The 57,145-nt window shown below is 65.2% G+C and carries 53 protein-coding genes and 1 tRNA gene (2 of these 54 cut by a window edge); 9 read left to right on the top strand and 45 right to left on the bottom strand.

Features of this window, described 5'->3' with window-relative positions; all coding sequences use genetic code 11:
- The 9 genes from pyrH to QX132_RS02990 form a co-directional block, all read right to left on the bottom strand.
- On the bottom strand, positions 1-442 hold the 5' portion of the coding sequence (pyrH, locus tag QX132_RS03030) for a UMP kinase (RefSeq protein WP_315738234.1). It extends 275 nt beyond the left edge of the window; the window shows 442 of its 717 coding nt (coding positions 1-442); its start codon is at positions 440-442; the stop codon falls past the left edge of the window.
- A 72-nt stretch (positions 443-514) separates the two neighbouring features.
- Positions 515-1,438, bottom strand: a complete 924-nt coding sequence (gene tsf / locus QX132_RS03025) for a translation elongation factor Ts (RefSeq protein ID WP_315756731.1) — start codon at positions 1,436-1,438, stop codon at positions 515-517.
- Positions 1,439-1,566: 128 nt separating this feature from the next.
- Entirely contained in the window at positions 1,567-2,559 is a 993-nt protein-coding gene (locus QX132_RS03020) for a 30S ribosomal protein S2 (protein WP_315738235.1), read from the bottom strand.
- A 154-nt stretch (positions 2,560-2,713) separates the two neighbouring features.
- Entirely contained in the window at positions 2,714-3,235 is a 522-nt protein-coding gene (locus tag QX132_RS03015; protein ID WP_316160041.1) for a hypothetical protein, read from the bottom strand.
- Positions 3,236-3,323: 88 nt separating this feature from the next.
- Complete coding sequence (locus QX132_RS03010) at positions 3,324-4,286, bottom strand: FHA domain-containing protein (protein ID WP_316160040.1); 963 nt, start codon at positions 4,284-4,286, stop codon at positions 3,324-3,326.
- A complete protein-coding gene (locus QX132_RS03005; protein ID WP_409998056.1) occupies positions 4,283-5,575 on the bottom strand; it encodes a S1C family serine protease in 1,293 nt (430 codons plus the stop codon). The genes QX132_RS03010 and QX132_RS03005 overlap by 4 nt, the downstream gene beginning before the upstream one ends.
- Before the next feature lie 180 nt (positions 5,576-5,755).
- Positions 5,756-8,065, bottom strand: a complete 2,310-nt coding sequence (locus QX132_RS03000; RefSeq protein WP_316160039.1) for a caspase domain-containing protein — start codon at positions 8,063-8,065, stop codon at positions 5,756-5,758.
- Positions 8,066-8,235: 170 nt separating this feature from the next.
- On the bottom strand, positions 8,236-11,766 hold the full coding sequence (gene dnaE, locus QX132_RS02995; RefSeq protein WP_316160037.1) for a DNA polymerase III subunit alpha: 3,531 nt from the start codon (positions 11,764-11,766) through the stop codon (positions 8,236-8,238).
- Positions 11,767-12,231: 465 nt separating this feature from the next.
- Positions 12,232-12,945 (bottom strand): outer membrane protein, encoded by a 714-nt coding sequence (locus QX132_RS02990; protein WP_315756737.1) that lies wholly within the window; start codon positions 12,943-12,945, stop codon positions 12,232-12,234.
- 269 nt (positions 12,946-13,214) lie between these two features.
- On the opposite strand from QX132_RS02990, the gene QX132_RS02985 reads away from it, so the two are divergent.
- Positions 13,215-13,550, top strand: coding sequence for a DUF3551 domain-containing protein (locus QX132_RS02985; protein ID WP_315738242.1), 336 nt, complete (start codon positions 13,215-13,217; stop codon positions 13,548-13,550).
- Between the two features lie 107 nt (positions 13,551-13,657).
- Here the strand turns inward: QX132_RS02985 and QX132_RS02980 are convergent, their stop codons facing one another.
- On the bottom strand, positions 13,658-14,431 hold the full coding sequence (locus QX132_RS02980) for an outer membrane protein (protein WP_315711586.1): 774 nt from the start codon (positions 14,429-14,431) through the stop codon (positions 13,658-13,660).
- Positions 14,432-14,488: 57 nt separating this feature from the next.
- Here QX132_RS02980 and QX132_RS02975 point away from each other — a divergent pair, with 57 nt between their 5' ends.
- Positions 14,489-14,626 (top strand): hypothetical protein, encoded by a 138-nt coding sequence (locus QX132_RS02975; protein WP_315738243.1) that lies wholly within the window; start codon positions 14,489-14,491, stop codon positions 14,624-14,626.
- Between the two features lie 250 nt (positions 14,627-14,876).
- Here QX132_RS02975 and QX132_RS02970 read toward each other — a convergent pair whose 3' ends face one another.
- Positions 14,877-15,647, bottom strand: coding sequence for a helix-turn-helix transcriptional regulator (locus QX132_RS02970; RefSeq protein WP_315810873.1), 771 nt, complete (start codon positions 15,645-15,647; stop codon positions 14,877-14,879).
- 141 nt (positions 15,648-15,788) lie between these two features.
- Between QX132_RS02970 and QX132_RS02965 the strand changes: the two genes are divergently transcribed.
- Entirely contained in the window at positions 15,789-16,868 is a 1,080-nt protein-coding gene (locus tag QX132_RS02965; protein WP_316160036.1) for a zinc-binding alcohol dehydrogenase family protein, read from the top strand.
- Between the two features lie 12 nt (positions 16,869-16,880).
- Here QX132_RS02965 and QX132_RS02960 read toward each other — a convergent pair whose 3' ends face one another.
- From QX132_RS02960 to QX132_RS02915, 10 genes are all read right to left on the bottom strand, one after another.
- A complete protein-coding gene (locus tag QX132_RS02960) occupies positions 16,881-17,582 on the bottom strand; it encodes an ABC transporter ATP-binding protein (RefSeq protein WP_315738246.1) in 702 nt (233 codons plus the stop codon).
- Positions 17,583-17,589: 7 nt separating this feature from the next.
- A complete protein-coding gene (locus QX132_RS02955; protein ID WP_315711581.1) occupies positions 17,590-18,873 on the bottom strand; it encodes a lipoprotein-releasing ABC transporter permease subunit in 1,284 nt (427 codons plus the stop codon).
- Between the two features lie 94 nt (positions 18,874-18,967).
- Entirely contained in the window at positions 18,968-20,302 is a 1,335-nt protein-coding gene (gene proS / locus QX132_RS02950) for a proline--tRNA ligase (RefSeq protein ID WP_316160035.1), read from the bottom strand.
- A 209-nt stretch (positions 20,303-20,511) separates the two neighbouring features.
- Positions 20,512-21,009: a TlpA disulfide reductase family protein gene (locus QX132_RS02945; RefSeq protein WP_316160034.1), complete on the bottom strand. Its 498-nt coding sequence runs from the start codon at positions 21,007-21,009 to the stop codon at positions 20,512-20,514.
- On the bottom strand, positions 21,006-22,232 hold the full coding sequence (locus QX132_RS02940; RefSeq protein WP_316160033.1) for a sialidase family protein: 1,227 nt from the start codon (positions 22,230-22,232) through the stop codon (positions 21,006-21,008). The genes QX132_RS02945 and QX132_RS02940 overlap by 4 nt, the downstream gene beginning before the upstream one ends.
- A gap of 8 nt (positions 22,233-22,240) precedes the next feature.
- A complete protein-coding gene (locus QX132_RS02935) occupies positions 22,241-24,631 on the bottom strand; it encodes a TonB-dependent receptor family protein (RefSeq protein WP_316160032.1) in 2,391 nt (796 codons plus the stop codon).
- 91 nt (positions 24,632-24,722) lie between these two features.
- The gene (locus QX132_RS02930; RefSeq protein WP_315775055.1) at positions 24,723-25,166 is read right to left on the bottom strand and encodes a DUF2946 family protein; all 444 of its coding nucleotides are present in this window, start codon (positions 25,164-25,166) and stop codon (positions 24,723-24,725) included.
- A gap of 63 nt (positions 25,167-25,229) precedes the next feature.
- On the bottom strand, positions 25,230-25,748 hold the full coding sequence (locus tag QX132_RS02925; RefSeq protein WP_315738252.1) for a copper chaperone PCu(A)C: 519 nt from the start codon (positions 25,746-25,748) through the stop codon (positions 25,230-25,232).
- Between the two features lie 138 nt (positions 25,749-25,886).
- Positions 25,887-26,252 (bottom strand): DUF2946 family protein, encoded by a 366-nt coding sequence (locus tag QX132_RS02920; protein WP_316160031.1) that lies wholly within the window; start codon positions 26,250-26,252, stop codon positions 25,887-25,889.
- Between the two features lie 533 nt (positions 26,253-26,785).
- Positions 26,786-27,673 (bottom strand): metallophosphoesterase family protein, encoded by an 888-nt coding sequence (locus tag QX132_RS02915; RefSeq protein WP_316160236.1) that lies wholly within the window; start codon positions 27,671-27,673, stop codon positions 26,786-26,788.
- A 154-nt stretch (positions 27,674-27,827) separates the two neighbouring features.
- On the opposite strand from QX132_RS02915, the gene QX132_RS02910 reads away from it, so the two are divergent.
- Genes QX132_RS02910 through QX132_RS02900 form a run of 3 tightly spaced genes read left to right on the top strand, consistent with a single transcriptional unit; the run spans position 27,828 to position 31,415 of the window.
- Complete coding sequence (locus QX132_RS02910) at positions 27,828-28,850, top strand: sugar ABC transporter substrate-binding protein (protein ID WP_315738255.1); 1,023 nt, start codon at positions 27,828-27,830, stop codon at positions 28,848-28,850.
- A gap of 11 nt (positions 28,851-28,861) precedes the next feature.
- On the top strand, positions 28,862-30,367 hold the full coding sequence (locus tag QX132_RS02905; RefSeq protein ID WP_315780233.1) for a sugar ABC transporter ATP-binding protein: 1,506 nt from the start codon (positions 28,862-28,864) through the stop codon (positions 30,365-30,367).
- A 10-nt stretch (positions 30,368-30,377) separates the two neighbouring features.
- Positions 30,378-31,415, top strand: coding sequence for an ABC transporter permease (locus tag QX132_RS02900; RefSeq protein WP_315775060.1), 1,038 nt, complete (start codon positions 30,378-30,380; stop codon positions 31,413-31,415).
- Positions 31,416-31,646: 231 nt separating this feature from the next.
- Here the strand turns inward: QX132_RS02900 and mtnK are convergent, their stop codons facing one another.
- The 21 genes from mtnK to QX132_RS02795 all read right to left on the bottom strand — a co-directional run bounded on the left by mtnK (position 31,647) and on the right by QX132_RS02795 (position 51,991).
- Complete coding sequence (gene mtnK, locus QX132_RS02895; protein WP_316160030.1) at positions 31,647-32,948, bottom strand: S-methyl-5-thioribose kinase; 1,302 nt, start codon at positions 32,946-32,948, stop codon at positions 31,647-31,649.
- Between the two features lie 102 nt (positions 32,949-33,050).
- Entirely contained in the window at positions 33,051-33,326 is a 276-nt protein-coding gene (locus tag QX132_RS02890) for a DUF1467 family protein (RefSeq protein WP_315738259.1), read from the bottom strand.
- 15 nt (positions 33,327-33,341) lie between these two features.
- Positions 33,342-33,746: a methylmalonyl-CoA epimerase gene (gene mce, locus QX132_RS02885; RefSeq protein WP_315738260.1), complete on the bottom strand. Its 405-nt coding sequence runs from the start codon at positions 33,744-33,746 to the stop codon at positions 33,342-33,344.
- A gap of 45 nt (positions 33,747-33,791) precedes the next feature.
- Positions 33,792-35,462: a ribonuclease J gene (locus QX132_RS02880; RefSeq protein WP_315738261.1), complete on the bottom strand. Its 1,671-nt coding sequence runs from the start codon at positions 35,460-35,462 to the stop codon at positions 33,792-33,794.
- On the bottom strand, positions 35,463-36,266 hold the full coding sequence (locus QX132_RS02875; protein WP_316160029.1) for a biotin--[acetyl-CoA-carboxylase] ligase: 804 nt from the start codon (positions 36,264-36,266) through the stop codon (positions 35,463-35,465).
- Complete coding sequence (gene nuoN / locus QX132_RS02870) at positions 36,267-37,694, bottom strand: NADH-quinone oxidoreductase subunit NuoN (RefSeq protein ID WP_315780240.1); 1,428 nt, start codon at positions 37,692-37,694, stop codon at positions 36,267-36,269. It abuts the gene before it with no gap.
- 29 nt (positions 37,695-37,723) lie between these two features.
- Complete coding sequence (locus QX132_RS02865; protein ID WP_315738264.1) at positions 37,724-39,232, bottom strand: NADH-quinone oxidoreductase subunit M; 1,509 nt, start codon at positions 39,230-39,232, stop codon at positions 37,724-37,726.
- Positions 39,229-41,301 (bottom strand): NADH-quinone oxidoreductase subunit L, encoded by a 2,073-nt coding sequence (gene nuoL / locus QX132_RS02860; RefSeq protein WP_315798452.1) that lies wholly within the window; start codon positions 41,299-41,301, stop codon positions 39,229-39,231. The genes QX132_RS02865 and nuoL overlap by 4 nt, the downstream gene beginning before the upstream one ends.
- 65 nt (positions 41,302-41,366) lie before the next feature.
- Entirely contained in the window at positions 41,367-41,675 is a 309-nt protein-coding gene (nuoK, locus tag QX132_RS02855; RefSeq protein WP_316160028.1) for an NADH-quinone oxidoreductase subunit NuoK, read from the bottom strand.
- Complete coding sequence (locus QX132_RS02850; RefSeq protein ID WP_315738266.1) at positions 41,672-42,310, bottom strand: NADH-quinone oxidoreductase subunit J; 639 nt, start codon at positions 42,308-42,310, stop codon at positions 41,672-41,674. The genes nuoK and QX132_RS02850 overlap by 4 nt, the downstream gene beginning before the upstream one ends.
- 9 nt (positions 42,311-42,319) lie before the next feature.
- Positions 42,320-42,808, bottom strand: a complete 489-nt coding sequence (nuoI, locus tag QX132_RS02845) for an NADH-quinone oxidoreductase subunit NuoI (RefSeq protein WP_006611003.1) — start codon at positions 42,806-42,808, stop codon at positions 42,320-42,322.
- Positions 42,809-42,815: 7 nt separating this feature from the next.
- The gene (nuoH, locus tag QX132_RS02840) at positions 42,816-43,886 is read right to left on the bottom strand and encodes an NADH-quinone oxidoreductase subunit NuoH (protein WP_316160027.1); all 1,071 of its coding nucleotides are present in this window, start codon (positions 43,884-43,886) and stop codon (positions 42,816-42,818) included.
- 10 nt (positions 43,887-43,896) lie between these two features.
- Complete coding sequence (nuoG, locus tag QX132_RS02835) at positions 43,897-45,966, bottom strand: NADH-quinone oxidoreductase subunit NuoG (protein ID WP_316160026.1); 2,070 nt, start codon at positions 45,964-45,966, stop codon at positions 43,897-43,899.
- A gap of 103 nt (positions 45,967-46,069) precedes the next feature.
- Positions 46,070-47,395 carry an NADH-quinone oxidoreductase subunit NuoF gene (gene nuoF, locus QX132_RS02830; RefSeq protein ID WP_315738269.1) on the bottom strand — a complete coding sequence of 442 codons (1,326 nt, stop codon included), beginning with the start codon at positions 47,393-47,395 and terminating at the stop codon, positions 46,070-46,072.
- Between the two features lie 22 nt (positions 47,396-47,417).
- On the bottom strand, positions 47,418-47,633 hold the full coding sequence (locus QX132_RS02825) for a hypothetical protein (protein WP_315756756.1): 216 nt from the start codon (positions 47,631-47,633) through the stop codon (positions 47,418-47,420).
- Positions 47,630-48,241, bottom strand: coding sequence for an NADH-quinone oxidoreductase subunit NuoE (nuoE, locus tag QX132_RS02820; RefSeq protein WP_172236403.1), 612 nt, complete (start codon positions 48,239-48,241; stop codon positions 47,630-47,632). Before nuoE ends, QX132_RS02825 begins: the two co-directional genes overlap by 4 nt.
- A gap of 14 nt (positions 48,242-48,255) precedes the next feature.
- The gene (locus tag QX132_RS02815; protein ID WP_315738271.1) at positions 48,256-49,215 is read right to left on the bottom strand and encodes an FkbM family methyltransferase; all 960 of its coding nucleotides are present in this window, start codon (positions 49,213-49,215) and stop codon (positions 48,256-48,258) included.
- Positions 49,215-50,411, bottom strand: coding sequence for an NADH-quinone oxidoreductase subunit D (locus QX132_RS02810; RefSeq protein WP_316160025.1), 1,197 nt, complete (start codon positions 50,409-50,411; stop codon positions 49,215-49,217). Before QX132_RS02810 ends, QX132_RS02815 begins: the two co-directional genes overlap by 1 nt.
- Before the next feature lie 14 nt (positions 50,412-50,425).
- Positions 50,426-51,031 (bottom strand): NADH-quinone oxidoreductase subunit C, encoded by a 606-nt coding sequence (locus tag QX132_RS02805; protein WP_315756759.1) that lies wholly within the window; start codon positions 51,029-51,031, stop codon positions 50,426-50,428.
- Between the two features lie 13 nt (positions 51,032-51,044).
- Positions 51,045-51,629 (bottom strand): NuoB/complex I 20 kDa subunit family protein, encoded by a 585-nt coding sequence (locus tag QX132_RS02800; protein WP_284418856.1) that lies wholly within the window; start codon positions 51,627-51,629, stop codon positions 51,045-51,047.
- Positions 51,626-51,991 (bottom strand): NADH-quinone oxidoreductase subunit A, encoded by a 366-nt coding sequence (locus QX132_RS02795; protein ID WP_008964559.1) that lies wholly within the window; start codon positions 51,989-51,991, stop codon positions 51,626-51,628. Before QX132_RS02795 ends, QX132_RS02800 begins: the two co-directional genes overlap by 4 nt.
- 584 nt (positions 51,992-52,575) lie before the next feature.
- On the opposite strand from QX132_RS02795, the gene QX132_RS02790 reads away from it, so the two are divergent.
- The gene (locus QX132_RS02790) at positions 52,576-52,773 is read left to right on the top strand and encodes a hypothetical protein (RefSeq protein WP_315738273.1); all 198 of its coding nucleotides are present in this window, start codon (positions 52,576-52,578) and stop codon (positions 52,771-52,773) included.
- Between the two features lie 189 nt (positions 52,774-52,962).
- Here the strand turns inward: QX132_RS02790 and QX132_RS02785 are convergent.
- A tRNA-Asp gene (locus QX132_RS02785) sits at positions 52,963-53,039 on the bottom strand.
- A 475-nt stretch (positions 53,040-53,514) separates the two neighbouring features.
- Between QX132_RS02785 and pepT the strand changes: the two genes are divergently transcribed.
- Positions 53,515-54,771, top strand: coding sequence for a peptidase T (gene pepT / locus QX132_RS02780; RefSeq protein WP_315738274.1), 1,257 nt, complete (start codon positions 53,515-53,517; stop codon positions 54,769-54,771).
- Positions 54,772-54,777: 6 nt separating this feature from the next.
- Here pepT and QX132_RS02775 read toward each other — a convergent pair whose 3' ends face one another.
- Complete coding sequence (locus tag QX132_RS02775; protein WP_315738275.1) at positions 54,778-55,635, bottom strand: class I SAM-dependent methyltransferase; 858 nt, start codon at positions 55,633-55,635, stop codon at positions 54,778-54,780.
- Between the two features lie 64 nt (positions 55,636-55,699).
- Positions 55,700-56,302 (bottom strand): hypothetical protein, encoded by a 603-nt coding sequence (locus tag QX132_RS02770; RefSeq protein ID WP_316160024.1) that lies wholly within the window; start codon positions 56,300-56,302, stop codon positions 55,700-55,702.
- 206 nt (positions 56,303-56,508) lie between these two features.
- Between QX132_RS02770 and QX132_RS02765 the strand changes: the two genes are divergently transcribed.
- On the top strand, positions 56,509-57,145 hold the 5' portion of the coding sequence (locus QX132_RS02765) for a metallophosphoesterase (RefSeq protein ID WP_316160023.1). It continues 191 nt past the right edge of the window; 637 of the gene's 828 nt are visible here — the first part of the coding sequence; its start codon is at positions 56,509-56,511; its stop codon lies beyond the right edge, outside the window.

Genomic DNA, 57,145 nt, shown 5'->3' with positions numbered 1-57,145 from the left:
ACACCGCTGTGGTGTCCGTGGTAAAATACGGATTGCCGGTGCCGCCCCCGAGCACCACGATGCGCCCTTCGGCCAGCGACTTGTGCGCTGCAGCGCGCGTGAACAGCTCGCACACCTCCGGCATCACGAAGGCCGAGAGCGCCTGCGCCGGGGTACCCTTGCGCTGAATCGCGGCTTCGAGCGCCAGGCAGTTCATGACGGTCGCGAGCATGCCCATCGTGTCGCCGGTCGGGCGCGATACGCCCTGCGACGAGACCTCGACCCCGCGCACCATGTTGCCGCCGCCGACGACGACGGCAATCTCGACGCCCAACTTCTGAGCCGCAATGAGGTCGTCGGCGATGCGGTCGATGGTCGGCTGGTCGATGCCGAAGGAATGAGGGCCCGCGAGATATTCGCCGGACAGCTTGACCACGACGCGACGATAGACCGGCTCAGCCATGTGCCAATGCTTCCCTGTCTCGCGCGTTGGGATCCGGCGCACGCATGCGCCGGATCGAACCAGGTTCAGTCGTTACTTCTTGCCGCTGGCGGCGGCGACTTCGGCAGCGAAGTCGGTCTCTTCCTTCTCGATGCCCTCGCCGAGGGCATAGCGGACGAAACCGGCGACCTTGATCGGACCACCGACCTTGCCTTCGGCTTCCTTCAGCGCCTGCGCGACGGACTTGCCGCTGTCGTGGATGAAGGCCTGCTCGAGCAGGGTGACTTCCTTGTAGTAGGTCTTCAGGCCGGACTCGACGATCTTCTCGATCACGTTTTCCGGCTTGCCCTGCTGGCGATATTTGTCGGCGAGCACGTCCTTCTCGCGCTTGACGAGTTCCGGATCGAGACCGCCCGCATCGATCGCCTGCGGATTGGCCGCGGCCACATGCATCGCGAGCTGGCGGCCGAGCACGGCGAGCTCGTCGGTCTTGCCGGGCGACTCCAGCGCCACGATCACGCCGAGCTTGCCGGCACCCTCGATGACGGCGCCATGGACGTAGCTCGACACGACGCCCTGGCTCACTTCGAGCGAAGCCGCACGCCGCAGCGTCTGGTTCTCACCGATGGTGGCGATCGAATCGGCAATCGCGGCCTCGACCGTGATGCTGCCCACCTTGGCGGCCTTGATCTTCTCCACGTCGGCACCGACGTCGAGCGCGACCTGGGCGATCATCTTGACCAGGCCCTGGAAGTGCTCGTTGCGGGCGACGAAGTCGGTCTCGGAGTTGACCTCGACGACCACGCCCTTCTTGCCCGAGGTCAGCGCGCCGATCAGGCCCTCGGCCGCAACGCGACCGGCCTTCTTGGCGGCCTTCGACAGGCCTTTCTTGCGCAGCCAATCCTGCGCGGCCTGCATGTCGCCGCCGTTCTCGGTGAGCGCGGCCTTGCAGTCCATCATGCCCGCGCCGGTCGACTCGCGCAGGTCCTTCACCATCGCTGCGGTGATGTTAGCCATTGTTGAACGTCCTTTTGCCTGTCCAAAGCGCGACGCAGCGGATGGCTGGTCGCCGCCCGCTGCCAGGAAAAACCTATCTCAGTCGCGATGGCCGGCGTGAGACGCCGGCCAGATTCTCTTGCGTCGTCTTAGGCGTCGGCGAGCGACTTGGCCTGGGCAACCCAGGCATCGGCCCGGCTCGGCAGACCCACTTCTTCGCCGATCTGGTGTGCCGTGTCGTGATCGAGCTCGGCGAGCTGCCAGTAGTGGAAGATGCCGAGGTCGTTCAGCTTCTTCTCGACGGCCCCCGAAACGCCGGTGAGCTTCTTGAGATCGTCGGCGGTGCCACGCGGACCGGGCAGCCCCTGGAACTTCGAGGCGACCGATGCTGCCGGAAGCTCTTCCTCCAGCGGGGCGGCGGAAGCCCCGACGTCGATCCCGAGCTCGCCCTGCGCCCGCGAGATGCCGTCGATCGCGGCACGCGCGATCAGGTCGCAATACAGCGAGATCGCACGGCCCGCATCGTCATTGCCCGGCACGACATAGGTGATGCCCTTCGGGTCGCAATTGGTATCGACGATCGCGGCAACCGGGATCTTGAGGCGCTGGGCCTCCTGGATCGCGATGTCTTCCTTGTTGGTGTCGATCACGAAGATCATGTCGGGCAGACCGCCCATGTCCTTGATGCCGCCGAGCGAGCGATCGAGCTTGTCGCGCTCGCGCTGCAGGGTCAGCCGCTCCTTCTTGGTGTAGGAGTTGGCTTCGCCAGAGGACAGCACCTCGTCGAGATGACGCAGGCGCTTGATCGAGGCCGAGATCGTCTTCCAGTTGGTCAGCGTACCGCCGAGCCAGCGCGAATTGACGAAATACTGCGCGCAACGCTTGGCCGCATCGGCCACGTTGTCCTGCGCCTGGCGCTTGGTGCCGACGAACAGGATGCGGCCGCCCTTGGCGACGGTGTCGCTGACAGCCTGCAGCGCCGTGTGCAGCAGCGGCACGGTCTGGGCGAGATCGATGATGTGGATGTTGTTGCGGGCTCCGAAAATGAAATCGGCCATTTTCGGATTCCAGCGGTGAGACTGGTGACCAAAGTGCACGCCAGCTTCGAGCAGCTGGCGCATCGTGAATTCAGGTAGCGCCATTGGATATTCTCCGGTTGATTCCTCCGGAAACGCGTGAGCAAAGACAGACCGTTAAGGCCCGGCTTGCCACCGGACGCCCTCTAGGAGAGCCAAGTTTCCGTGTGAGATGGCGCGCTATATAGCCGGATTTTGGCGCAACGCAAGGAAAATGGGCCTATTCGGCCTGCAGAAGCTCCGCCAGCGCCGCCCTCGCCTGCCCTTCCTGGAGCGGAACGAAGTCGACCGGGCCCTTGTTGCCGGCGCCCGACGAGGCCGCCGCCATCACGCCCATGCCCAGCAGGCCAAATGCCATGCCGCCGCCCTGCATGGCCCTGGACCGATCGCTGGGCCTGATCGAAAAGAAATAGGTCCGCCCCGGTTCGGTATTGAAATCGAGCACCGAGTCGCCCGGGAACAGGGTCTGGGTGGCGACGAGGTGGTGCGGACCGGCCGGCCGGTCGAGGTAGACGTAGGTACCGGGGATCAGGCGGCTTAGCGCGACGCCATCGACCTTGGCGTCGCAGGTGGTCCTGTCGAGCCAGGCATCCTTCAAACTCATGATGACGATGCGGGAGTGTCCGGAACGCGGCGCCCCGATCTTCTGTGACACCACCGCATACTCGGTGCCTTCTTTGCCTGTTAGGCACCCTGATACCAGAAATGCCACTCCCAATCCCAGCAGCGCTCGCCTGTTCATCGCCCCCTCCCCGTAAAAACCCGGATAGAGGCTATGATGGGAACCGGGGAACTTTCAATCTGCTGGAGCAAAGACGGGGGAACTGTGCTCAGCGCTCCACACCGGCCGGCGTCAGCGCGGCCCGATCGGCGTCGAGCTTTGCCCTCAGCCGCGCAGCGTCGTCGGAGAAGACCTGCTCGTCCTGTACTGGAACCAGGCGCAAGGACGGCGGCATCAGCACGTGGCTGACATTGGGACGGCCGGAATTCGCCAGCGCCTCCGACCGCTGCACGGTCTGAACCGCGATCGCGACCACGAGCAGCAGCCCGACTACCATGCCCTTGGCGACCATGTGGGTGCGCCCGACCTCGCGCAGATGCAGGAAGCATGTCGCCGCCAGAACGATCCACGACACGACATAGCCGTAGGTGAAGACGGCGGTCCAGGTCAGGGCGAACGAGGCAATCTGGGCGAACTCGCTGTAGATCCAGAATGCGATCAGACCCGCCTGCGCGATCAGGAGGTGGCGCAGAAAATGCGAGCGACCGGAAAACAGCCGCGCCAGCAGCGCCCAGACGCCGACCCAGGCAACGACGACCCCGATCATGGTGAGGGTCGGCACGAGATAATCGGACAGATGCGCCTCGGTGGTCTGCGCAAACCAGGTCATCAGCGCATTGATCGCGAGCAGGACGACGCCGAGCGCGATCGCCGCGATGATCGGCAGCGCCCCGCGTTCGGAGCCCGCGAGCCGCTCCGGCTCGACGGCATGGCCGGCGTCGCGGATCCGAAGCAGTGTCTGGCCGATCCGGATCGGCTTGATGCCATCGAGGACGAGCTGCGGCTTCCGGCTCTTGCTGCGATCGAGAAAGAGACCGTTCGCGCTGCCGAGATCCTCGGCGACGAGGCGCCCCTCGCCGTTGCGGAAAATCCGCACATGGCGCGCGGCGACATAGGGATCGTCAAGGATGACGTGATTGTCATAGCCACGGCCGATGCTGATCTCGGTGGCATCGACGCGGAAGCGGCCGGCGACGTCGCGATGCTTGGAGAGGATCTCGATCCAGATCATCGTGCGACCTGCAGGCGTTCGAGGAAGCTCTTGCCGAGGCGCAAGGCGTCGTCGTAGGCGATCGCTTGCAGGTTCAGCCGCGACACCAGCGCCTCGTCGGCGTGGTCCTGCGTGACCGCGACCAGCACGACGTCGTAGAGGCCGTCGAACTCACGATAGCCTTGCGCGCACCACAATACGCGCAGCGGCGGATGAGCGGCCGCCGGCGCGACGCCGACGAAATCCGCATGGCAATGCTGCGGCGTGTACCATTTGCGGAACGAGCCACCCATGGTCAGCCGCGGCTGCGCCAGTTGCGTCAGCACGGTCGCGAACTGGAATTGATTGAGGTCGATCGATTTCGCGTAGGAGTGGCTGACCTCGACCACGCCGGTGTTGAGGTCGGAGGCGACATACACGCTCGCCTCGGCCTTGCAACTGGTCGAATTGATGCTGGCGCGCGGCTTCGGCGACGCGCTGGCATTCGTGCTCGCCCAGCATTCGAACCAGCCCGCGCGCGTCTCCGGCGCCTGATAGGACCCAAATACGCGGTCGCGGAAGCCCTCCTCGCCCAAGGATTTGTAGAGCGCTCCGCGCCAGCTGGTGAGCTGCGCGACCACGTCCTTGCGCAGATCGGCCGCCGCCGGCCTGGCATCCTGACCGCGTGCCAGCAGCGCGGCGGCGAAGCGCGCCGGCACCAGGAAGCTGATGAGCTGGCCGCCGCGGCGGGTGGCGACGTTGACGCCCACCACCTGGCCTTGCGCATTGACCGCCGGCCCGCCGCTCATGCCGGGATTGAGCGCGCCGGTGAAATGGATGTGATCGTTGTAGCTGTGCTCGACGAGACCGTTGTAGGTGCCCTCGATGATGGTGAAGCCGAGATCGAGCGGGTTGCCGAGCGAATACAGCCGCTCGCCTTTCGGCAGGCTGCCGTCGAGCGCGGCCTTGTCGAAGGAGAAGAATGGCGCGTTCTGCTTGTCGACGCGAACGAGCGCGAGATCGTTGGGCAGGTCGACGGCGAGCAGCGTCACGCCGCCTTGTGTGCCATCGGCTCCCGTATATTCGAGCCGGTAGGTCTTCGGCTCGAGCGCGGCGTCCGACACGACGTGATAGTTCGTGACCGCGAGCCCGTCGGCGGAGACCAGGAAGCCGGAACCGGTCGAGGTCTGGCGACCGGCATCGGCCACGAGCGTGCGGATCTGAAGCAGGCGCGGCGGCGCCGAGGCATAGACGGCTTCGGCGCCCGGCAGCGCCTGCGCATTGGCATAGGACGGGACGCCCGCAACCCCAGCACTGCCAAGAGCTGCCATGATCGCGCCTCGCCACAGCAGCGCGCGCACGGTGCCAACAAACGCTGATATCAATGGTGCCCCCGCAACACGTCGTCGACTGCCGACGTCGTGCGCCCACGATCGATCAATCCGGCGGTCCGGCCAATATCGAAAACGGGCCTGCGATGCAACCGGCGCGCCGCGGCTGCGCCGGCCGGCTCAGCAATGCGGCACGTTCGGCGGACACCGCTTGCCCGGGGCCTGCGGCGGAGCAGGTCGCGGCGGTGGTGCAGCCGGTCTCGCCATCGGCGGCGGTGCGGCGGGCCGCGCCATCGCGGCCACCGGCGGCGGGCTTGGACGTGCCATCTGCGGCGGCGGGCTCGGACGCGCCATTGGCGGCGGCGGAGCCGGCCGCATCATCGGCGGCGGAGCGGGCCGGGCCATCGGGGGCGGCGCCGGCCGGGCCATTTGTGGCGGAGGAGCTGGGCGCATCACAGGCGGCGGCGCGGGCCGCGCCGGCGCCGCTCGAAGCACGGGCGCAGCCGGCGGCCGTGGCGGCGGCGGACTCGGCCGCGCAGCCGTCGGCGGCGCTGCGCGATGCTGGATCTGGTCGGGCACGGCCGGCTGCAGCCGCGGTCGCGCGTCCGGTGCGTGTGGAATGGCCGCCGGCGCAACCGGGCGAGGAGCCACCGCCGCGGGAGGCGCGGCGGGTACGCCGGGCGGCGTGCGGTTCGCCCGCATGTCCGGTCGGATCGCAGGCGTCTGCACCGCAGCGGGAAGCCCCGGCGCGCCACGTTGGCCCGGCACCGGAAGCGCATTCGCGTTTGGCGGGCCCTGCCCCGGCCGGCCGGCCTGATTTGGAAGCGCAGCCTGCGGAACGCCAGCAGGCAACGGTCCGCCCGGTCCGGCGGGTCGCGCGGCAGGATTGGCGACCGGTGCGGGCGGCGGCACCTTGCCCTGCTGGATCAGGGTCGCGCGCTGCATTACCGCGGGCGGCAATGCCGGCGCCGGCGCCACGGCCGGCTGGGTTGTCGCAGCGGGACCGGTGGACATCGGACCGGCAGGTGCGGGACGATTGATCACGGTGTTGATGACCGCGGTGTTGTGGATGTTCTGGTAGATGATGTTGTTCGGCGGCGGCGCAACGAAAGCCGGCGGCCGGACATAAACCGGGATCGGCACGAACACCGGCCGCGGCAGGATGAACAGGCCGACCGGCGCGAACGGCGGCGGCAGCTCCACGAACTCCGGCGGAGGCGGCGGCAGGATGTAGACCGGCGGCGGGGGCGGCGGCACGAAATCGAATTCGGGATCCGAGAACAGCAGCACCGGACGTTCGACATAGATCACCTCGTCGAGCGGCGGCGGCGGCACGTCATATTCGATCATCGCGAAGGTCGGCGGCGGCGCCGGCTGTGCCGACAACATCGCCAGCCGCCGCCGGGCGTCCTCGGCATGCGCGCCATAGGGATAGCGCTTCAGGTAGGACCAATAGGCCTCCGGGCTGTCGGTGCGAAACGTCCGTCGCCAGGTCAGCGCCTCGCGGCGAGCGGCGACGAGGGCGCGCACGCGCCGCGCCAGCGGGTCGCTCGGATAGGCGGCGATGAAATCCTCATAGCCCTGCAGCGTGTCGCGCTCCAGCGCCGCGGCATAGGCCTCCTGCACCGGCAGCTCGCGGATCGGGCGCGAGCGCAGCGCCGCGGTCTGCTCCGGCGAATCCGGCGTGACGGGCGCGTCCGGCGCCCGCTCGAAGAAGGTGAAGGCGGCCTGGATCTTCTGCGCATCCCACGGCACCTGCGCGCCCTTGGTCTCCTCGTTGACGCGCAGCCGCAGCCGGTCGAACACCTCCGGCAGCGACAGGCCGCCGGTGCGGATCATCTCCGCGAGCGAGCGCGCGTAGACGCCGTAGGCGCCGGTCTCGTTCGGCGCGATCGTGCCCGGCGCCGCATTGAAGGCGATCAGCATGTTGGCATCGGGCTCGACCAGCGCCAAGCCGCCGGCGATCGCCGGACCGCTGGCGATGAAGGGCTGCTGGCGGGCGGCATCGAGCACCACGACGCTGGCCTTCACCGGCGTCGCCGCAAGCTGGCGGATGTAGTCGCTGAGGCGCAGGCCTTCGGTCGGAATGTCGACGTCGCTGCCGATGTTGGCGTCGACGGGAAGAAAATAGTTCTCGCCGGCGAGCTGCATGCCGTAGCCGGCCAGATAGACCATTGCGACGGTGTTGGTGTCGGCTGACTGGGCCTTGTGAATGAAATCGCGAAAGCTCTTGCGCAGCGTGTCGGCATCGAGATCGCGCGCGCCGACCACATCGAAGCCCGCGGCCTGCAGCGTCTGCGCAATCAGGCCAGCATCGTTGGCCGCCGTGGCCAGCGGACCCTTGGCATAGGCCCCGTTGCCGATCACCAAGGCGATGCGCTTTTCGGCGCCGGGCTGCTGCGCTGCAGCAAGCCGCGGCAAGCCCGCCAAGGCGAGCAGGCAGAGCGAGACACTCAGGACGATCTTCGCGGTGATCTTGGCCAAGCGCATGGTTCAAGCCCCTTCGAGGCACCCGCCGCGGATTCAGCGGGAGAATGGCTGAACCGCGGTTGAACGGAGGCATGTCCGTACAGCCCACGCGCAGCTTTTTTGTTCCTCGTCCCCCCGTTCGACCAGCAAGATCGCCGAACGCAGCCGTTCCAGCGGAACGATCGCCCCGATTATAGCTGCTGCACGTCGACCACGCCGGTCACCGCCTTGATGGCACCTGCGATTTGTGGCGAAACCTTGAAGCGCCCCGGCAGCTTCATCTCCACCTCGGTTTCGAGGTCCAACATCATGACCAGCGACACCTCGCCTTCGCCTGCTGCTGCGCGGGGCGCCAATGGCGGCGCGGCACTCTTGGCGATGGCCCCGTTGCCATTGGCCGCGGCACCTTCCGGCCCCTGCAGGCGCTTGACGATGGAGTCGAGCGGCTTGGTGTCGCGCAGGAAGATGCGCAGGCCACGCTGCGTCTTGGCGGCGGCATCATCGAGCGGCTCGGCATGGAGCACGCGCGCGCGCACATCCTCGCCCTGCAGCTCGGCGCCGAGCTGAAGCAGCACCGCCGCGCCCGGCTCGAGCACGTCGCGATATTGTGCAAGGCCTTCGGAGAACAGCACCGCCTCGAAATGGCCTGTCGGATCCGACAGGCCCATGATGCCCATCTTGTTGCCGGTCTTGGTGCGCCGCTCCATGCGCGACACCACGGTGGCGGCGACCTTGCCCGCGGTCGCGCCGGTCTTCACTGCGCGCGAGAACTCGGCCCAGCTCTGGACGCGCAGGCGCTTCAGCGCCGCGGCGTAGTCGTCGAGCGGATGGCCCGACAGGAAGAAGCCGATCGCATCATATTCGCGCCGCAGACGCTCGGCCGGCAGCCAGTTCTCGATGTTGGGCAGGATGATCGCGGGCGCGTCGGCGGCGTTGCCGAACATGTCGTTCTGGCCCGAGGTCGCGGCCTCGTGGGCGCGCTGGCAGGCGGCGACGATGGCGTCGGCGCCGGCGAACACGCGCGCGCGGTTCTTGTCGAGCACGTCGAACGCACCGGCGGCAGCCAGCGTCTCGATGATGCGCTTGTTGATCGCGCGCGGATTGACGCGGGAGGCGAAGTCGGCGAGCGAGGTGAACGGCCCGCCCTTGTTGCGGGCCTCCACGATCATCTCGATCGCCTGCGGACCGACGCCCTTTAGGGCCGCCAGCGCGTAGAAGATGGTGTTGCCGCTGACCTCGAAGGTCGGCCCCGAGCGGTTGATCGACGGCGGCTCGACCTTGATGCCCAGGCGCTGCGCCTCGGTACGAAATTCCGAGAGCTTGTCGGTGTTGTTGAGATCGAGCGTCATCGACGCTGCGATGAACTCCACCGGATAATGCGCCTTCATGTAGGCGGTGTGGTAGGACACCAGCGCGTAGGCGGCCGCGTGCGACTTGTTGAAGCCGTAGTCGGCGAACTTGGCGAGCAGATCAAAGATCGTGTCGGCCTGGTCCTTCGGCACGCCGTTCTGGGTGGCGCCCTCGACGAAGCGGACACGCTGCTTGTCCATCTCGGCGCGGATCTTCTTGCCCATGGCGCGGCGCAGGAGGTCGGCTTCGCCGAGCGAATAGCCGGACATCTGCTGCGCGACCTGCATCACCTGCTCCTGGTAGATGATGACGCCGAAGGTCTCCTTCAGGATCGGCTCCAGGATCGGGTGCAGATATTCCGGCTCCTCCTCGCCGTGCTTGCGGGCGCAGTAGGTCGGGATGTTGGCCATCGGACCGGGACGATACAGCGCCACCAGCGCGATGATGTCCTCGAAGCGGTCCGGGCGCATGTCGATCAGCGCCCGCCGCATGCCCTGGCTTTCAACCTGGAACACGCCGACCACGTCGCCCCGCGCCAGCATCTGATAGCTCGGCGCGTCGTCGATCGGCAGAGTCGCGAGATCGACGTGGACGTCGCGCTGCTTCAGAAGCTTCACGGCGACGTCGAGCACGGTCAGCGTCTTCAGGCCGAGGAAGTCGAACTTGACGAGGCCGGCGGGCTCGACCCACTTCATGTTGAACTGGGTAACCGGCATGTCCGATTTCGGATCGCGATACATCGGCACCAGCTCGCTCAGCGGCCGGTCGCCGATGACGATGCCGGCGGCGTGGGTCGAGGCATGCCGCGTCAGGCCTTCGAGGCGCATCGCGATGTCGAAGGCGCGCGCCACCACCGGGTCCTCGTCGCGGAAGGCCTGCAGCTTCGGCTCGCCCTCGATCGCGGCGGCGAGCGTCACCGGCGCGGCCGGATTCTGCGGCACCAGCTTGGTGAGCTTGTCGACCTGGCCATAGGGCATCTGCAGCACACGGCCGACGTCGCGCAGCACGCCGCGCGCCTGCAGGGTGCCGAAGGTGATGATCTGCGCCACCTGGTCGCGGCCGTAGCGCTGCTGGACGTAGGAGATCACCTCGCCGCGGCGGTCCTGGCAGAAGTCGATGTCGAAGTCCGGCATCGAGACACGCTCGGGATTGAGGAAGCGCTCGAACAGCAGCGCGAACCGCATCGGATCGAGGTCGGTGATGGTCAAGACCCAGGCGACCAGGGAGCCGGCACCGGAGCCGCGACCCGGCCCGACCGGAATGCCGTGTGCCTTCGCCCATTTGATGAAGTCCGACACGATCAGGAAGTAGCCCGCGTACTTCATGCGCATGATGACGTCGAGCTCGAAGGCGAGCCGCTTCTGATAGTCCTCCTCGGTCATGCCCGGCGCCATGCCGTGCACCTTGAGGCGTCGCTCCAACCCCTCCTCCGCCTGTCGCTTCAGCTCGGCGGCCTCGGCGCTCGCGGCGTCCACGGCATCGCTGCCGGTGCCGGCGCCGACCGTGAAAAACGGCAGGATCGGCTTGCGCGTCCGCGGCCGGTACGAACAGCGCTCGGCGATCTCGACCGTCGAGGCCAAGGCCTCCGGAAGGTCGGCGAACAGCACCGCCATCTCGGCACGGGTCTTGAAGCGGTGATCCGGCGTCAGCTGCACGCGCTCGGTGTCGGCGACCAGATGGCCGCCGGCGATGCACAGCAGCGCATCATGCGCCTCGTAGTCGTCGGCGGTCGCGAAATACGGCTCGTTGGTCGCGACCAGCGGCAGGCCCTTGCCATAGGCGATATCGATCAGGCCGCCTTCGACGCGGCGCTCGCGGTCGACCCCGTGGCGCTGCAGCTCGATGTAGAGGCGGTCGCCGAACAGGCTTGCCAGCCGCTCGCAGCGCTGCGTCGCAAGTGCCGCCATGTCGTGCTGGATCGCGAGCGAGATCGGCCCATCGGGCCCGCCGGTGAGCGCAATCAGACCATCGACACCCTCGTTCAGCCACTCGAACTTGATGTGCGGCGCCTGATGCGTCGGCGTGTCCAGGAAGGCGCGCGAGTTCAGCCGCATCAGGTGGCGGTAGCCCTCCTCGCGTGCGGCCAGCAGGACGATTCGCGAGGGCTGCGCGACCGCACCGGCATTGCGGGCATTCGGGTCCATGTCGCCGAAATCGATGGCGAGCTCGCAGCCGGCGATCGGCTGGATGCCATAGCTCGCCATCTTGTCGGAGAATTCGAGCGCACCGAACATGTTGTCGGTGTCGGTCAGCGCCAGCGCGGGCTGGCGATCGGCCTTGGCGAGCTCGCCGAGCTTGCCGATCTTGATCGAGCCCTTCAGCAGCGAATAGGCGGAGTGAACGTGGAGATGGACGAATCCGGCGCTGGACATGCTCGCTTTGCAACTTCCTGGGGCTTTTCCGAGATCGATCACGGTGTCGGGCCGGCTTCCGGGCTTGCTCGGGTCACGACCCGGCGCCATGCCCTATCTCCCGACCGACTCGCTCCGCATCATATCGGAGGCCCTCCGGCGAGTCCGGCGCCCTCGCCTGCCTTGTCCCCAGTCGCTGCGCTCGGAAAACTAAAGCTGTGGAATGATTTGCGCCCAGAGCGCGATCATGCCGACGAACAGCGTGATCGACGCCAGCGCGGCGGCTTCTTGAACGAAAACCTTCAGCATCGGGACCTCCCTGAGTCAGAACATATGAAGAACAATGTTCCTTTTCTGTTCTCAGGTCAAGCGCGCTGATCGACCCGTTGCCGCGCCCGCGCCGCAGATGGTTAATCCGGCCCACAAACAAGAAGCCCCGGCGCGAACGCCGGGGCTTTGCAATCCGCCGATCGTGCGCGGATCGACTCAGTACCGCGTCGCGATCGGGCCGCCGAAGCGGTAGTTCAGGCGGGCGGTGAACAGATCGACGTCCTGCTTGATGCTGTCGGAGCCGAGCGCACCGAAGCTGACGGTCTGGCGATCCATGAACAGATGGTCGTACTCGACGCCCAGCGACCAGTTCGGCGCGAAGCCGTATTCGAGGCCGGCACCGACCACGCCGCCCCAGCGCGTGTCGTCGTTGGAGGCGAGGAACGCGCCGGTCGCCGCGTTGGTGATCGTGTACTTGTTGCTGGTCACGGCCGCGCCGCCCTTGGCGTAGAGCAGCACGTTGTTGATGGCATAGCCGACCTGGCCGGTGAACAGGCCGAACGCATCGGTCTTGGTGCGGTTACGCGTTCCGAACAGCGCGCTCTGATTGTCGCCGGTGAGGTCGGCCCAATTGCCCTGCGCCTCGACGCCGAACACGATCTGGCCCATCTGCCAGCGATAGCCGACCTGGCCACCGACGGTGCCGCCGGATGCATCATGCGAACCCTCGCGGCCGCCGCCGACCAGATCCCAGGTGTTCTCGCTCCAGCCGCCGCCACCGTTCACGCCGATGTAGAAGCCGCTCCAGTCATAGATCGCAGCCATCACCGGCGGCGGTGCCTTCGTGTAGGGACGCGCAGCGAGATCCGCGGCAAGCGCCGGCGAGGCCAGCACCACGAGCGCCGTCGTCGTCAACAGAAGTTTCTTCATCACAGGTCCAGTCTCGTCTCATTTGGCCCCCAGGCCAGCCGCATCTCTTAACGATCTGCGCCACAATTGCTGTAGCCGCTCGGTCACAGCTCGCTGCTGAAAGGCCACGAGACATGTTGGGAAATTAATCTTTAATCACAGTGTGTTGATGGAACTTTCCAGCTTGCAATCGAGGGCCGACCGACTACACACGCGTGAGGGCCGTCGCGCCGGTGCTTCGCCATGAAGCACGCGCGTTCTGGTCATCAAGGAATGAAGGGAGATCGTTGATGCGTGAGGTTTTATTTGCGGCCCTGGCTGCAGCCGGCCTCGTGGTCGCAACCCATGCGCCGGCTCACGCCGTCGGTGTCAGGCATGCGTTCTGTCTGCAGGGTGATGAGTTTCCGGGCTTGAGCCACTGTACCTTCGACACTTACGCGCAATGCCAGGCGACGGCGTCGGGACGCCTGCTGAACTGCATCGCGAATCCCTATTTCGCCGGCGTCAGCAATGACCCGCGCGCGACGCCCTATCCGTATCCGCACAGGCAACGGATCAAGCCGCGTCCGCCGGCGCCAAATCCCTACGCGCCGTTCCCCAACCCATTCGTGTTCGAAGAGGACTGACCCGTCCCCCACCTTCGACGCAGCGAGCTATCGTTTCAGGCCATACCATCGAAGGTTCGTCGAAGCCGTGGCTCCGACGAACCGAAGCAATCGATGATGTCGTTGCGTCAGCGCATCATCCCGAAACCCGGACCGAACTTGTAGTTCAGCTTCACGAGCCCGATGTCGACATCCTGCTTGATGCGATGAGTCATCGCGGGCGCGCCGGCCGCGGCGACGAAGTTCAGGTTCTTGTTACCCAGGAAGATGTGGTCGTACTCGACGCCGACCGACCAGTTCGGCGCGAAGCCATATTCGAGGCCGGCACCGATCGTGCCACCCCAACGCGTGGTGTTGGCGCGATCGAGCATCACGTTGGTGCCCGTGGTGAAGGTGTCGTAGCGATCGCCGACGACCGCGGCACCGCCCTTGATATAGCCGAGAATGTTGTCGAAGGCATAGCCGACCTGGCCGGTGAACAGGCCGAAGCCGTTGGTGCGTGAACGGTCGCTGACATTGGGAAGAATCAGGTTGCGATTCGTGCCTTTGAAATTCGCCCAGTCGCCCTGCGCCTCGACGCCGAACACCCAATTGGCCATCTGATAGCGGTAGCCGACCTGGCCGCCGACGGCCGCGCCGCCGCCGCCGGAGCAGCCTTCGCGGTTGGCTGCCGGGTTCACCGCCACACCGGCGTTCGAAACCAGATTCCAGCAATCCCGACTGGAACCTCCGCCGGCGTTGAAGCCGACATAGAAGCCGCTCCAGTCATACACCGTCGCCACGACGGCGGGCGGCGCCTTGGTGTACGGCCCCTTCTTCATTGGAAGATCAGCTGCGAATGCAGACGTCGCCGCGGCGATTGCGCCGAGCCCCACCGTTGCGCCGAAAAGCGTCTTCATCATCGAACTCCGTAGCTTCTGTCCCAAAGTCCCCAGGCCCTCTGGTTTCGTGCGAAAAACATGCAGCGCGACGAAGCGATCCTGCCACCCGCATTCGCTCCGCCGACATCAACCGATGTGCAGATCAGAACCATTCTTTCCGGCTTTTATGGGATTGGGCGCAAAGGCCTGTTTTCCAAGGCTTTGCCCGCAACATGAACAAACAACTAATAAGATGTAAGGAGGAGTCGTGGCCGGCGTCCATCCATGGCCACAATACGCGCGACGGCAAAATCGTGATCGGGAAACTCCCGGTCACGGAACGAACCCTGTCACGTCTCAGTCGTGAATTCTTCAGGGCAGCACGACGAGTCTTGCGAATGCGTAGCATCATCATGCGCAAAGCGGACGAATGTGTGGTACTTCCCGGCCCATGCTGAACGCACGCTCGTCCGGAGCGGCATCGTCATCACGTGTAGTAGATCGCCAATTTCAGCGCGGGATCGTCATTGGACTGGAAGGTCGCGTATCGCAGCCTCACGCGGCCCTTCTTCGGATGCTCGAGCAGCTTCTCGCCGGCAGCAAGCGCATTGACGTCGTGCGCCGCCCACAGGCCGTCGAACTCGCGGCTGCCGCGCCGCAGCCGCGCGATCAGATCGACGAAGGCGGGATCGCCCGCCCACAGATCGTAGGTCGCGCGAAACTGCGCGACCATGCGTTGCGCCAGCTCCTTCCATTGCGCGCCGAACAGCCGGCGCACGCCGGGCTTGCACAGCATCAGCACCAACGTGTTGCGCTCATCGTCGGCGAGTTGCGAGAAGCCGAAGATCTCGTCCGCCGCGGCATTCCAGGCCAGCACATCCCATCGCCGTCCGGAGATGTAGGCCGGCTGGTTCAGACCCTGCACGAGCTCGCGCAGCCGGACCGGCACCTGCTCGCGCACGAACGGCTTGCGCGCAGGATCGCGCACCAGCGCCTTGAGATGAGCATGCTCGGTTCGGCTCAGGCGCAGGGCGCGCGCCAGCGCATCGATGGTCGAGGAGGACGGCTTCACGGCCCGGCCCTGCTCGATTCGGATGTACCAGTCGACGCCGATGCCAGCGAGCTCGGCCACTTCCTCCCGTCGCAGCCCTGCGGTGCGTCGCCGCCGCCCGGCCGCGAGTCCGACCGCTTGCGGCGTCAGCTTCTCGCGCCGCGAGCGCAGGAAGTTGCCGAGCTCGGCATGTCGCGGATCACTCATGTGCTGGATCCCTCATGGTTCGCTCCCGCGGGAGGTGTGGCCAGCGTGGGCTTGCCTAATCCCAGGATAATACCAGGCCTTCCTGCGCGGAGCATAGACCGGCAGGCTGGAGCCTCGCCACCGCGAAAATGGAGAAGGACCATGAAGGCCGCCGTGCTCAAACGATTTGGATCGCCGCTCGAGATCGAGCATGTCGAAGACCCCGTGCTCGGCACCGGCGAAATCATCGTCGACATCGCCGCGGCCGGCGTGCTGTCCTATGCGAATGAAGTGTTCAGCGGCGAACGGAAGTACCTGCTGGACCTGCCGGTGATCCCCGGCACCGGAGGGGTCGGCCGGGTCAGCGCCCTCGGCCCCGACGCGACGCATCTCGCCATCGGCGACTGGGTGTTCTGCGATCCAACCGTGCGCTCGCGTGACGCAGCCTTCGCCCCCGACATCACCCTGCAGGGCTTGAGCGCGCGCGGACCGGGCGGGCTGAGGCTGCAACAATATTTCCGGCACGGCTCGTTTGCCGAACGGATGCGCGTGCCGACGGAGAACTCCAAGCCGATCGGGGCCATCGACACTGATGACGCTGCGCGCTGGTGCGCGCTCGGCACCCTGCTCGTGCCCTATGGCGGCTTTATTGCCGCCAATCTGCACGCGGGCGAGACCGTCCTGGTCAGCGGCGCCACCGGCAGGTTCGGCAGCGCCGCGGTCGCGGTGGCGCTTGCCATGGGCGCCGCTGCGGTCGTGGCGCCCGGCCGCAACGAGGTCATGCTGGCGGAGCTGAAGCGCCGGTTCGGATCCCGCGTCCATCCGGTCAGGCTCTCGGGCGACGAGGGCGAGGACATCGCACGCATGAAGCGCGCGGCGCCGCGCCCGATCGACTGCGTGCTCGACATCATGCCGCCGTCGGTCACCGCCCAGGTCGTGCGGTCGGCCGTGATGACCGTGCGTCCCTATGGGCGCGTGGTGCTGATGGGCGGCGTCGGGATGCTGGGCGGAGCCGGGCTCGAGCTGCCCTATCCCTGGATCATGCGCGAGTGCGTCACGATCCACGGCGTCTGGATGTACCCGCCAAGCGCGACGGTCAGGATGGTGGAGCTGATCAGGGCCGGGCTGCTCGACCTTGCGCAGTTCGAGCCGACCTGTTTCGACCTCGATCATGCCAACGACGCGGTCGCCCATGCCGCCGCCCATCGCGAGCCGTTCAAGATGACGGTGATCAGGCCCTGACTGCGGCCGGACTCAGTCGAGCTCGACGACCTTGCCGCCGACGATGGAGACGCGCCGGTCCATGCGGCCCGCCAGCTCCATGTTGTGGGTCGCGATCAGCATCGCGACCCGCGTCGCCTTCACGAGCTGCATCAGCGCGTGAAAGACGTGATCGGCGGTGCCAGGATCGAGATTGCCGGTCGGCTCGTCCGCCAGCAGCGCACGCGGCGCATTGGCGACCGCACGCGCGATCGCGACGCGTTGCTGCTCGCCGCCGGAGAGCTCGGCCGGACGGTGCTTGATGCGCTCGCCGAGCCCGAGATAGGCCAGGATCTCGGTCGCCCGCTTCACGGTCTCCGACCGCTTGAGGCCGCGGATCATCTGCGGCAGCATCACGTTCTCCAGCGCCGTGAACTCCGGCAGCAGCCGGTGCGACTGGTAGACGAAACCGATATCGGTCCTGCGCATCTGGGTGCGCTCGATGTCGGTGAGCTGCGACGTCGGCACGCCCCCGACATAGACCTCGCCCTCGTCGGGGCTCTCGAGGAGGCCCGCGATGTGCAGCAATGTCGACTTGCCCGAGCCCGACGGCGCCACCAGCGCCACCGACTGCCCCGCCCACAACGCCAGCTTGGCGCCGTCCAGGATGGTCAGCTGCTGCTCGCCCTGCATGTACCGCCGCTTGATCTCGTGGAGATAAACGACCGGCACATCCTCTGCCCCCTGCTCTTCCATCAGCGCCTCACTCGTAGCGAAGCGCTTCGACCGGGTCTAATCGGGCCGCGCGCCATGATGGATAGAGCGTAGCCAGGAAAGACAGGGTCAAGGCCATGATCAGAACGGCCGCGGTCTCGCCGGCATCGATCTCAGCCGGCAGCTTCGACAGGAAATAGAGCTCATTGGGAAACAGATCGGTGCTCGTCAGCCAGGACAGAAACTTCCTGATCGAATCGATATTCATCGAGATCAGGAGGCCGACGACGAATCCGGTGAGCGTGCCGACCACCCCGATCGAGGCGCCGGTGATCAGGAATATCCGCATGATCGCCCCCTGCGAAGCCCCCATGGTGCGCAGCACGGCGATGTCCTGGCCCTTGTCCTTGACCAGCATGATCAGTCCCGAAACGATGTTGAGCGCCGCGACCAGGACGATCAAGGTCAGGATCAGGAACATCACGTTACGCTCGACCTGCAACGCATTGAAGAAGGTCGAGTTGCGCTGGCGCCAGTCGACGAGAAAGATGGGTCGGCCGGCCGCCTCGGTCACCGTCTTGCGAAACTCCTCCACCTTGTCGGGATTGCTGGTGAAGATCTCGATCGCGGTGACGTCGTTGTTGCGATTGAAATAGGCCTGCGCTTCGGCCAGCGGCATGAAGACGAAGCTGGCGTCGTATTCCGACATCCCGATCTCGAACACCGCCGCGATCTTGTAGGGCTTGATGCGCGGCGTGGTGCCCATCGGCGTCACGGCGCCCTTTGGGGCGACCAGGGTGATGCTGTCGCCGGCATGCAGCGACAGCTGGTCCGCGAGCCGGCGCCCGATCGCCACGCCCTGCCCCTCGTCGAAACCTTCCAGCGAGCCCTGCTTGATGTTCTTGGCGATCGACGTCAGGTTCGTGAGGTCCTGCGCGCGAATGCCGCGGATGAACACGCCTGACGCATTGAATGGCGACGAGCCCAGACCCTGTCCGTCAACCACCGGCGCGGCAAGGCGGATGCCCTGCACCTGCGCAATCCGCTCGGAGACGTCCTTCCAGTCGGTGAGCGGCGACTCCAGCGGCTGCACCAGCAGATGCCCGTTCAGACCGAGGATCTTGTCGAGCAGCTCCTTGCGGAAGCCATTCATCACCGCCATCACGATGATCAGGGTGGCAACGCCGAGCATGATGCCGAGGAAGGAGAACCCGGCGATGACGGAGATGAACCCCTCCCGGCGGCGCGCACGCAAATAGCGCCCCGACAGCATCCACTCGAAGGGAGCGAAGGGGGTGGTGGTCTGCACCGGTTCGGTCATGGCGTCATCCATTGTGCGATCATCCCATGATTCGGGCCGAATGTGGCCGGATTGGCCTGAAGGGACGGGCAGCCCCGGTGGATAATCCGATGATCGAACGCGCGTCTCAGCCAGCCAATGTTCCGCCGCCGAGCCGTGCCACGACGTCCGCGGGGGACATCATCTGGCGGGCGCCGTCGCTGCGGGTCTTCACCTCAACCTTGCCCTCGGCAAGGCCCTTGGGGCCGACCATGATCTGCCAGGGGACGCCGATGAGGTCGGCCGTGGCAAACTTGCCGCCGGCGCGCTGCTCGGTGTCGTCGTAGAGCACGTCGACCCCCTTGGCGAGGAGATCGCGATAGAGCTGCTCGCAGGCAGCATCGGTGTCGGAGCCGCCCTGCTTCAGGTTGAGGATCACGGCGCGGAACGGGGCGACCTCCTCCGGCCATCTGATGCCGGCGTCGTCGTGGCAGGCCTCGATGATCGCACCAGCCAGCCGTGACACGCCGACGCCATAGGAGCCGCCGTGGATGGCCACCTCCGCCCCATCGGGGCCCGCGACCAGCGCCTTCATCGGCTCGGAATATTTGGTGCCGAAATAGAAGATCTGGCCGACCTCGATGCCGCGGGTATGGACCCGCCGCTCAGCCGGCACCTCGGCTTCGAAGCGAGCGGCGTCATGGACGTCCTCGGTCGCCGCATAGAGCGACGTCCATTGCTTGATGATCGGCGTCAGGTCGCCGTCATAGTCGACGGAGGCCGGAGGGATCGGCAGGTCGAGCACATTGCGGTCGCAGTAGACGCCGGATTCACCGGTCTCCGCGAGCACGATGAACTCATGGCTGAGATCGCCCCCGATCGGACCGGTCTCGGCGCGCATCGGGATGCCCTTCAGGCCCATCCGCGCAAAGGTGCGCAGATAGGCGACGAACATCTTGTTGTAGGCGCGCCGCGCGCCGGCCTCGTCGAGGTCGAACGAATAGGCGTCCTTCATCAGGAATTCGCGGCCGCGCATCACGCCGAAGCGGGGACGCTGCTCGTCGCGGAATTTCCATTGGATATGATAGAGATTGAGCGGCAGGTTACGGTAGGACTTCACATAGGCACGGAAGATCTCCGTGATCATTTCCTCGTTGGTCGGCCCGTACAGCAACTCACGCTTGTGGCGGTCGCTGATGCGCAGCATCTCCGGACCGTAGGCATCGTAGCGGCCGCTCTCGCGCCAGAGGTCGGCGAGCTGCAGGGTCGGCATCAACAGCTCCAGCGCACCGGCGCGGTTCTGCTCCTCGCGCACGATCTGCTCGATCTTCTTCAGCACCTTGAAGCCCAGCGGCAGCCAGGCATAGATCCCGGCCGCCTCCTGCCGCAGCATGCCGGCGCGCAGCATCAACCGGTGCGAGACGATCTCGGCTTCCTTCGGATTTTCTTTCAGAATGGGCAGGAAAAACCGCGACAGACGCATGGGCGAGGCCTTCGAGATTCGGTTCGGGCTGGCGCAGTCAAACCGGATCAGGCGGCAAAACACAAGGCTGGGTTTGAGAAAAAGCGGCTAAGCCGCCGGATTCCCAGTCAATTTACCGGTTTCCCTGAAGTGGAGGATGAACCCCGCCGCGGCGCCATCTCAAGGCTGGTCGCGGCGCGGCCAGCCTTGATCCCCTCGCCCGGACCGTCCTAGCGCGACCGTCCCTGCTCCGAGGACCATTTGTCGAGATCGCTGATCTCGGCGCTGCCTTCGATGGTCGAGACGACGCCCTCGCGGGTCACGAGCATCGTGCGCGGAATGTCGCCCTGCCAGGACGGATCGATCTCGAACCGGAGGCGCTCCACATAGCCGTCGGCGAAAATGAAGTTCTCCGCCGTGGAGAGACCGGCCTTGTCCAGCATGGCCTGGGTCGCGGCATTCAGATTGGGCACGAGGTCGGCGCTGACGGTGACCACGTCGATCTCGGGATGATCGAACATGAACTTGCCGAGCTGCGGCAGCTCGATCTTGCAGGGGCCGCAGGTGACGCCCCAGAAATGGATCAGGGTCGGACGACCCGCATGGGCCCGCAGCACCTCGTGCCAGGTGCCGCGCTCGAACGGTTTCAGCGATGATGGAGCTGCAGTGCTCGACGCGGTCAAGGCGACGAGGCCAAAGATCGCAAGGGCTGCGAATGCGCGTTTCATGACTCATCTCCAATCGGCTGCAACCGATAGCCGTCCGACTTGGTCATCCAGGACAGGAAGATCTGCCTGCCACGGGCGACCAGCAGCGGGTGATCCGACGCATTGTCCGTGCTGGCAACGGCGCGCGGCTTCGACCACGTCTCGCCATCGTCCCGCGATTGCATTCCCATCACCGTGGTCCGCTCGCCGTCGAACTCCTTCCACACCAGCGTTGTGCTGTCCTGGGTCGCGAGCACATAGGGCCGCGTGGGATTGCGATCGGCCTGACCGATCGACATGGGCTCCGAGAACGTTCGGCCACCGTCGCGCGAATGCGCATAGAACAGCCCCTTGCGAGCCTTGCCGTTGGTGAACCAGGCGACGTGATAGGTGCCGGTCGGCGCCACGGCCAGGCTCGGCCCTTGATGCGGGCAGGCCTTGATCTGCCAATCGTCGGTGCTGACCCGGTAGACCTCGCCGGGCGTGCCGAGATCACTGAACGTGATCACGGCATGGTCGCGCACGCTGCCATCGAAAATGTTGCGGAACATCACGACCGGACGACCCGGCCCCGCGAACGCAAGCCCGAGCCGGCAACATTCGCAGGTGTTGTCCTGGGCGAGCGTCGCTTCGGCATAGGTGGCACCGCCATCGCGCGACGACGAGAAGAACAGCCCTGCGCCCTCATAGGAACGCCCGGCGGCCTTCGCCGGCGCCCGGTTGCGCTTGTCGAGCCAGGCCACGAAGACGGTGCCATCCTGGTCCAAAGCCAGCGCCTCGAAGCGCTGGCTTTCGTTGCTGGCCGTGATCGGGCGAACCGCTGCGAAGCTTTTGCCGCCGTCCTCCGACCTGGAGTACAGCACCTGCCCGTTGAAGGCTTGGTCGCGGAAAATCGAGAACGCGACCGCAACCGCGCCCTTGCCATCGACCACCAGCTTCGGCCGAGCATCGGGCCCCCAGTCGAGGTTGAGCTGCTGCTCGGTGACCGGCACGGTGGCGGAATATGACTTCCCGCCATCGGCCGAGCTCGCCACCGAGATCCGTCCTCCGGCCATCCAAACGAGCCAGAGCTTGCCGTCGCCAGCGAAGAACGGCGTCACCTTGGTTGCGCATCGGAGCTCAGTGCCCTCGCATGCTGCCTCCGCCCCATGCTGGTGCGCCATCTGGGCTTGGGCGGTGAGCGGACAAAGCACGGCGATCGCCAGCCCGACGAGCCCGCTCCGAAGCTGTGCGATCCTTGTCATTTCGGTCCTCATCGGAATGCCACCTTCATGCCGGCCAAAAAGGCGCGCGGTGAGCCGGCGTAGATCGTCCCGGTGCCGGCCAGTCCCTGCACGCCGGCGCCCGTCACCGTATTCTGCAGGTTGTTTGCGGAGGCGATGTAGGTGCGGTCGAACACATTGCGGACCTCGAAGAAGACGTTCATCGACTTGAACGTATCCGAGGCAAGCTCGGTCTTGTAGTGGACGTTCAGATTGACGAGCTCATAGCCCGGTGCCTTCAGCAGATTGGCGTTGTCCATATAGAAGGAATCCTTCCACTGGACCTCGACGAAGGCACCAAGCCCCGCGAGCCTCCCGCTATGGTGATCGTATCCGAGCCGTGCGGTCAGCTCGTTCGGCGAGATGCCGGGAATCTTGTTGCCAACGCGGTTGAAGCTGAACAGCTTCGAGCCGCCCGCAAGGTTCTCGGTATATTCAGTGTAGACTTGGTCGAGGTAGGTGTAGGCAGTGGTGAACCGCCAGCCCGGCAGGAACCGCCAATCGGCCGCCAATTCGACGCCGCGATGCTCCGAGCGCGGTGCGTTGAAGGTGTAGGAGGTGTTCTGCGTCCCCGTGACGGCCTGGGTGACGATCTCGTTGCGGAAGAACTCGTAGAAGCCCGTCGCGCTGAGGGTCAGAGACCGGTTCGGCGTCCAGTCGAAACCCACGTCGTAGCCCAGATTGGTCTGCGACTTCAGTTGGGTGTTGTTGCCGAAATCGCCGGTTGGCAACACGAACAGGTTCGAGACCTGCGGCGTGCCATAGCCGGTGGCAACGCGGGCGCGCAGCAGCCAGTCGCTGTTCACGCGGTAGAGCAGCGCCAGCTCGGGAGCGAGATTGTCGAACTGCCGGTCCGCCGTCGTGATCGTCGTCGTTGTCGTCGCGCCGTAGGTATAGGCGGTGTTCACGCCGCGCAGATGGGTACGCTCCCAGCCGAGACCGGCCACCGCCGTCAGTGCCGCTGTCAGCTTGAGCTCCTCGCGCGCCCGCAGGCCGTAGTTGGTGGTCTCGCTCCAGGTGTTGGCCGAGAGGCCGCCGAGCGCCGCGTTGCCGCCGGGCACGACGAAGCGCGTATCTCCGGACGCGGTCAGCGTGTTGTAGAATGCCCCGAAGAAGGCGGTCGATTCCAGCCCGAAGATCTCACCCCGCCTGGTGATGTCGCTCATGTAGTTGTAGGACGGATAATCGCCGATCGCACTGGTCGAGCCGGTCGGCTGGCTGATGTTGCGGTCGTCGAACACGAACTGGTTGCGCCAGCTCGTGTTGTTGTCGAAGTCGTGCTCCCAGCGCCCGCCCACGATGGTGCGGCGGTCGTTACGGCCGAGCCCGGCTTGCAGCGCGGTCTCCTGGTCCACCCCGCCGAGCGTATTGAGGCCGTTCTTGTTGAGCCCGACGGTCGCGCAGCCGGCTGCTCTGGACGCCCAGGTGGTGCAGCCCTGCTGGTACGGGTTTTGATAGTATTGGCTCAGCGTGTAACGGAGCGGCAGCCGCGTGACCAAGTCGTTGTTGATGATCTTGACCGTGAAGCGGTCGTCGGGCGTCACCTTGTAGGTGCCGAGGAAGTTGACGGTCTGGGTGTTGAACCAGCTGTTGCCGAGATAGCCGTCGCCGCGGACGTCGCTGGTGAACAGCGAGCCCTCGAAATTACCGACCTTCTTGCCGAACGTCATGTAGTTGCTGAGATAGCCGAAGCTGCCGCCTTCGCTGCCGATCTCCGCGCCATCGATGCTGCCGCCCGGGCGGGTGCGGAAGTTGATCGCACCTCCGGTCGCGTAATTGCCGTAGAGCGCCGAGGACGGCCCGCGGATCACGTCGACCGCACCGTAGGCGTGGGGATCGATCAGGTCGCTGCGCGACAGCCCGTCCGGCTGCGTGACGGGAAAGCCGTCCTCGAACAGCGCGATGTTGCGGATGCCGAAGCCGTTGCGGGCATTGGAGCCGCGGATCGAGATGCCGAGATCGCGCGGTCCGTTGCCCTGCTTGAGCGAGACGCCGGGGCTTTCGCGCAGGATGTCGCCGACGGAAAACGCAGGCCGGTCATCGTAGCGGCTGCGGTCGATCGTGGCCGCGGTCTGGCCGGACGGCGACTGGCTGAGCTGGCTGCGAGCGGCGCCGGCACCCGAGGCTGGGTCGGACACCGCTCCTCCCTGCCCGGAGCTGCTGGCCACGGATGCGGCAGGCGGCTTCGGCACGTGAGTGCGGACGGATGTTGCCTGCGCGATCGGCTTGCGCACGGCCCGTTGTGGCGCGGCGCGTGGCGCGTCGACGGTGACGGACGGCAATTCCTTCTCGGTCTCGGCGCGCGCGATCGTGGCCGATTGCAGCAGCATGAGCTGCAGGGCGAGCACGCTCACACCACCAAGGGCATGACGACGGAACATGTTTGACTTCCCCGATGCCGGCTGCACGGCCGGTCTTCCTGGTTCAGAACGGATTGGCGCGCTGCTGCGGCGCCGATGACGATTTCTGTGCTCAGGAAAGGAAGGGAGGTCCTCTTGGTTGCGCCTGTGCCCGGGCGAGCAGATGAACGAGGCGGAGCTCGCGCGCAGTCCAGACGATGGACGCCGTCAGACGCAGCGGAGCCGCATCGAATGGCGCGGGCGGCGCATCGAGCGCCGCGGCAGCGTGCAGCACGCAGCACATGACGCAGTCGAGGCCGCAGGCGGTGCGGTCGGTATCGCCATTCGATGGCGCCGCATCCGTCTCGGCATGACAGATCACCACCCCGCCAAACGGATCGGCCGTCGCGATCGTCACAGCCGTCATGGCGGACGCCGCCACTGGCGCTAGCACCTGCAACAGCATTGCTAGCAGAGCGACCGGCAGATATCGGCCGAGCTTTCGACGGAAGCGGGCGGCAGGCCCCCGAGCACGGCCGACCGCCACCAGCCGGCTCGCGAGCGAACCGGCTGTCATGGCAGCGTTCACCACCCGTTGCATCGAGGCCGGCCTCTCCGTCGGAGTCGCAGTGCGCCCGGCCTACATCTTCATGCCGGAATGATCGTGCTGCTTCATCATGCTGCCGCCCTCTCCGCCCGGCCCCTTGGCGCCGACCGCCTGCACCTCGAGCGTCACGGCGACCTTGCCGGCCTTCTCGAACTCCAGCGTGACCGGCAGCTTGTCGCCCTGCTTCAGCGGGCTCTTCAGATCCATCAGCATCAGGTGATAGCCGCCCGGCGCCAGCGCGACGGTCTTGCCCGGCTCGATCGTGAGTCCCTTATCCAGCGGACGCATGGTCATGACGCCGTTGGTGACGGCCATCTCGTGAATCTCGACTCGCCCGGCGACGTCGCCCGTCACTGCGACGAGGCGGTCCGGCGCGCTGCCCTTGTTCTCGATGGTCAGATAGCCGGCGCCTGTCTTGGCGCCGCCCGGCGTGGCGCGGCTCCATGGCTGGGTGATGACGAGGTCACCGGCCTTCACGTCCGCGGCGAAGGCGGCAGAAGATCCGCCCAACAGGAGAGCGAATGCAAGCAGAGAGCGTCCGAGGAAGGTCATGTCGGTTATCCTTTTCTTGGCGGCAATGCGCCAGCAGCTCGATCGATCGGCACGTGTCCGCGCGCCAGTTACGGCCGAGCAGACAACGCACGGTGGTTATGCGATTTGGGAGATAAGGGCCGCACAGCAGCCAGCGCGTCACGCTGCGGGCGGAGCCCTTGCCTGCGCGTTCGAGAAGGCCTTGGTGATCCGGCCGGCCGGATCACCGGCGCGCCACACGACCTCGCCCGATTCCCGTTGCGGCGTGGCGATGGCGGACAGCTCCGGCCCATCCAGCGTGACCGGCTGCGCCAGGCAGCACAGCGAACAGCCGTGGAGCGCGAGCTTCGCCGGCGACTCATCGTCCACCGACTGGGAACCAGACTGGCTGTGGCAGATTTCGAGGCCGCGCAGCGGGTCAGCTGCGGCTGAAGCCGCCGCCCAGGCAGCACCGATCGGCGCCAGGATCTGCACCATCAGTGCGATCAGCATGATCGGGAGAAACGCCTGCAGCCGCTGCCGCATCAAAGCCTGCCAAATGAACTGAATTCTTCTGCCCGAGCGAACGCCAGGAGTCGAGGTCGGACAAGGCACAGTCGGCACATTTCGCCAGCGGTCGTTGATTAAGAACAATCCCGCCGCAACCGATGGGCCGACCGCTTTCACGGTAATTCAGCACCCATCACGAGAAAACACGAAAATAAAACTCGTCAATTGCAAGCACTTACCGATCATTTCAGAGAGTGCGCGAATTTTGAACAATCGTTGCCGAAAAGGATGACAAACGCAAAAAGATCGTCTACGAATTTGGGCCTCAGGCTAACGCTTGCGGAAGTCTGGTGGTCCAAGTCTCGGGAGGAGCCCTGGCGCGCAACAAGCAGCGTCACCCCGCTTAACAAGATCAAATCTGAACTTGCGGGATATCTAAAGGGTCGACACAATTTCCGAGCAGGGCCCGCTGCCCTGCTCTATTTTTTTGCAGTCGTCGCAGCGCGCCACAATATTTCCCGTTAACGGTATCGCGGGCCGGATGAACGCCGCCTGAACACGCAATCACATCAGGCCACCGCAGCCGTCGCAAAGCGCTCCAATGGAGCACGCCACCGCGCCTTGGCCGCTGGCCAGGGCAGTGTCACCGACAGCGGCTCGCGGCCGGTCACGGTCCAGCGCAGCACACCATCATCGATCGCGAGAATGCCCGCCGCCTCGGCCGGATCGCCCGAGATGAACGTCTCGGTCAACGACTGCAAGGTCAGATGCGGTGTGCCATCGACCGTCGTCAGCGTATTCCAATGAACATGGCCGGCGAGCGCGACGATCGGGCACGGCGCGTCCGCGATGGCCGTGCGGATTGCGTCGGTCTCGGCATAGGCCGCGTGTCCCTGATTGGCTTCGAAGTAGTAGTTGCCGATCTGAGCATGCCCTGACAATGGCACGTGGCTGACGAGCAAGGTTGGACGATCATCCTGCGCGAGCAGTTCGACCAGCGCGTCGAGATCGCCCGCGGAGAGGCGAAGGCCGCGCGTCGGCGTGAGAGTCACGTCGGGTTGCCAGAACACGCACCTGACATCGCCGATGATCAGGGCGCGCGACCCGCTCGGACGATCCATGATCGCTTCATTGTCGGCGAGACTGAGCAATGCGACATCATGATTGCCGCTGACGTGATGATGCGTCGGCGCAAGCTTTGCAGAACACATCGCGACATCGCTTTGCAGCAGACGATCGCGCTCGGGATCTTCGTCAGAAATCCGGTCGCCGAGATCGATGACCGCATCGATGTTTTCGGCGTTCACCTCCGTGACGAAGCGCTCGAGCAATTGCAGCGCCGCCGATCCCCGCTTCGTTGGTGTATCCCGGCCGTGATGGATGTCGGCGATCACGGCAATGCGTGTCGTGGCCAAAGGCTCTCTCCCAAGCTGCGCTGCCGCGTACCACGAGCACATCACGGTTTTCTGACATCGCGCGTGCGCCGCGATAGTCGCTCGGTGCAACGCACAACATCCGGCTGTGGCGTGATCAATGGGGTTGTGAAACACTGCTGCTCTCGGCGGCGCGATCAATGACGCCGCCGGACAACGATGGGACAGGGAGCACGGGATGTCCGGCACTAAAAGAACGTCCACGACGAGGCGCGATCTTCTCCAGGCGGCGACGGCCGCGGGCTCTGCGGCGGCCCTTCTCGCCGGTTTCGGCATCAATCCGGCGATGGCCGCCGAGATGGGCCGCTCCGAAAAGCCCCTCAAGGCGGCCTTCTCCAATGCCGGCCTGCAGGCGACCTGGTGCGCCCAGGGCAAGCAGGCTGCGGAATGGTGGGGCAAGCTGCTCAATGTCGAGGTCACCTGGTTCGACGGTCAGCTCGATGCGGTGAAGCAGCGCGCCGCGATCGACAACATGGCGTCGCAGAAGTGGGATTTCGTCGCCATCCAGGCGTTCGGCATCGGAACGCTGACGCAGCCGGTGCAGAAGATGATCGATGCCGGCATTCCCGTGATCGACATGGACACGCTGATCGCGCCGCTGGATCAGATCAACGTCCATTCGTTCCTGGCACCCGACAACGAGTTCATGGGCGCATCGGTCACGCAGGCTCTGGCGACTGCGATGGGCGGCAAGGGCAAGATCATCATGACGCAGGGTGCACTCGGCCACACCGGCGCGCAGGGCCGCGCCAAGGGCTTCAATTCGGTGATCAAGCAGTTCCCGAACATCGAGGTGCTGGACACGCAGCCGGCCGACTGGGACGTGTCGAAGGCGGCACGGCTGTGGGAGACTTATCTCACGAAATATCCGCAGATCGACGCGGCGTTCTTCCACAATGACGACATGGCGCTCGCCGCCTACAACATCATGAAGGCGCGCAACCGCACCAACATCCTGATCGGCGGCGTCGACGCCATGCCGCCGGCGATCCAGGCGGTCAGCGAGGGCCGCATGTTCGCGACCGTCCGCAATCCGTCCTGCCGTATTCATGGCGGCGCGATCGTCGCAGGCGTCGCCGCGGTCACCGCCGGCGAAAAGAGCGGCCAGGGCATTCCCAAGCACGTCATCACCGACGGGCCCGTCGTGACCAAGGCCAATGCCGCCGGCATGCAATGGATGGAGGATCACTTCCTGATCTGAAGTCCCTCCCCATGTCGAACAGCCGCCCGCCTCTTCTGGAATTGCAGGACATCACCAAGTCGTTCGGCGGCGTCACCGCGTTGCGCGGCGTCGACTTCACGCTTCGCCCCGGCGAGATCCATGGTCTCGTCGGGGAGAACGGCGCCGGCAAGAGCACGCTGATGAAGATCATCGCCGGCGTGCACACCGGCTTCTCCGGCCGTTTCCTGCTCGACGGCCGCGAGGTTCATTTCAACTCCGTGCGGGACGCCCGTGCGGCCGGCATCGCCATGGTGCATCAGGAGCTCAGCGTCGCACCTGATCTCACGGTTGCCGAGAACGTGTTTCTCGGCAACCAGCCGACCAATGCCCTCGGTATCGTGCAGTGGCGCCGGATGGCGCGCGAGGCCGCCGAACAGCTCAAGAAGCTCGGGATCGACGCCGATCCGATGAGCCGGCTCGGCGATCTCCCGATCGGACTGCAGCAACTGATCGAGATCGCGCGTGTGCTGTTCTCCGGCGCGCGCATCATCATCCTGGACGAGCCGACCTCGGCGCTGTCACCGCCCGAGGTCGAACGGCTGTTCGCGACCTTGCGCGCGCTACGCGAGCAGGGCACCGGAATCATCTTCATCTCGCACTTCATCGAAGACATTCTGCTCATCTCCGATGAGGTGACCGTCTTCCGCAACGGTCGCAAGATCATGGAGACACCTGCGGCCGATACCAGCAAGGCGGCGCTGATCGAGGCCATGATCGGCAAGGGCCGCGACGCGCTGGAGGACAGCTACACCCACGACATCACCCTGCCCGCGCCGCCGGCCGACAAGCCGGTGGTGGTCGAGGCCGCAGGCCTGTCGCTGGCGCGCAACTTGAAGCGCGTCTCATTTTCGGTGCATGCCGGAGAGGTGCTCGGCATCTACGGCTTCATGGGCTGCGGCCAGCTCGAGCTGGCGCGGATCCTATTCGGCAAGCTCGCGCCCGACGCCGGCGAGCTGCGCGTCTCGGGCGAGCGCAACCGCTTCAAGAGCACGGCGGATGCGCGCCGCGCCGGCATCGCCTTCGTGCCCGAGAGCCGCCGCGACATGCTGTTCCTGCAGGAGCCCGTCTACAAGAACGTCTCGATCAGCATCCTCGACCGCATCAACGCGGTGCTGCTGAAGCCGGCCCGCGAGCGCGCGCTTGCGAAGCGCCAGGTCGAGCAGTTGCAGATCCGTCCCGCCGACGTCGAGATCGACCTTGGCCTGCTCTCGGGCGGCAACCAGCAGAAGGTCGCGCTGGCCAAATGGCTCAGCCACCCGCCCCGGCTCCTGGTGCTGTGCGAGCCGACCCGCGGCATGGATGTTGGCGCCAAGAGTGACGTGATCCAGATCGTGCGGAAACTACGCGACCAGGGCATTGCCGTCATCGTGCTCTCGACGGAGCCGGAGACTGTCCTGTCACTGGCCGATCGCGTCATCGTGCTCAAGCGCGGCGAGGTCGTGCGCGAATTCGCCGGCGAGACCATCAGCAAAGACCGTCTGCTCGAGGCGGCGTAGGGAGATTGTCATGGCGCATGGCGAGACCGTTCCGATGCCGGAGGCGCAACCACGACGCGCCGGCGGGGTCGCAGCGCTGCTGCGCTCGCAGATGCGCAACATCGCGCCATTCCTGACGCTGATCTTCCTCACCGCGTTCTTCGCAATCGCGAGTCCATCCTTCGCCACGCTCGACAATGTCGGCAACATCCTGACCCAGGTGTCGGTGACCGGCATCATCGCGGTCGGACTGACCTTCGTGATCCTGTGCGCCGAGATCGACCTGTCGATCGCTGCCATCGCCAACGTGACCGGCATCGCGGTGGCCTATTTCACCTTGCAGGAGTCCTACGTCAACATCGCCAATTTGCCGATGCCCGGCTTTGCCGCCATCCTGCTCGCGCTGGCGCTGTGCGCGCTGCTGGGCGTGGTCAACGCCTTCGGCCTGACCGTGATCGGCATTCCCTCCTTCATCATGACGCTCGCGATGATGCAGATCGCCGCAGGCATTTCGGCCATGCTGGTGCGCGGCCAGATCGCCTACAAGGTGCCGCCCATCATCACGACGCTCGGCTCCGGCTCCTTGGCGGGGGTGCCCTGGATCGTGATCGTGGCCGCCCTCATGCTGCTGCTGGGGCACCTCGTGCTGACCTACACGCGGTTCGGCCGCTACGTCTACATGGTCGGTGGCAACCGCGAGGCAGCGGAGTATTCCGGCCTGAACGTCAAGCTGATCCTCGGCAGCGTCATGGTGATCTCGGCGGTGTGCTCGGGAATTGGCGGCATGCTCGGCGTGGCGCATTTCGGCAGCGCGCAGCAGAACGAGTTCGACACCTACCTGCTGGATTCGATCGCTGCCGTCGTGGTCGGCGGCACCAGCCTGTTCGGCGGCCGCGGCGGCATCGGCAACACCATCGTCGGCCTGTTCGTGCTCGGCGTGCTCAACAACGGCCTCGACCACGTCAACATCGACAGCTTCCTGAAGATTCTGATCCGCGGCCTGATCCTGCTCGCCGCGCTGGTGATCAACGTCTACGCGCAGCGGCTGCGCGCCAAGGCGGCGGATTGAGCGTGTGTCGTAGGGCGGTCGCGTGCCCACCATCGAGCTACGTGGCACGTGAGACATGGTGGGCACGGCGCGATCTGACAGTGCAAACGACGACAGACCGTCGCCGCGTGCCTTTGCCCACCCTACGCATCTGTTTCCGTCATTGCGAGCGAAGCGAAGCATTCCAGAGGCTTGCGAAGATTCTGGATTGCTTCGTCGCTTTGCTCCTCGCAATGACGTTGACCCCGTGAATCAAAAACCAGGCTGCCAGTGACGCAGCTCGCGCGCGGCGCGTGTCACGGCCTCGATCGACGTGAACGATGCCGTCTCCACCATCAGCGTTCGGGCCAAGCGCAATGCCCGCGCCTCGCAGGTCGCGCGCAGCTTCTCATCCTCGATCAGCTCGAAATCGATGTTGTGCGCCAGGCCGAGAATACGACGGATGATCTTCGCGGCTGCAAATCCGACGGCATCCTGGAACAGGCGCGCCATGAAGGCCTGACGTTCGGCCTCAAGCCGCGCAGTTCCTGCTTCACCGGGAAACAGCGAGAGCGGATAGGCATCGCCGATGGCCTCGCTGCGCCACAGCGCCAGGAACTTGCCCGCGAACGCGCTCCACACCTGGTCCACGGTGATCAGCACCCAGCCCTCGAATGCCGCCCTGTCGGCGGGCGCGCGCTCGTGTCCGGCCGACGCAAAATAGGCCATCAACAAGTTGGCCAGGACAGCACCGACGTCGAAGCCCATCGGGCCGTAGAAGGCGAATTCCGGATCGATCACCCGGGTCTCAGTCTCCGTGACCATGATCGATCCGGTGTGCAGGTCGCCATGGATCAGCGCCTCGGCGCTCGACAAGAACTTCAGCTTCAGCCGGGAGACCGCGACATGAAGATCGAGATCGGCACGAATGTCGGCCGCGGTCGCGTCGAGCCATGGTGAGGTCCAGCGGTTCTGCTCAGCGATCCGATAGGGATCGGTGAAGATCAGGTCCTCCGTGATCTTGCACAGCGCATGATTGCCGGCAAAGCTCGCGATCGCCTCCTTCTTCGCGGCGGCAGACAGCGCGAGGTCGGACGAGAAGAACAGCGTCCGCGCCATGAAGGTCGTGATGTGATCGACGAAGGCCGCATAGATCGTGCCCGCGACCAGCCCCTTGCGCATGATGATGTGCGGCTCCAGCAGCTCCATCGCCGTCAGCGCCAGCGCCGGATCATGATGAACGATGGCCGGCACGAGGCCCGGGGCAAGGCGGTTCTGATGCGTCAGCGCCAGATGCTCATAGTGGGCGCGTGACAGCGGCAGCGGCCAGCTCTCGCCGACCAGCCGCACGTAAGGCAGCGCCTGCTTCACCGCGAGTCCGCCGGACGATCCCTTGACGATGAAGACGAGATTGAGGTTGCCATCGCCGACCTCGGTGATCGACCAGCGCTCGGCCGGTCCGCCGAGTTGCCCTGCAACTGAAGGGATCCCCGCGAGATAGTTTCGAAGATCAGTCTCGTTCAGAATGCGATAGCCCGATGGCGTCCCGTTCCGGGCCTCGGCCGATGTCGTCACGCGCAACCTCCCTATCGAACTTGTTTTGACCTCCTATAGCAAAAAAGCCGACGCGCGTCCGCGCATCGGCTTCGAGAGAACGTTGTGCGATGCGAGCGGCAGCTAGAACGGAATCCCCATCAGCCGCGACAGTCGCTCGATGCTGAGATACCCGGCCTGATAGGCCACGAGTGCCAGGCCGAACACGACCGCCGACAGCAGCGTCGTCCAGATCAGGCGGCGTCCCATCAGGCTGATGGTCGGCGCCCCGGGATCGGTGCCGGGCGAGCCGCCGCCCGTCTCGTGCTGGCTGCGCACGCCGAACGGCAGGGTCACGAACAGCATGACCCACCACAGCACGAAGTAGATCGCGAGCCAGGTAGAGATCGTATAGGCCATGATCGCCCCGCTGCCTCAGGCCTGCTCGATCTCGACGAGCGCGCCGGAAAAATCCTTCGGATGCAGGAACAGCACCGGCTTGCCATGGGCGCCGATCTTCGGCTGGCCGTCGCCGAGCACGCGGGCGCCCTCCTTGATCAGCGTGTCGCGCGAGGCGATGATGTCGGCCACCTCGTAGCAGACGTGATGGATGCCGCCATCCGCATTGCGCTCGAGAAACTTCGCGATCGGCGACGCTTCGCCCAGCGGCTGAATGAACTCGATCTTGGTATTGGGCAGGGTCACGAACACGGTGATCACGCCGTGCTCAGGCAACGGGACGGCTGGGGATATCTCGGCGCCGAACGCCGCGCCGTAGATCTTGGCGGCCTTTTCGGCGTCCTTGACCGCGATGGCGACGTGGTTGAGCCGGCCCAGCATGACAACCTCCACTTTTCTTTTGAACCGCCGTTTGATCGGCCTGCGTCAGACTTCCAGGACGTGAACGAGACAGATCGGCTTCTTGCCCCATTGCTCATTGACCGCCGAACGCACCGCCCGCCGCACGGATTCTGCCGCTGCGTCTGGATCGCGCCGGCGCGCCCGCGGCAGACCTTCGAAGGTCGAGACGACAGCATCGAAGACGATGTCGTCCATCTCCTCGCCCGCCGCATTCTTCTCGGGGATGCCGACCATGTCGACTTCCGGATCGTCGGCCAGCTCGCCCTTCTCGGTGATGGCGAGCGCCACGAAGATGCAGCCGGCAAAGGCCATCTTGCGACGCTCGACCACGGCGCGCGACTTCGAATCCTCGACGATGCTGCCGTCCTTGTAGAGGCGCCCTGCCGGCAGCTGGTCGATGATTCCGGGATCGCCGGGACCAAGCTTGACGAGATCGCCGTTGCGACAGGTGATCACCTTGGGCACGCCGCAGGCGCGCGCCAGCCTCGCGTGCTCGTGCAGATGCAGCGCCTCGCCATGAACGGGGATCAAGAGCTGCGGCCGCGTCCACGCGATCATGTCGCGCAGCTCGTCGCGGCGCGGATGGCCGGAGACATGAACCAGATGATTGCGGTCGGTGATGATCTCGATACCCTGCTGCACCAGCCCGTTGATGACGGCGCCGACCGCCTTCTCGTTGCCGGGGATGGTGCGCGACGAGAAGATGACAGTGTCGCCCTTGTTCAAGGTGACTAGCGGATGATCGTCATTGGCGATGCGCGAGAGCGCGGCGCGCGGCTCGCCCTGGCTGCCGGTGCAGAGCGCGAGCACCTTGTCGGCCGGGAAATGGCCGTAGAGATCCATGCCGCGGAAGTTCTGCACGCCGTCGAGATAACCGGTCTCACGCGCGACCTGGACCACGCGTTCCATGGCACGGCCGACGATCACGACCTCGCGCTCGGCCGCGCGCGCCGCTTCGGCGACGGCGCGGATACGCGCGACGTTGGAGGCGAAGGTGGTCACGGCCACGCGGCCGCGCGCCTCCTTGACCAGGGTCGTAATCGTCTTGGCAACCTCGGCCTCCGACGGCGAGCGTCCCTCGCGCACCGCGTTGGTGGAATCCCCGATCAAGGCGAGAAGTCCGGCGTCGCCGAGCTCGCGCAGCCGCTTCTCATCCGTCGGCGCGCCCAACACCGGCGTCGGATCGATCTTCCAGTCACCGGTGTGCAGGACGGTGCCGACCTCGGTGTGGATCGCCAGCGCGTGCGATTCAGGGATCGAATGCGCGACCGGAATGAACTCGACGTTGAAAGGACCGATGTCGACGCGGCCGCCGGAGGGGATCACCTTGACCGGGATCTTGGCCGGGAGGCGCTCAGCCTCACACTTGGCCTCGAACAGCGCGGCGCTGAACTTGGTCGCGTAGATCGGGCATTTCAGCCGCGGCCACAGATCGATGATGGCGCCGAAATGGTCCTCATGCGCGTGGGTCAGCACGAGGCCGACCAGATTGTTGCGCTCCTTCTCCAGGAAGGCGACGTCGGGCATGATCAGGTCGATGCCCGGCAGATGCTCCTCATCGCCGAAGGAGACGCCAAGATCGATCGCGAGCCACGAGCGCTGGTGGCGATTGCCGAGCCCGTAGATCGACAGGTTCATGCCGATCTCGCCGACACCTCCGAGCGGCGCAAATGTCAGTTCGTCGGGACGTGCCATCTAGACCGCTCCTTTGGATGCGACCGAGCCGAAATGAACATCACCGGCCGTGATCGGCTCCAATCGTCCCTCCGCGGTCCGCACCAGCATACAACCCTGTTCGTCGATCGTGTCGAAAATCCCCTCGATGATAGCATGTCCGGACCTGATGGCGACCGGCTGGCCGAGGCCTGCCGCCCGCTCCAGCCAGAGCCTGCGGATATCACCGAAGCCCCGCCCCTCGTTCCAGATGCCGAAATATTCGACCCAGGCATCCGACAGCGCCGAGAACAGATCCTCGGCGGTCACCTGGATGCCGAGGTCCGCCAACGATACCGCCGGAGTCGGGGTATCCGGCGGCGCCGCCACCACGTTGGTTCCGATGCCGACAACCACCGCCAATCCGCCAGCCACCTGCTCCGCCTCGAGCAGCATGCCAACGATCTTGCGGCCGTCAACGAGAACGTCGTTCGGCCATTTCAGCGCAAATGACGCGTGTGCTCCGGACCGCAGCGCAGCCTCGATGCTCACCTGGCGCAACGCGCTCTCGATGGAGAGGCCTGCGGCAAAGCCGAGTGTGGCTGCGATCGCAGGAGCCACGTTCAGCACTTCCAGCACGCTCGAGGCCAGATTGCCACGCGGGGCGATCCACGGACGCTGGCGCCGGCCGCGCCCGGCCGTCTGCTCCGATGTGACGAACCAGCATGGCGCCCTGCCGCCCTCTCGGGCTGACTTCAGCGCCTCGACATTGGTCGAGCCGGTCTGGTCGAACGTGACGAGTCCGTAGCCAGCCTTGGCGGCCTGGGACCCTAGCGCAAACGTCATCTAGAACAGCGATTTCGCCGCGGCCGCCGCCGCGCTGACGAGCGGGCCGGGATAGGCGAAGAACAGGATGTTGAAGATGCCGGAGATCGCGAGCACGGTGCGCAGCTCGATCCTGACCGGATCGAGCGTCGGCAGCGGCTCGTCGAAATACATCGTCTTGACGATCAGCAGATAATAGTAGGCGCCGACCACGCTGGTAAGGACGCCGATCACCGACAGTGTGAACAGCCCGCCCTTGATCGCGGCGACGAACACGTACCATTTGGCGAAGAAGCCCGCGAGCGGAGGAACGCCGGCCAGCGAGAACAGCAGCATCGCGAAGAAGAAGGCGAGCAGCGGATTGGTGCGCGAAAGTCCCGAAAAATCGCTGATCTTCTCGAACGACTGGCCGTTGCGCTTGATCGCCATGATCACGGCGAAGGAGCCGAGCGTCATCGCGACGTAGATCGCGATGTAGGTCAGCACGCCCTGCGCGCCCTCGACCGTACCGGCGGCGAGACCGACCAGCGCGAAGCCCATATGGCCGATCGAGGAATAGGCCATCAGGCGCTTGATGTTGGTCTGGCCGATCGCAGCGAACGAGCCGAGCGCCATCGAGGCGATCGAGACGAACACGATGATCTGCTGCCACTGGAAGGTGATGCCGGGGAACGCGGTCAGCGCGACGCGCGCAAACACGGCGAGAGCGGCGACCTTCGGAGCCGAGGCGAAGAACGCCGTCACCGGGGTCGGCGCGCCTTCATAGACGTCCGGCGTCCACATGTGGAACGGCACCGCAGACACCTTGAAGCACAGGCCGGCGAACAGGAAGACGAGGCCGAAAATGATGCCGACGCTGCCGGCCTTCGTCGCCGCCGCGATCCCGGCAAAGCTGACCGTTCCGGTAAAGCCGTAGATCAGCGATGCGCCGTACAGCAGCATGCCGGAGGATAGCGCGCCCAGCACGAAATACTTCAGGCCGGCCTCTGTCGACTTGACGTTGTCGCGATGGCTGGCCGCGACAACGTAGAGCGCGAGCGACATCAGCTCGAGACCGAGGTAGAGCGTGATCAGGTCGCCGGCCGAGATCAGCACCAGCATGCCCAAGGTCGAGAGCAGCACCAGGATCGCATATTCGAAGATGCGGCGGTCCGGCGCCGACAGGAATTCGACCGACATGATCAGCGTCGCGATCGAGCCGATCAGCGCCAGGATCTTCAGGAAGCGCGCGTAGCTGTCAGCGATGAAGCTGCCGCCGAACGCCTGGCCGCCCGGCTGCCTGAGCACCAGGATGCCGACCACGATCAGCAGAGCGACCGCCAGCCAGGTGACGAGCCCCGTCGTCCCCTGCCCGCGAAACGCGCCCAGCATCAACAGCGCCATGGCCCCCACGGCCAACAGCAGCTCCGGCAATACCACCCAAAGCTGAGGCCCAAGATTCTCGATCATCGTCTGTGTCCCGACCCCTCAAGGTCTCATCATTGGAGCAGCGCGGCGGCCTTCACGGCCGTCACGGCGGTATTGTAGTTGTTGACGAGCTGCTGCACCGACGCCGCCGACATATCGAGGATCGGCTTCGGATAAACGCCGAACAGGATGGTCAGCGCCACCAGCGGAAACAAGATCACGCCCTCACGCAGGGTGAGATCCTTGATGCTGGCCAGCGACGGCTTGGTCAGCGCACCGAACACCACCTTGCGGTAGAGCCACAGCGCGTAGGCCGCCGAGAGGATGACGCCGAAGGTCGCGAAGAACGCGGTCGGGATCGACACCTTGAAAGTGCCGAGCAGGGTCATGAACTCGCCGACGAAGCCGGAGGTGCCGGGCAGGCCGACATTGGCCATGGTGAACACCATGAACACCAGCGCATAGACCGGCATCCGGTTGACGAGGCCGCCATAGGCCGCGATCTCGCGGGTGTGCATCCGGTCGTAGACGATACCGACGCAGAGGAACAGCGCGCCCGAGACGATGCCGTGGGAGATCATCTGGAACACGCCCCCGGCCACGCCCTGCATGGTGCCGGCGAAGATGCCCATCGTGACGAAGCCCATATGCGCCACCGACGAATAGGCAATGAGCTTCTTGATGTCCTCCTGCATCAGCGCGACCAGCGAGGTGTAGATGATCGCGATCGCCGAGAGCGTAAAGACCAGCGGCGCGAAGTCGTGCGACGCCAGCGGAAACATCGGCAGCGAGAAGCGCAGGAAGCCGTAGCCGCCCATCTTCAGCAGGATCGCGGCGAGAATCACCGAGCCCGCGGTGGGCGCCTCGACGTGCGCATCCGGCAGCCAGGTGTGAACCGGCCACATCGGCATCTTCACCGCGAAGGAGGCGAAGAAGGCAAGCCATGCCCAGGTCTGCAAGGAGCGCGGCACCGCCGTATGCATCAAGGTCGGAATGTCGGTCGTGCCGGCGTTCCAGTACAGCGCCATGATGGCGAGCAGCATCAGCACCGAGCCAAGCAGCGTGTAGAGGAAGAACTTGAACGAGGCGTAGACCCGGCGCGGACCGCCCCAGACCCCGATGATCAGGAACATCGGAATCAGGCCGCCCTCGAAGAACAGATAGAACAGAACGAGGTCGAGCGCGGAGAACGTGCCAACCATCAGCGTTTCCAGGATCAGGAACGCCATCATGTATTCGCGCAGCCGGTTGGTGACCGACTTCCAGCTCGCGATGATGCAGAACGGCATCAAAGCGGTGGTCAGGATCACGAACGGCAGCGAGATGCCGTCGACGCCCATGTGATAGCTGATGCCGGCCGCCAGCCAGTTCGACTTCTCGACGAATTGGAAGTCGGTCTGTGCCGGATCGAAGCGCAGCACCAGGATCACCGACACCGCGAAGGTGATCAGCGTGGTCCACAGCGCGATCCAGCGCGCGTTGCGCCGGGCCGCCTCGTCGTCGCCGCGCACCAGATAGATCAGCAGCGCGCCGACGATGGGCAGGAAGGTGACGACAGAGAGAATTGGCCAGGTGGTCATTGCTGGCCCCCCATGAACATGAACCAGGTGATCAGGCCGGCGACGCCGATCAGCATGGCAAAGGCATAGTGATAGAGATATCCGGTCTGAATCTTGACGACGTTGCGCGTGATGTCGAGCACCCGCGCCGAGACACCATCCGGACCGAACCCGTCGATGACGAAGCCGTCGCCCTTCTTCCAGAGGAAGCGGCCGAGCCACTTCGCAGGACGGACGAAGATCACGTCATACAGCTCGTCGAAGTACCACTTGTTGAGCAGGAACTTGTAGAGCAGCGGCTGCTGGGCCGCCAGCTCCTCCGGGATGTCCGGACGACTAATGTAGAAGAAGTAGGAGACCGCAAAGCCCAGCACCATCATGATGAACGGCAGTTGAGCGAGCCAGAACGGCATATGCTCCATGTCCTCCAGGATGTGCGGGTTCATCTTCAGCGACTCGCCGAAGAAGTGCTCGACACCATGGGGATCGGTGAACACGCCCTTGAACGGGAGGCCGGCCAGGATCGAGCCTGCCGCGAGCACGCCGATCGGGATCAGCATCCAGATCGGGCTCTCGTGCGCGGCATCATAATGATGCTGATCGTGCGGCGTGCCGAAGAAGGTCTTGAACACCAGGCGCCAGGAATAGAACGAGGTCAGGCCGGCGGCGACAATGGTGAGGAAATACGCGTAGGTCGCGAACGGATTGTGCGCGGCATACGCGGCCTCGATGATCGCATCCTTGGAGAAGAAGCCTGCGAAGCCGGGGAAGCCGGTCAACGCCAGGGTGCCGACCGTCATCACCGCGAAGGTGTATGGGATCTTGCGCCACAGGCCGCCCATGTTGCGGATGTCCTGCTCGTGATGCATCGCGTAGATCACCGAGCCAGAGCCTAAGAACAGCAGCGCCTTGAAGAAGGCGTGCGTGAACAGGTGGAACATGCCGACCGAGTAGGCCCCTGCTCCCATCGCCACGAACATGTAGCCGAGCTGTGAGCAGGTCGAGTACGCGACGATGCGCTTGATGTCGTTCTGCACCAGGCCGACGGTCGCGGCGAAGAACGCGGTGGTGGCGCCGAAGAACATCACCACGGCCTGCGCATTGGGCGCGAGCTCGAACAGCGGCGACAGGCGCGCCACCATGAACACGCCGGCGGTGACCATGGTCGCGGCGTGGATCAGCGCCGAGACCGGGGTCGGACCTTCCATCGCGTCCGGCAACCAGGTGTGCAGCAGGAACTGGGCCGACTTGCCCATCGCGCCCATGAACAGCAGCAGGCAGGTCAGGGTCAGCGCGTCGGCATTCCAGCCGAGGAAGTTGATGGTCTTGCCGGCAAAACTCGGCGCGGCGGCGAAGATGGTCTCGAAATCGGTCGACTTCGCCAGCAGGAACACGGCGAAGATGCCGAGCGCGAAGCCGAAATCGCCGACGCGGTTGACGACGAAGGCCTTGATGGCGGCAGCGTTGGCCGACGGCTTCTGGAACCAGAAGCCGATCAGCAGGTAGCTGGCGAGACCGACGCCCTCCCAGCCGAAGAACAGCTGCACGAGGTTGTTCGCCGTCACCAGCATTAGCATCGCGAAGGTGAACAGGCTGAGATAGGCGAAGAAGCGCGGACGGTTCGGATCCTCATCCATGTAGCCGATCGAATAGAGATGCACGAGCGAGGACACGCTGGTCACGACGACGAGCATCACCGCCGTCAGCGTATCGACGCGCAGCGCCCAGGAGACCTGCAGCTCGCCGGAATTGATCCAGGGCAGCAGCTCCTTGACCCCGGCCTCATGATGCATGAAGCCGACGCTGATCAGCATCGCCCAGGATAGGCCGGCCGACACGAACAACAGCGCCGTCGTGATCACCTGCGCGGCCCAGGTGCCGGCCGCGGGCGGCTCGGCGACATGATGGTCATCGTGCCCATGACCGTGATCGTCATGTGCCTGCGCGTCGGCGGCGCCGTGGTGATGGCCGTCGTCGTGATGATGCTCAACCACATCGCCGCTCGGATGGCGTCCATGCGCCCCCAGCAGCGCGATCAGGCCGGCCAGGATCGCGCCGAGCAGCGGCAGAAAGACAATGGCCTGGATCATTCGCCCGTCCCCTTACGCATGACCTTGCCGGCAAGCCGGCCCCCATCTGTGCGGATCATGCGCCCTTAGCCCTTCATCAGATTGACGTCTTCAACCGCAATCGAGCCGCGGTTGCGGAAGTAGACCACCAGCACGGCGAGGCCGATCGCGGCTTCCGCCGCCGCAACGGTCAGAACCAGCAGCGCGAACACCTGCCCTACGATGTCGCCGAGGAAGGTGGAGAACGCCGCCAGGTTGATGTTCACCGCGAGCAGGATCAGCTCGATCGACATCAGGATGACGATGATGTTCTTGCGGTTCAGGAAGATGCCGAGGATGCCGAGCGTGAACAGCATCGCGGCGACGGCGAGGTAATGTCCCAGTCCGATGGTCATTTCACCCACTCCGCGGCGTCCGTATCCTGCAGCCCCTGCCCGACCGCAACCTTGCGGACGGCCATCGCCATCTCGGGCGTGCGCGCGTTCTGGACATTGATGTCCTGGCGCTTGACGCTCGCCTTGTGGCGCAGGGTCAGCACGATCGCGCCGATCATCGCCACCAGCAGGATCATGCCCGACAGCTGGAAGTAATGGATGTATTTCGTATAGAGCACGAGGCCGAGCGCCTCGGTGTTGGTGACGTTGGTCGGGATCGCCGCGGTGATCGCCTTCGGCGCCGTCGGGTTGATGACCCAATACGACACCGTCAGCAGCAGCTCGAACAGGAAGATGCCGCCGATGACGAGGCCAATCGGCATGTACTGCAGGAAGCCCTCGCGGAGCTCCGTGAAGTCGACGTCGAGCATCATGATCACGAACAGGAACAGCACCGCGACCGCGCCGACATAGACGACGACCAGGATCATCGCCAGGAATTCGGCTCCCATCAGCACGAACAGGCCGGAGGCGTTGACGAAGGCGAGGATCAGATAGAGCACCGAATGAACGGGGTTCTTCGAGACGATCACCATCACCGCGGAGGCCACGCAGACCGCCGCGAACAGGTAGAAGAAGAGCGCAGGAAGGATCATCGGACGGCCTCAGCGGTACGGCGCGTCGAGCGCGATGGCTTTGGAGATCTCGCGCTCCCAGCGGTCGCCGTTCGCGAGCAGCTTGGCCTTGTCATAGTAGAGCTCCTCGCGGGTCTCGGTCGCGAACTCGAAGTTCGGTCCTTCGACGATGGCGTCGACCGGACAGGCCTCCTGGCAGAGGCCGCAATAGATGCATTTCACCATGTCGATGTCGTAGCGCACCGTGCGGCGGGTGCCGTCGTTGCGACGCGGGCCGGCCTCGATCGTAATCGCCTGCGCAGGGCAGACGGCCTCGCAGAGCTTGCAGGCAATGCAGCGCTCCTCGCCATTGGGATAGCGGCGCAGCGCGTGCTCGCCGCGGAAGCGCGGCGAGATCGGGCCCTTCTCGAACGGATAGTTCAGGGTCGGCTTGGGCTGAAAGAAGTAACGCATCGCGAGGAAGAACGCGGAGACGAACTCCTGCAGCAGCAGCGACCGTGCGGTGGCGGAAATGTTCATGACAGCCTCATTTCGGCGCGATGCCGGCGAAGTGCAGCACGCCCGCGACGATCACCACCATGGCCAGCGACAGCGGCAGGAAGACTTTCCAGCCAAGACGCATCAACTGGTCGTAGCGGTAACGCGGCACGATCGCTTTCGCCATCGCGATCAGGAAGAACATGAAGAACAGCTTGAGCGAGAACCAGATGATGCCCGGCACCCAGTTGAACGGCGGCAGGTCGATCGGCGGCAGCCAGCCGCCCAAAAACAGGATCGTCGCCAGCGCGCACATCGTGGTGATCGCGACATACTCGCCGAGCATGAACAGCAGGTACGGCGTCGAGCCGTATTCCACCATGAAGCCGGCGACGAGCTCCGATTCCGCCTCCACCAGATCGAACGGCGGACGGTTGGTCTCGGCCAGCGCCGAGACGTAGAACACGACGAACATCGGGAACAGCGGCCAGACGTACCAGTTCAGGATCGTCAACTGCGGCAGGCCGATCAGGCTGGCGAGACCGCGCGCATGCTGCGCCTCGACCACCGCCGACAGGTTCAGGGTGCCGGCGCAGAGCAGCACGGTGATGATGACGAAGCCGATCGAGACCTCGTAGGACACCATCTGTGCCGCCGAACGCAGCGCCGCCAGGAACGGGTACTTCGAGTTCGACGACCAGCCGGCCATGATGATGCCGTAGATCGACAGCGACGAGATCGCGAAGATGAAGAGGATGCCGACATTGATGTCGGCGATCGCCCAGCCGAGATTGGTCGGGATCACCGCCCAGGCCGCCAGCGCCAGCACGCAGGAGACCAGCGGCGCCAGCAGGAACACGCCCTTGTTGGCGCCGGCCGGAATGATCGGCTCCTTGAGCACGAACTTCAGCAGGTCCGCGAAGGACTGAAACAGGCCCCAGGGCCCGACCACGTTGGGACCCCGGCGGATCTGCACCGCCGCCCAGATCTTGCGGTCGGCCAGCAGGATGTAGGCAATCGCGACCAGCAGGACGACGAGGAGCAGGACGCTCTGCGCGACCATGACGATCAGCGGCCAGAGGAAGCCGGTCCAGAACGAGCTTGCAAAGAAATCAGCCATCAGGTCACGCTCACTCCGCTGCCGTCAGCATCTGCCCGGAGGCCAGGCGGGAGCATTCCGCCATGACCGCCGATGCGCGCGCGATCGGGTTGGTGAGATAGAAGTCGTCGATCAGCGGCTTGAACGGCGCCTTCTCGAGGTTGCCGCCCTTGCCCGCCAGGGTCTTGATGTCGGCGATCTTGCCCGCCTCGATCTGGTCGATGCGGCCAAGATGCGGCACGGCCTTGATGATCGCAGCGCGCAGAGCGGCCAGCGAGTCGTAGCCAAGCTTCTTGCCTAGCACGTCGGACAGCGCGCGGATGATCGCCCAGTCCTCGCGCGCCTCACCCGGCGGGAACGACGCCCGGCCAGCCATCTGCACTCGGCCCTCGGTGTTGACGTAGAGGCCCGACTTCTCGGTATAGGCCGCCCCCGGCAGGATGACGTCGGCGCGATGCGCGCCACGGTCGCCGTGGGTGCCGATGTAGACGGTGAACACGCCCTCGGGCACCTCGACCTCGTCGGCGCCGAGCAGGAACATCACGTCCATCGTGCCGAAGGTGGTCATCTGGGCGCCGGTCAGTCCGGTGCCGTTGAAGCCGATGTCGAGCGCGCCGACCCGCGAGGCGGTGTCGTGCAGCACGGCAAAGCCGTTCCAGTCATCGCGCACGGCGTTGACGTCCATCGCGATCTTGGCCGCCAGCGACAGGATCGCCGCGCCGTCATGACGCCCGGCTGCGCCGGCGCCAACCAGCACGATCGGGTTCTTGGCATTGCGGAACGTGGTCGCGAAGGAATGCTTGCCGGCGGCAACGTCGCTCAGCGTGTCGGTGCCTGCGCCGATGTGCTCGTAGGCATAGGTCAGGTCGACCTTCGGCCCGACCAGGCCCACCTTGAGCTGCCCCGACCGCCAGCGCTTGCGAATGCGGGCGTTGAGCACGGCCGCTTCCTTGCGCGGATTGGCGCCGATGATCAGGATCGCATCGGCCTGCTCGATGCCGGCGATGGTCGGATTGAACAGGTAGGACGCACGGCCGAGCTTGGCATCGAAGCTGTCCCCGCCCTGCACCCCGACATTGGTCGAGCCGAGCTTTGCGAGCAGATCCTTGAGCGCGTACATCTCCTCGACTGCGGCGAGATCGCCGGCAATCGCGCCGATGCGCTTGCCGTCGATGCGCGACAGCTTGGTCGCGATCGTCTTGAACGCCTCGGGCCAGGAGGCCGGGCGCAGCTTGCCATCCTCGCGGACATAAGGACGATCGAGCCGCTGCGTGCGCAGGCCGTCGACGACGTGACGGGTCTTGTCGGAGATCCACTCCTCGTTCACGGCATCGTTGATGCGCGGCAGGATGCGCATCACCTCGCGGCCGCGGGTGTCGACCCGGATCGCCGAGCCGAGCCCATCCATGACGTCGATCGACTGCGTCTTGCCGAGCTCCCAAGGGCGTGCGGCGAAGGCGTAGGGCTTCGAGGTCAGCGCACCGACCGGGCAGATATCGACCAGATTGCCCTGCAGCTCCGAGCTCAGCGCCTGCTCGAGATAGGTCGTGATCTCCATGTCCTCGCCACGGCCGATCGCGCCCATCTCCGGCACGCCGCAGACCTCCGCCGAGAAGCGGACGCAGCGCGTGCACTGGATGCAGCGGTTCATCGAGGTCTTGACCAGCGCGCCGAGATACTTGTCCTCGACCGCGCGCTTGTTCTCGGCGAAGCGGCTGGTGTCGACACCATAGCCCATCGCCTGGTCTTGCAGGTCGCACTCGCCGCCCTGGTCGCAGATCGGGCAGTCGAGCGGATGGTTGATCAGAAGGAATTCCATCACGCCTTCGCGTGCCTTCTTGACCATCGGCGACCGGGTCGAAATTTCCGGCGGCTCGCCCTTCGGGCCCGGCCGGCAATCGCGCACGCCCCAGGCGCAGCTCGCGACCGGTTTCGGTCCGCCCTTCACCTCGACGAGGCACATCCGGCAGTTGCCGGCGATCGACAGCCGCTCATGATAGCAGAAGCGCGGGATCTCGGCGCCTGCCGCCTCGCACGCCTGCAGCAGCGTGTACTCCGGCGGCACATCGATCTCTTTGCCATCGATGATGATCTTGGTCATTGCCTCACATCTCTCTCAAACCACGAGCCACCGCGCCGTCGCGCACCGGAAAGGCGCGACAGGCGCGAAGGAAAACCTTGCTGGCAGGTTGGCCTGCCATCGCCTACTCCGCCGCCACCATGTGCGCGGGATCGCGCACGCCGACGTCGTCGACATCGGCCTTGTGCGAATACTGGTCGATCCGCGCTTCGATCTCGTGACGGAAATGCGTGATCAGGCCCTGGATCGGCCACGCCGCGGCGTCACCGAGCGCGCAGATCGTATGCCCTTCGATCTGCTTGGTGACCTCGAGCAGCATGTCGATCTCGCGCTTGTGCGCCCGGCCCTCGGCCATGCGGGTCAGCACGCGCCACATCCAGCCGGTGCCCTCGCGGCACGGCGTGCACTGGCCGCAGCTCTCATGCTTGTAGAAATAGGAGATGCGCGCGATCGCCCGGATCAGGTCGGTCGATTTGTCCATCACGATCACGGCCGCGGTGCCGAGGCCGGAGCGCAGCTTCGACAGGCTGTCGAAATCCATCGGCGTGTCGATGATCTGATCGGCCGGCACCATGCGCACCGACGAGCCGCCCGGAATCACCGCCTTCAGATTGTCCCAGCCGCCACGGATGCCGCCGCAATGCTTCTCGATCAGCTCGCGGAACGGGATGCCCATCGCCTCTTCGACGTTGCAGGGCCGCTCGACGTGACCGGAGATGCAGAACAGTTTTGTGCCGACATTGTTCGGACGGCCGATGCCGGCAAACCACGCCGCACCGCGGCGCAGGATGGTCGGCGCCACCGCGATCGACTCGACGTTGTTGACCGTGGTCGGGCAGCCATAGAGGCCGACATTGGCCGGGAATGGCGGCTTCAGCCGCGGCTGGCCCTTCTTGCCCTCGAGGCTCTCCAGCAGCGCGGTCTCCTCGCCGCAGATATAGGCGCCGGCGCCGTGGGCGACGTAGACATCGAACGGCCAGCCATGGATGTTGTTCTTGCCGATCAGGTTGGCCTCATAGGCCTGATCGATCGCCGCCTGCAGCCGCTCGCGCTCGCGGATGAACTCGCCGCGCACATAGATGTAGCAGGCATGCGCATTCATCGCGAAGCTGGCGAGCAGACAGCCCTCGACGAGATGATGCGGATCATGCCGCATGATCTCGCGATCCTTGCAGGTGCCGGGCTCGGACTCGTCGGCGTTGACCACGAGATAGCTCGGCCGGCCGTCGGTCGATTCCTTCGGCATGAACGACCATTTCAGGCCGGTCGGGAAGCCGGCGCCGCCGCGGCCGCGCAGGCCCGACGCCTTCATCTCGTTGATGATCCAGTCGCGGCCCTTCTCGATCAGCGCCTTGGTGCCGTCCCAGCTGCCGCGCCGGCGTGCGCCTTCAAGGCCCCAATCGTGCAGGCCATAGAGGTTGGTGAAGATGCGGTCCTTGTCGTCGAGCATGATCAGACGGCTTCCTCGGATGTCAGCGGTTCGACTGCATGGTGGCGATGAAGGCGGCGCAGCCGCCGAACACCAGCGCCCACAGCAGACTGGACTCCAGCGTCGCGTTGAGCGCGAACCGCTGCAGCACGAAAATGAAAGCGGCGGCCGCGAGCGTATGCAGCGCCACGTAGCGCCAGTTCTTCATCGCGGCGCCCTCTTGGCTCAGGGCCGCAACGCGGGTGCGCTTGCGGCTCATGTCTTTTCCTTCAACGTGGTCGGACCGCCGGCGGGCGCCGAGAACTGGCGGCCGTTCTGCGGACCAGGCGTCGGCAGGTTGCCGGTCGCGAAGCCGTCGAGCACCTTGCCGAAGCTCTCCGGCGTCAGGTCCTCATACGTGTCCTTCCAGACCTGCACCATCGGCGCATTCACGCAGGCGCCCAGGCACTCGACCTCTTCCCAGCTGAAGTCGCCATCCTTCGACAGATGGAAGGGGTCGTGATGAATACGGTGCTTGCAGACCTCGATCAGCTCCTCGGCGCCGCGCAGCCGGCATGGCGTCGTGCCGCAGACCTGGACGTGGGCCTTCTTGCCGACCGGCTGCAGCTGGAACATGGTGTAGAAAGTCGCGACCTCGAGCACGCGGATGTAGGGCATGCCTAGCATGTCGGCGACGACGCGGATCGCAGCTTCGGACACCCAGCCCTCGTTCTGCTCCTGGGCGCGCCACAGGATCGCGATCACCGCCGAGGCCTGCCGGCCTTCCGGGTATTTCGCGATCTGAGCCTTGGCGAAGGCGAGGTTTTCCTCCGTGAACGCAAAGCTCGCGGGCTGGACTTCCTTCGGGGCAAGACGGCGGACGGACATGGCTCTTCAGTCTTTCATTGCATGCGGCGCGCGGCACTTGCATTGAGCGCTGCGACGCGATTCTGCCAGAAGGCACTTGCAGTTCCGAACACGTTGTAGCCGACGTGAGCGGACGCCTTGATGCGGTCGAGGATCGACAGCTCGGTCACGATCTCGAAGCGGCCGCTCGCGGGGTCGTAGACCATCAGTTGCATCGGCGTTTCATCGAGGATGTAGCGCGACACCGTATGATTGCGATCCTGGCCGTGCTCCTCGCACAGGACCATGCTGTCGGTCGCAAGCAGCCGCGCCCCACCCTTGATCGCCTCGATCTCGACGCCCTCGACGTCGAGCTTGATCAGGTACTTGCCGGAAGCGGCGACGTTGCCGTCGTCGATGAGATCGTCGAGCGCCATCACTGGCACCTGCTCACCGCCAGCGCTGTCGCCGGCGATACTGAAGGCCTCGTGCTTGGTACCGGTGAGATGCGCGACGCCGCGGCGTTCGCCGATGGCGCACTTCATCACTTCGAAGCGGCCGCCGTTGATCTGCGCATTGTTCGCAAGCTTGGCGAAGTTCGCCGAGGACGGCTCGATCGCGATCGCCTTGTGCGAGCCGTAGGGCGTGCTCGACACCAGCACCGACCAGTAGCCGTAGTTGGCCCCGCCATCGATGAAGGTGTAGTCGACATCGACAGTGCCGAGGAACAGGAGCTCGAGCTCGTCCTCATAGTGATAGTCGCGGTTGAGAAGCTTGCTCCAGTAGCCGTCGCCATAGGGGAACTCGAACACGGCGTCCGGGTTGAGCTTCACCGCGATGTCGCGCTCGGGCAGCGCCAAGCGCAGCAGGTTGGCGCAGCGATTGTAGCCGCGATGCGAGAAATGCGAGGAAATCTTCGAGCCGGTCGACAACGCCAATGCAGCCGTGCGCTCCCAGAGGTTCGCTCCTTCGAGCGCTCCGGAAGCACGATCGAACTGGATCGGCGCATGGCCCATCAGCGGTCGACCTCTCCGAACACGATGTCGAGCGAGCCGAGAATGGCCGAGACGTCGGCGAGCAGATGGCCGCGGCAGATGAAATCCATCGCCTGCAGATGCGCGAAGCCCGGCGCGCGGATCTTGCACTTGTAGGGCTTGTTGGTGCCGTCGGCGACAAGATAGACGCCGAACTCGCCCTTCGGCGCCTCGACCGCCGCATAGATCTCACCCGCGGGGACGTGCACGCCCTCGGTATAGAGCTTGAAGTGGTGGATCAGCGCTTCCATCGAGCGCTTCATCTCACCGCGGCGCGGCGGCGCGATCTTGTTGTCGGTGATCATCACCGGGCCCTGCCCGTCCGGTGCGCGCAGCTTCTGGATGCACTGCTTCATGATACGCACCGACTGGCGCATCTCTTCCATGCGGATCAGATAGCGGTCGTAGCAGTCGCCGTTCTTGCCGATCGGAACGTCGAACTCCATCTCGGCATAGACGTCATAGGGCTGCGACTTGCGCAGGTCCCAGGCCGCGCCCGAGCCGCGCACCATCACGCCGGAGAAGCCCCACTCCCAGGCCTGCTGCAGCGTAACGACGCCGATGTCGACGTTGCGCTGCTTGAAGATGCGGTTGCCGGTGAGAAGCCGGTCGAGATCGTCGACCACCTTCAGGAACGGATCGCAGAATGCGTCGATGTCGTCGATCAGCTTCGGCGGCAGGTCCTGGTGGACGCCGCCGATGCGGAAGTAGTTGGCGTGCATGCGCGAGCCGGAGGCCCGCTCATAGAACACCATCAGCTTCTCGCGCTCCTCGAAGCCCCACAGCGGCGGGGTCAGCGCGCCGACGTCCATCGCCTGGGTGGTGACGTTGAGCAAATGCGACAGCAGCCGTCCGATCTCGGAGTAGAGCACGCGGATCAGTTGGCCGCGGCGCGGCACCTCGATGCCGAGCAGGCGCTCGGCGGCGAGGCAGAAGGCATGCTCCTGGTTCATCGGCGCGACGTAGTCGAGCCGATCGAAATAGGGCATCGCCTGCATGTAGGTCTTGGTCTCGATCAGCTTCTCGGTGCCGCGATGCAGAAGGCCGATATGCGGATCGACGCGCTCGACCACCTCACCGTCCAGCTCCAGCACAAGGCGCAGCACGCCGTGTGCCGCCGGATGCTGCGGGCCAAAGTTGATCGTGAAGTTGCGGAGTGCCGGGCTCTGCTCGTTCATGCTCGCGCTCCCACTCACTTCGTCGCTTTCTCGTCGCCGGGCAGCGGATAGTCCGCGCCTTCCCAGGGCGACAGGAAATCGAACTTGCGGAATTCCTGGTTGAGCCTGACAGGCTCGTAGATCACCCGCTTCTCCTGGTCGTCGTAGCGCACCTCGACGAAGCCGGTGGTGGGGAAGTCCTTGCGCAGCGGGTGGCCGTCGAAGCCGTAATCCGTCAGCAGGCGGCGCATGTCCGGGTGACCGACGAAGATCACGCCGTAGAGATCGTAGGCCTCGCGCTCGAACCAATCCGCGCCCGGGAAGACGTCGATCAGCGACGGCACCTGCGTCGTCTCGTCGGCCTCGGCCTTGAGCCGGATGCGTGCGTTCAGGGTCGGAGACAGGAAGTGGTAGACGACGTCGAAGCGCTTGGCGCGCTCCGGGTAGTCTACCGCGGTGATGTCGGTGATGTTGACGAACCGGAGAGCCGGATCATCACGCAGATACTTCACAACCTCGACGATCCGACCCGGCTCCACGCTCACCGTGAGCTGATTGAAAGCGACCGAATGGCCGATCGCCGCGCCCGGAAGCGCGCTCACGATCGTCTGCCCAAGGGCGTCGAGCCTGCCGTCGTCCATAACGAAAAAACCTTCAGCGTTCGATGGTGCCGGTGCGCCGGATCTTCTTCTGCAGCAGCAGAACACCGTACAGCAGCGCTTCCGCGGTCGGCGGACAGCCGGGCACATAGATATCAATGGGAACGATGCGGTCGCAGCCGCGGACCACCGAATAGGAATAGTGATAATAGCCGCCGCCATTGGCGCACGACCCCATCGAGATGACGTAGCGTGGCTCCGGCATCTGGTCGTAGACCTTGCGCAGCGCCGGCGCCATCTTGTTGGTCAGGGTGCCGGCGACGATCATCACATCGGACTGGCGCGGCGAGGCGCGCGGCGCGAAGCCGAAACGCTCGACGTCGTAGCGCGGCATCGACACCTGCATCATCTCGACGGCGCAGCAGGCCAGGCCGAACGTCATCCACATCAGGGAGCCGGTGCGGGCCCAGGTGATGAGATCGTCAGCAGTAGCAACGAAGAATCCCTTGTCCGACAGTTCGTGCCTGACCTCGAGGAAGTACGGGTCGTTGGCACCGATCGGCCTGCCGGTCGCGGGATCGAGAATGCCCTTCGGGGCCGGTGCGATTACCGGACCGGTCGAGGACGTGGTCGGGCTCAATCCCATTCAAGCGCGCCTTTCTTCCATTCGTAGGCAAACCCGACCGTCAGCACGGCCAGGAACACCAGCATCGACCAGAAGCCGGCCGCGCCGAGCTTGCCGAATGCCACTGCCCAGGGGAACAGGAAGGCGACTTCGAGGTCGAAGATGATGAAAAGGATGGCCACCAGATAGAAGCGGACGTCGAACTTCATGCGCGCGTCGTCGAACGCATTGAAGCCGCATTCGTACGCGGAGAGCTTCTCGGGATCGGGCTGCTGGTAGGCGACCAGGAAGGGCGCGATCAGCAGAACCACCCCGATGATGGCTGCGACACCTATGAACACGACGAGGGGGAGATAGTTCTGGAGGATGCCGGTCATCGGCGCCACTTTCCTCTGCGGTTTCGGTGCAAACCGCAGATTCGTTGCATTGGAATTGGTCGAAGCCTTAGCGCAGCGCACCAAGCCGCGCAAGACAAGCCGTCTCGCCGGTGTCATCCCTCCCCACATTGCGGAAACCTGGACACACCGAGCCACGGCGCCACAGATGACGCGTGCAGGAGCCGCATTGCAGACCCGCAGCATTACGGTGTCGCTGAGGTGGTCAGCGATCGCGAGCACGCACGCCGTCGTGCGCAGGCTGGGCGGAGACGGATGCGGATCAGCGTTCGATCGAGCGATCCAAGCAAGGCGACTGGACCGTCACCCGATAGGCGTCCGTTGTCACGTCAAATGGTCACGAAGGGCCGCCGGATCAAGATCACCCGCGGCGGCCGGCGTGGCCGCGGTCACCGCCGATGCCGGCATGGGTGCCGATCATGGGCTCCGGCCGCATACTCCCGATTGCCGGCGCGCCGACTGCAACCGATGAAACCATTTTGAGGAAACGAGGAAACCGGATCGAAACAAAGCGGAGGTACATGTCCAGGCAACAAAGTGGCGCTCTGAGACGCCGGGAGGCTGACATGAACCACTCGCTGCATTCCGCAGACCGATCGACTCACCTGAAGATCGTCGTCGTTGCCCTGATCGCAGGCATCGCGGTAACCGCTTTCGGTATCGCGACCCGCGCCAATGTGGATTACAGCCAGACGGCATCGCACGTCGTGAAGGCCGGCAAGCCTGTGACCGTGACGAGTTCCAGCGACTCGATGGTCCGCTGAGCCGTCGGTCCGCTGCTGACAGCGGTCGCAGGCCACCCGCTGGGTGGCCTTTTTCGTGCCCGATCGGAAAGATTAGCGACGGAGAGCCTGCAGTTCGGCGAAGCGTCGGATGGTGGCCGGGGAGAGATCACGCGGTCGCACGGCTTGCGGCGGCAAAGGATCAAATCGAAAGCTAAGCCATTGAAAACATGGCGCGAGAGACGGGGCTCGAACCCGCGACCTCCGGCGTGACAGGCCGGCGCTCTAACCAACTGAGCTACTCCCGCGTGATCGCGAAATCCGCGGAGGAGTGCGACTTAAAGGGGCGATGTTTCGAAGTCAAGGACAATGAACCGATAGCTGTGCGAAGTCCTTGATGAGCGGTCAATCGCGGTCTCTCTCAGTGGCGTCGGGCATCCGCCGTAAATCGCGCATGATGATGGGCCAAGTCGATGATCCGTCTTTTTTCTTCGGGACCGCAACGGCACGGCCGCAAAGGAAGATGAGTTTCGAATCGCCGGACTGGGTATCCTTTAGGTCCCATGCGCGCGCAGGAGCGCGCAATTCAGCCGCCGGCGGGCGGTACCGATCACAGCGGGTCGCGACGTCGCATTCCGCAGCAAAGGAGCCGGCGGATGCGCTTTGATCGGGGGAACCACTGATAGCCTGATGAACCCTGGTATCTGGCATGCAATAACTGATATATTAGTATACCGATGCATACGGTAACATATTGTTCCCTCTCCTGTCCTTGTGGTGCACATGTCCGATCCGCTTCGCAGCTACACCCACTCCGTCACCGAGCGTCTGCTCCGCTATGTCGTGATCGACACCCAGTCGGACCCGACATCGCCGACCTGCCCTTCGACGCTCAAACAGAAGAATCTCGGCCGGTTGCTCGCAGCCGAGCTGCAGGCGATGGGCCTCTCGGACGCCCATCTGGACGACCACGGCTACGTCTATGCGACCATCCCGGCCACCACCGACAAGGCCGTGCCGGTGATCTGCTTCTGCTCGCACATGGACACGTCGCCCGACTGCTCCGGAGCCGACGTGAAGCCGCAGATCGTGCGCAACTACCAGGGCGGCGACATCGTGCTGCCTAAGGACCCGAGCCAGATCATCCGTGCGGCTGAGCATCCGGCGTTGAGGGACCAGATCGGCAACGACATCGTCACCACGGACGGTACCACGCTGCTGGGGGCCGACAACAAGGCCGGCATCGCCGAGATCATGGACGCGGCGCAGTTCCTGATCAGCCATCCGCAGATCAAGCACGGCACCATCAAGATCCTGTTCACGCCGGACGAGGAGATCGGCCGCGGCGTCGACCGGGTCGACCTGAAGAAGCTCGGCGCCGATTTCGGCTACACGATGGATGGCGAGACCGCCGGCAACATCGAGGACGAGACCTTCTCCGCCGACGGTGCCACCATCCTCATCAACGGTGTCAGCGCCCATCCCGGCTTTGCCAAGGGCAAGATGGAGCATGCCATCAAGATCGCATCTGCGATCATCGAGCGGCTCCCGAAGGATAGCTGCTCGCCGGAAACGACGGAGGGCAAGGAAGGCTTCCTGCATCCGGTCGGGATCTCCGGCGCGCTCGAACAGGCGCGGCTCGATTTCATCGTGCGCGATTTCAGCGAGCAGGGCTTGCGGCAGAAGGAAGCGCTGCTCGAGGACATCGTCAGGGATGTCCTGAAGGACTATCCGCGCTCGAGCTACCGGATGGAGGTTCGGCAGCAATACCGCAACATGAAGGAGGTCATCGATCTGCATCCGGAGATCGTGACCTATGCCGAGGAGGCGATCCGCCGCGCCGGCCTGACGCCGGTCAGGACATCGATCCGCGGCGGGACCGATGGTTCGCGGCTGTCGTTCATGGGCCTGCCCTGCCCCAACATCTTCGCCGGCGAGCATGCCTTCCACTCGCGTCTCGAATGGGTCAGCGTCCAGGACATGGAGAAGGCGGTGCAGACCATCGTCCATCTGGCGATGATCTGGGAAGAGCAGTCCTGAGCGCCGTCAGGCGCGCGCCGTCACCAGCCAGATCGAGCCGGCGAGCGTCACGCTGTCGCCGCGTACATACTGCGTCAGCAGCTCGCGGACCGACTGCCGCGCCGCATCGCGCGTCTCCTGGGGATGCCCCTCCAGCGCGCGGCTGGCGGGGCCGATCTCGAAGGCCGATTGTACGGCCGCATCGAGCCCCTTGCCGATCGCGACGTCGAGCGACAGCGCATGTGCCTCCAGCGCGACGTCGCTGAAGCCGGCCTCGCCCAGGATGCGCGTCACCCGCGCTTCCGATGCGAAGGCAAATGGACCGGGATCGTCGGGCGCCATCTCTGGCAGCTTCGGGACGTGGCGATAGACCGCCTGCAGCGGCGCGATCATCCAGGGATTGGCTTTCGGCTCGCGCCAGCAGGCGAATACGACCCGGCCGCCCGGCTTCAGCGCGCGGCGGATGTTGGCGAACGACGCCACCGGATCGGCGAAGAACATCACGCCGAACCGCGACACCAGCAGATCGAAGCTCGCCGGCGCGAACGGATGCACGGTCGCGTCGGCCAGCACGAACTCGGCGGGAAGCCCGGCCGGCGCCACCGCGCGCGCCCGCTCCAGCATTGGGGCGGAAATGTCGACCCCGAGCACATGCCCGCCAGGCGCCACCTGCCCGGCCAGCGCGATCGACAGGCCGCCACAACCGCAGCCGATATCGAGCACACGATCACCCGGCTTGGCCGCGATGCGGTCGATCAGGATCTGCGACACCGGTGCGAGCAGGATGTCCTGCGCCTCCTGGCGATCGGACCAGCGCTGGCCGCCCGGCCCGTTCCAATAGGCGATCTGGTCGGCGTTGCGCTCGTCCCCTGCCGGCAATTGCATGATGTGCCCTGTCTGATTGAGGTCATCGCAAGACCCGGCATGGCGCATGCAGCCGCCTGTCCTGTCAAGGCACGAGGCCGCGATGCGCTCGAGGAAGAAGGTGGGCCGGTTCTGACCACGGTTCGGAGAGACTTTCGCCGACGGCGAGAGCGCTCCAACGTCGGCTCAGCCGCGCGAACTCCTGTCGGATGGCGTCGCGCCGCACCGGCGTGTAGACCGCGCGCTCCTCCGCTGACATCCCAGCCAGCAGGCTGCGCGCCGACGGCGCCATCTCGGCCCCGCGCGCCCGCAGCGCCGGATCGTCAGCCTGCTGCAGCCAGTCCTGCCAGCACACATAGGTGGCGCGCTCGGAGCGGGCATAGTCCTCGCTGCGTTCCGGCATCAGGCGCTGGTCCCTGGCCTCATGCCTGCGACGCAGCCGCGCGGTCTCGCGGGACGAGGTCGCATGCGGGACCAAATGAAAAGTCCCGGCCGTGCCGCCGGCCGCGAGCCGCCCGAACACGGCGCCGTCAATCCCGAGATGCTTCTCGACGATGAAGTGTTGCAGATCATGCGGCATCCAGGGATCGAAGCCAGGCGCCGGGCTCATTTCGAGGGTGCGTCCATCACCGAGCGTCGCGCGCACCGCGTAGCGGCGCTCGCCGGTGCGGACGAAGGAAACAGTCATGGGCGGTCGCGGACGACGAGACATGGGACACTCGCAATTGGCAGCCGCGGCTGAAAAACGGCCCCATCATACCGCCGCGGGCGAGGGATCGATAGATGCGCGCGGACCTGCTGGCGAGCGCAGCAGCGCAATGCAATAGCGGGACAGCCTCTGGTCTCGCTGGTTCTGGTCTCGCTCTTGCTTCGATCAGGCGCGTCAGGAGCCACATGCGCACTCTCATCGTTGCCGATCTTCATTACTCGCTGCCGCAGTTCGACTGGCTGGTGGCGGCTGCCGATCATTTTGATGCGGTGGTGTTCGCCGGCGATGCGCTCGATCTCGCCTCGATCGTCGACATTCGCGCCCAGATCGTGGTCGTGAAGACATATCTCGTGCTCCTGGCGGCCAAGACGCGGGTCATGATCTGCTCGGGCAATCATGACCTGGAGGAGCGCAGCCCGGATGGCGAGAAGATCGCGGCCTGGATCGGGACGGTCCGCGAGCTCGGCATCGCGGCCGACGGCGATGACATCCTGATCGGCGATACGCTGTTCTCGCTTTGCCCATGGTGGGACGGTCCGCTGGTCAAGGCCGCGATCGGACGCCAGCTCGATGCCGCCGCGACGCGCGACGCAGCCCGCTGGATCTGGGTGCATCATGCGCCGCCGGCCAACTCGCCGGTGAGCTGGGGCGGCAAGCGCTTCTTCGGCGACACCGAGCTCGAAGGCTTCATCGCGCGGCACCGCCCGGCAATGGTGATCTCCGGCCACGTTCACCAGTCGCCCTTCATCAAGAACGGGTCCTGGTTCGATCGCGTCGGTGAGACTTGGGTGTTCAACACCGGACGGCAGCCCGGGCGACCGC

The sequence above is a fragment of the Bradyrhizobium sp. SZCCHNRI20481 genome (assembly GCF_032485055.1).
GTDB lineage: Bacteria > Pseudomonadota > Alphaproteobacteria > Rhizobiales > Xanthobacteraceae > Bradyrhizobium.
This window is presented reverse-complemented; position numbering and strand designations above follow the sequence as displayed.

Excerpts from the sequence above, each read along its gene's own strand:
- tsf (WP_315756731.1), bottom strand. The coding sequence starts at position 1,438 with ATGGCTAACATCACCGCAGCGATGGTGAAGGACCTGCGCGAGTCGACC.
- QX132_RS03020 (WP_315738235.1), bottom strand. The coding sequence starts at position 2,559 with ATGGCGCTACCTGAATTCACGATGCGCCAGCTGCTCGAAGCTGGCGTG.
- QX132_RS03015 (WP_316160041.1), bottom strand. The coding sequence starts at position 3,235 with ATGAACAGGCGAGCGCTGCTGGGATTGGGAGTGGCATTTCTGGTATCA.
- QX132_RS03010 (WP_316160040.1), bottom strand. The coding sequence starts at position 4,286 with ATGATCTGGATCGAGATCCTCTCCAAGCATCGCGACGTCGCCGGCCGC.
- QX132_RS03005 (WP_409998056.1), bottom strand. The coding sequence starts at position 5,575 with ATGGCAGCTCTTGGCAGTGCTGGGGTTGCGGGCGTCCCGTCCTATGCC.
- QX132_RS03000 (WP_316160039.1), bottom strand. The coding sequence starts at position 8,065 with ATGCGCTTGGCCAAGATCACCGCGAAGATCGTCCTGAGTGTCTCGCTC.
- dnaE (WP_316160037.1), bottom strand. The coding sequence starts at position 11,766 with ATGTCCAGCGCCGGATTCGTCCATCTCCACGTTCACTCCGCCTATTCG.
- QX132_RS02990 (WP_315756737.1), bottom strand. The coding sequence starts at position 12,945 with ATGAAGAAACTTCTGTTGACGACGACGGCGCTCGTGGTGCTGGCCTCG.
- QX132_RS02985 (WP_315738242.1), top strand. The coding sequence starts at position 13,215 with ATGCGTGAGGTTTTATTTGCGGCCCTGGCTGCAGCCGGCCTCGTGGTC.
- QX132_RS02980 (WP_315711586.1), bottom strand. The coding sequence starts at position 14,431 with ATGATGAAGACGCTTTTCGGCGCAACGGTGGGGCTCGGCGCAATCGCC.
- QX132_RS02975 (WP_315738243.1), top strand. The coding sequence starts at position 14,489 with ATGCAGCGCGACGAAGCGATCCTGCCACCCGCATTCGCTCCGCCGACA.
- QX132_RS02970 (WP_315810873.1), bottom strand. The coding sequence starts at position 15,647 with ATGAGTGATCCGCGACATGCCGAGCTCGGCAACTTCCTGCGCTCGCGG.
- QX132_RS02965 (WP_316160036.1), top strand. The coding sequence starts at position 15,789 with ATGAAGGCCGCCGTGCTCAAACGATTTGGATCGCCGCTCGAGATCGAG.
- QX132_RS02960 (WP_315738246.1), bottom strand. The coding sequence starts at position 17,582 with ATGGAAGAGCAGGGGGCAGAGGATGTGCCGGTCGTTTATCTCCACGAG.
- QX132_RS02955 (WP_315711581.1), bottom strand. The coding sequence starts at position 18,873 with ATGGATGACGCCATGACCGAACCGGTGCAGACCACCACCCCCTTCGCT.
- proS (WP_316160035.1), bottom strand. The coding sequence starts at position 20,302 with ATGCGTCTGTCGCGGTTTTTCCTGCCCATTCTGAAAGAAAATCCGAAG.
- QX132_RS02945 (WP_316160034.1), bottom strand. The coding sequence starts at position 21,009 with ATGAAACGCGCATTCGCAGCCCTTGCGATCTTTGGCCTCGTCGCCTTG.
- QX132_RS02940 (WP_316160033.1), bottom strand. The coding sequence starts at position 22,232 with ATGACAAGGATCGCACAGCTTCGGAGCGGGCTCGTCGGGCTGGCGATC.
- QX132_RS02935 (WP_316160032.1), bottom strand. The coding sequence starts at position 24,631 with ATGTTCCGTCGTCATGCCCTTGGTGGTGTGAGCGTGCTCGCCCTGCAG.
- QX132_RS02930 (WP_315775055.1), bottom strand. The coding sequence starts at position 25,166 with ATGACAGCCGGTTCGCTCGCGAGCCGGCTGGTGGCGGTCGGCCGTGCT.
- QX132_RS02925 (WP_315738252.1), bottom strand. The coding sequence starts at position 25,748 with ATGACCTTCCTCGGACGCTCTCTGCTTGCATTCGCTCTCCTGTTGGGC.
- QX132_RS02920 (WP_316160031.1), bottom strand. The coding sequence starts at position 26,252 with ATGCGGCAGCGGCTGCAGGCGTTTCTCCCGATCATGCTGATCGCACTG.
- QX132_RS02915 (WP_316160236.1), bottom strand. The coding sequence starts at position 27,673 with ATGTGCTCGTGGTACGCGGCAGCGCAGCTTGGGAGAGAGCCTTTGGCC.
- QX132_RS02910 (WP_315738255.1), top strand. The coding sequence starts at position 27,828 with ATGTCCGGCACTAAAAGAACGTCCACGACGAGGCGCGATCTTCTCCAG.
- QX132_RS02905 (WP_315780233.1), top strand. The coding sequence starts at position 28,862 with ATGTCGAACAGCCGCCCGCCTCTTCTGGAATTGCAGGACATCACCAAG.
- QX132_RS02900 (WP_315775060.1), top strand. The coding sequence starts at position 30,378 with ATGGCGCATGGCGAGACCGTTCCGATGCCGGAGGCGCAACCACGACGC.
- QX132_RS02890 (WP_315738259.1), bottom strand. The coding sequence starts at position 33,326 with ATGGCCTATACGATCTCTACCTGGCTCGCGATCTACTTCGTGCTGTGG.
- mce (WP_315738260.1), bottom strand. The coding sequence starts at position 33,746 with ATGCTGGGCCGGCTCAACCACGTCGCCATCGCGGTCAAGGACGCCGAA.
- QX132_RS02880 (WP_315738261.1), bottom strand. The coding sequence starts at position 35,462 with ATGGCACGTCCCGACGAACTGACATTTGCGCCGCTCGGAGGTGTCGGC.
- QX132_RS02875 (WP_316160029.1), bottom strand. The coding sequence starts at position 36,266 with ATGACGTTTGCGCTAGGGTCCCAGGCCGCCAAGGCTGGCTACGGACTC.
- nuoN (WP_315780240.1), bottom strand. The coding sequence starts at position 37,694 with ATGATCGAGAATCTTGGGCCTCAGCTTTGGGTGGTATTGCCGGAGCTG.
- QX132_RS02865 (WP_315738264.1), bottom strand. The coding sequence starts at position 39,232 with ATGACCACCTGGCCAATTCTCTCTGTCGTCACCTTCCTGCCCATCGTC.
- nuoL (WP_315798452.1), bottom strand. The coding sequence starts at position 41,301 with ATGATCCAGGCCATTGTCTTTCTGCCGCTGCTCGGCGCGATCCTGGCC.
- nuoK (WP_316160028.1), bottom strand. The coding sequence starts at position 41,675 with ATGACCATCGGACTGGGACATTACCTCGCCGTCGCCGCGATGCTGTTC.
- QX132_RS02850 (WP_315738266.1), bottom strand. The coding sequence starts at position 42,310 with ATGATCCTTCCTGCGCTCTTCTTCTACCTGTTCGCGGCGGTCTGCGTG.
- nuoI (WP_006611003.1), bottom strand. The coding sequence starts at position 42,808 with ATGAACATTTCCGCCACCGCACGGTCGCTGCTGCTGCAGGAGTTCGTC.
- nuoH (WP_316160027.1), bottom strand. The coding sequence starts at position 43,886 with ATGGCTGATTTCTTTGCAAGCTCGTTCTGGACCGGCTTCCTCTGGCCG.
- nuoG (WP_316160026.1), bottom strand. The coding sequence starts at position 45,966 with ATGACCAAGATCATCATCGATGGCAAAGAGATCGATGTGCCGCCGGAG.
- nuoF (WP_315738269.1), bottom strand. The coding sequence starts at position 47,395 with ATGCTCGACGACAAGGACCGCATCTTCACCAACCTCTATGGCCTGCAC.
- QX132_RS02825 (WP_315756756.1), bottom strand. The coding sequence starts at position 47,633 with ATGAGCCGCAAGCGCACCCGCGTTGCGGCCCTGAGCCAAGAGGGCGCC.
- nuoE (WP_172236403.1), bottom strand. The coding sequence starts at position 48,241 with ATGTCCGTCCGCCGTCTTGCCCCGAAGGAAGTCCAGCCCGCGAGCTTT.
- QX132_RS02815 (WP_315738271.1), bottom strand. The coding sequence starts at position 49,215 with ATGGGCCATGCGCCGATCCAGTTCGATCGTGCTTCCGGAGCGCTCGAA.
- QX132_RS02810 (WP_316160025.1), bottom strand. The coding sequence starts at position 50,411 with ATGAACGAGCAGAGCCCGGCACTCCGCAACTTCACGATCAACTTTGGC.
- QX132_RS02805 (WP_315756759.1), bottom strand. The coding sequence starts at position 51,031 with ATGGACGACGGCAGGCTCGACGCCCTTGGGCAGACGATCGTGAGCGCG.
- QX132_RS02795 (WP_008964559.1), bottom strand. The coding sequence starts at position 51,991 with ATGACCGGCATCCTCCAGAACTATCTCCCCCTCGTCGTGTTCATAGGT.
- QX132_RS02790 (WP_315738273.1), top strand. The coding sequence starts at position 52,576 with ATGAACCACTCGCTGCATTCCGCAGACCGATCGACTCACCTGAAGATC.
- pepT (WP_315738274.1), top strand. The coding sequence starts at position 53,515 with ATGTCCGATCCGCTTCGCAGCTACACCCACTCCGTCACCGAGCGTCTG.
- QX132_RS02775 (WP_315738275.1), bottom strand. The coding sequence starts at position 55,635 with ATGCAATTGCCGGCAGGGGACGAGCGCAACGCCGACCAGATCGCCTAT.
- QX132_RS02770 (WP_316160024.1), bottom strand. The coding sequence starts at position 56,302 with ATGACTGTTTCCTTCGTCCGCACCGGCGAGCGCCGCTACGCGGTGCGC.